General features: G+C 50.1%; 51 protein-coding genes, 1 tRNA gene and 1 pseudogene (1 of these 53 running past the window's edge). 37 read left to right on the forward strand and 16 right to left on the reverse strand.

What is annotated here, in order from left to right:
* Positions 1-194: 194 nt before the first annotated feature.
* Together ACTHO6_RS13675 and ACTHO6_RS13680 are read left to right on the forward strand one after the other, a co-directional pair.
* Complete coding sequence (locus ACTHO6_RS13675) at positions 195-626, forward strand: acyl-CoA thioesterase (protein ID WP_440242138.1); 432 nt, start codon at positions 195-197, stop codon at positions 624-626.
* Between the two features lies 1 nt (position 627).
* Positions 628-1,023, forward strand: a complete 396-nt coding sequence (locus tag ACTHO6_RS13680; protein WP_440242140.1) for an FxsA family protein — start codon at positions 628-630, stop codon at positions 1,021-1,023.
* A gap of 66 nt (positions 1,024-1,089) precedes the next feature.
* On the opposite strand, the gene ytvI is transcribed toward ACTHO6_RS13680, so the two are convergent.
* Positions 1,090-2,220 carry a sporulation integral membrane protein YtvI gene (gene ytvI / locus ACTHO6_RS13685; RefSeq protein WP_440242141.1) on the reverse strand — a complete coding sequence of 377 codons (1,131 nt, stop codon included), beginning with the start codon at positions 2,218-2,220 and terminating at the stop codon, positions 1,090-1,092.
* A 376-nt stretch (positions 2,221-2,596) separates the two neighbouring features.
* Between ytvI and citZ the strand changes: the two genes are divergently transcribed.
* The 12 genes from citZ (at position 2,597) to ACTHO6_RS13745 (ending at position 16,127) form a co-directional block, all read left to right on the forward strand.
* Complete coding sequence (gene citZ / locus ACTHO6_RS13690; protein WP_440242144.1) at positions 2,597-3,709, forward strand: citrate synthase; 1,113 nt, start codon at positions 2,597-2,599, stop codon at positions 3,707-3,709.
* Between the two features lie 154 nt (positions 3,710-3,863).
* A complete protein-coding gene (gene icd, locus ACTHO6_RS13695) occupies positions 3,864-5,147 on the forward strand; it encodes an NADP-dependent isocitrate dehydrogenase (protein WP_440242145.1) in 1,284 nt (427 codons plus the stop codon).
* Positions 5,148-5,198: 51 nt separating this feature from the next.
* A complete protein-coding gene (gene mdh, locus ACTHO6_RS13700) occupies positions 5,199-6,137 on the forward strand; it encodes a malate dehydrogenase (protein WP_440242147.1) in 939 nt (312 codons plus the stop codon).
* 370 nt (positions 6,138-6,507) lie between these two features.
* Positions 6,508-7,203 (forward strand): winged helix-turn-helix domain-containing protein, encoded by a 696-nt coding sequence (locus tag ACTHO6_RS13705; RefSeq protein ID WP_440242149.1) that lies wholly within the window; start codon positions 6,508-6,510, stop codon positions 7,201-7,203.
* Between the two features lie 18 nt (positions 7,204-7,221).
* Positions 7,222-8,985, forward strand: coding sequence for a two-component system histidine kinase PnpS (gene pnpS / locus ACTHO6_RS13710; protein WP_440242151.1), 1,764 nt, complete (start codon positions 7,222-7,224; stop codon positions 8,983-8,985).
* A gap of 94 nt (positions 8,986-9,079) precedes the next feature.
* Positions 9,080-9,736, forward strand: a complete 657-nt coding sequence (gene phoU, locus ACTHO6_RS13715; RefSeq protein ID WP_440242153.1) for a phosphate signaling complex protein PhoU — start codon at positions 9,080-9,082, stop codon at positions 9,734-9,736.
* Positions 9,737-9,910: 174 nt separating this feature from the next.
* Positions 9,911-10,999 (forward strand): PRK06851 family protein, encoded by a 1,089-nt coding sequence (locus tag ACTHO6_RS13720; protein WP_440242154.1) that lies wholly within the window; start codon positions 9,911-9,913, stop codon positions 10,997-10,999.
* A 68-nt stretch (positions 11,000-11,067) separates the two neighbouring features.
* Positions 11,068-12,006: a VanW family protein gene (locus tag ACTHO6_RS13725; RefSeq protein ID WP_440242156.1), complete on the forward strand. Its 939-nt coding sequence runs from the start codon at positions 11,068-11,070 to the stop codon at positions 12,004-12,006.
* A 199-nt stretch (positions 12,007-12,205) separates the two neighbouring features.
* Positions 12,206-12,634: a MarR family winged helix-turn-helix transcriptional regulator gene (locus tag ACTHO6_RS13730; protein WP_440242157.1), complete on the forward strand. Its 429-nt coding sequence runs from the start codon at positions 12,206-12,208 to the stop codon at positions 12,632-12,634.
* Positions 12,635-12,643: 9 nt separating this feature from the next.
* A complete protein-coding gene (locus ACTHO6_RS13735) occupies positions 12,644-13,303 on the forward strand; it encodes an efflux RND transporter periplasmic adaptor subunit (protein WP_440242158.1) in 660 nt (219 codons plus the stop codon).
* A 6-nt stretch (positions 13,304-13,309) separates the two neighbouring features.
* Positions 13,310-14,539 (forward strand): efflux RND transporter periplasmic adaptor subunit, encoded by a 1,230-nt coding sequence (locus ACTHO6_RS13740; RefSeq protein WP_440242160.1) that lies wholly within the window; start codon positions 13,310-13,312, stop codon positions 14,537-14,539.
* A gap of 13 nt (positions 14,540-14,552) precedes the next feature.
* Positions 14,553-16,127 carry a DHA2 family efflux MFS transporter permease subunit gene (locus tag ACTHO6_RS13745; RefSeq protein ID WP_440242163.1) on the forward strand — a complete coding sequence of 525 codons (1,575 nt, stop codon included), beginning with the start codon at positions 14,553-14,555 and terminating at the stop codon, positions 16,125-16,127.
* Between the two features lie 193 nt (positions 16,128-16,320).
* Here the strand turns inward: ACTHO6_RS13745 and ACTHO6_RS13750 are convergent, their stop codons facing one another.
* A complete protein-coding gene (locus ACTHO6_RS13750) occupies positions 16,321-17,265 on the reverse strand; it encodes a DMT family transporter (RefSeq protein ID WP_440242164.1) in 945 nt (314 codons plus the stop codon).
* A 128-nt stretch (positions 17,266-17,393) separates the two neighbouring features.
* Between ACTHO6_RS13750 and ACTHO6_RS13755 the strand changes: the two genes are divergently transcribed.
* The gene (locus ACTHO6_RS13755) at positions 17,394-18,146 is read left to right on the forward strand and encodes an N-acetylmuramoyl-L-alanine amidase family protein (RefSeq protein WP_440242166.1); all 753 of its coding nucleotides are present in this window, start codon (positions 17,394-17,396) and stop codon (positions 18,144-18,146) included.
* On the opposite strand, the gene ACTHO6_RS13760 is transcribed toward ACTHO6_RS13755, so the two are convergent.
* A complete protein-coding gene (locus tag ACTHO6_RS13760; RefSeq protein WP_440242169.1) occupies positions 18,124-18,951 on the reverse strand; it encodes a divergent polysaccharide deacetylase family protein in 828 nt (275 codons plus the stop codon). The two genes, ACTHO6_RS13755 and ACTHO6_RS13760, sit on opposite strands and share 23 nt — an antisense overlap.
* 112 nt (positions 18,952-19,063) lie before the next feature.
* Between ACTHO6_RS13760 and polA the strand changes: the two genes are divergently transcribed.
* The 5 genes from polA to ACTHO6_RS13785 all read left to right on the forward strand — a co-directional run bounded on the left by polA (position 19,064) and on the right by ACTHO6_RS13785 (position 25,025).
* Positions 19,064-21,715: a DNA polymerase I gene (gene polA / locus ACTHO6_RS13765; RefSeq protein ID WP_440242172.1), complete on the forward strand. Its 2,652-nt coding sequence runs from the start codon at positions 19,064-19,066 to the stop codon at positions 21,713-21,715.
* Between the two features lie 53 nt (positions 21,716-21,768).
* Positions 21,769-22,596, forward strand: a complete 828-nt coding sequence (mutM, locus tag ACTHO6_RS13770) for a DNA-formamidopyrimidine glycosylase (protein ID WP_440242174.1) — start codon at positions 21,769-21,771, stop codon at positions 22,594-22,596.
* Positions 22,597-22,624: 28 nt separating this feature from the next.
* Complete coding sequence (gene coaE / locus ACTHO6_RS13775; RefSeq protein ID WP_440242175.1) at positions 22,625-23,227, forward strand: dephospho-CoA kinase; 603 nt, start codon at positions 22,625-22,627, stop codon at positions 23,225-23,227.
* Entirely contained in the window at positions 23,224-23,787 is a 564-nt protein-coding gene (locus tag ACTHO6_RS13780; RefSeq protein WP_440242177.1) for a lytic transglycosylase domain-containing protein, read from the forward strand. The genes coaE and ACTHO6_RS13780 overlap by 4 nt, the downstream gene beginning before the upstream one ends.
* A 191-nt stretch (positions 23,788-23,978) precedes the next feature.
* Positions 23,979-25,025, forward strand: coding sequence for a glyceraldehyde-3-phosphate dehydrogenase (locus tag ACTHO6_RS13785; RefSeq protein ID WP_440242178.1), 1,047 nt, complete (start codon positions 23,979-23,981; stop codon positions 25,023-25,025).
* 48 nt (positions 25,026-25,073) lie between these two features.
* Here the strand turns inward: ACTHO6_RS13785 and ACTHO6_RS13790 are convergent, their stop codons facing one another.
* Positions 25,074-26,204, reverse strand: coding sequence for an HD-GYP domain-containing protein (locus tag ACTHO6_RS13790; RefSeq protein ID WP_440242180.1), 1,131 nt, complete (start codon positions 26,202-26,204; stop codon positions 25,074-25,076).
* Positions 26,205-26,341: 137 nt separating this feature from the next.
* On the opposite strand from ACTHO6_RS13790, the gene nrdR reads away from it, so the two are divergent.
* The 3 genes from nrdR to dnaI all read left to right on the forward strand — a co-directional run bounded on the left by nrdR (position 26,342) and on the right by dnaI (position 29,363).
* Positions 26,342-26,827 carry a transcriptional regulator NrdR gene (gene nrdR, locus ACTHO6_RS13795; RefSeq protein WP_440242183.1) on the forward strand — a complete coding sequence of 162 codons (486 nt, stop codon included), beginning with the start codon at positions 26,342-26,344 and terminating at the stop codon, positions 26,825-26,827.
* 141 nt (positions 26,828-26,968) lie between these two features.
* Positions 26,969-28,408, forward strand: coding sequence for a DnaD domain protein (locus ACTHO6_RS13800; RefSeq protein ID WP_440242185.1), 1,440 nt, complete (start codon positions 26,969-26,971; stop codon positions 28,406-28,408).
* Positions 28,409-28,424: 16 nt separating this feature from the next.
* Positions 28,425-29,363, forward strand: coding sequence for a primosomal protein DnaI (gene dnaI, locus ACTHO6_RS13805; RefSeq protein WP_440242186.1), 939 nt, complete (start codon positions 28,425-28,427; stop codon positions 29,361-29,363).
* Here dnaI and ACTHO6_RS13810 read toward each other — a convergent pair.
* A complete protein-coding gene (locus ACTHO6_RS13810) occupies positions 29,253-29,975 on the reverse strand; it encodes a YdcF family protein (RefSeq protein ID WP_440242188.1) in 723 nt (240 codons plus the stop codon). The genes dnaI and ACTHO6_RS13810 overlap by 111 nt on opposite strands.
* A 194-nt stretch (positions 29,976-30,169) precedes the next feature.
* Here ACTHO6_RS13810 and ACTHO6_RS13815 point away from each other — a divergent pair, with 194 nt between their 5' ends.
* Both ACTHO6_RS13815 and ACTHO6_RS13820 read left to right on the forward strand, forming a co-directional pair.
* Positions 30,170-32,809: an Ig-like domain-containing protein gene (locus ACTHO6_RS13815; RefSeq protein WP_440242189.1), complete on the forward strand. Its 2,640-nt coding sequence runs from the start codon at positions 30,170-30,172 to the stop codon at positions 32,807-32,809.
* A 366-nt stretch (positions 32,810-33,175) separates the two neighbouring features.
* A tRNA-Ala gene (locus ACTHO6_RS13820) sits at positions 33,176-33,251 on the forward strand.
* A 226-nt stretch (positions 33,252-33,477) separates the two neighbouring features.
* Here the strand turns inward: ACTHO6_RS13820 and ACTHO6_RS13825 are convergent.
* Together ACTHO6_RS13825 and ACTHO6_RS13830 are read right to left on the reverse strand one after the other, a co-directional pair.
* Positions 33,478-34,593, reverse strand: coding sequence for a site-specific integrase (locus ACTHO6_RS13825; protein ID WP_327991444.1), 1,116 nt, complete (start codon positions 34,591-34,593; stop codon positions 33,478-33,480).
* Between the two features lie 167 nt (positions 34,594-34,760).
* Positions 34,761-34,970, reverse strand: a complete 210-nt coding sequence (locus tag ACTHO6_RS13830) for a helix-turn-helix domain-containing protein (protein ID WP_026557897.1) — start codon at positions 34,968-34,970, stop codon at positions 34,761-34,763.
* Positions 34,971-35,393: 423 nt separating this feature from the next.
* Between ACTHO6_RS13830 and ACTHO6_RS13835 the strand changes: the two genes are divergently transcribed.
* Together ACTHO6_RS13835 and ACTHO6_RS13840 are read left to right on the forward strand one after the other, a co-directional pair.
* Positions 35,394-37,328, forward strand: coding sequence for a hypothetical protein (locus ACTHO6_RS13835; protein WP_327991443.1), 1,935 nt, complete (start codon positions 35,394-35,396; stop codon positions 37,326-37,328).
* A 272-nt stretch (positions 37,329-37,600) separates the two neighbouring features.
* The gene (locus ACTHO6_RS13840; RefSeq protein WP_440242192.1) at positions 37,601-38,665 is read left to right on the forward strand and encodes a hypothetical protein; all 1,065 of its coding nucleotides are present in this window, start codon (positions 37,601-37,603) and stop codon (positions 38,663-38,665) included.
* Between the two features lie 74 nt (positions 38,666-38,739).
* On the opposite strand, the gene ACTHO6_RS13845 is transcribed toward ACTHO6_RS13840, so the two are convergent.
* The 4 genes from ACTHO6_RS13845 to radC all read right to left on the reverse strand — a co-directional run bounded on the left by ACTHO6_RS13845 (position 38,740) and on the right by radC (position 41,299).
* Entirely contained in the window at positions 38,740-39,189 is a 450-nt protein-coding gene (locus ACTHO6_RS13845; protein ID WP_327991639.1) for a hypothetical protein, read from the reverse strand.
* Positions 39,190-39,226: 37 nt separating this feature from the next.
* Entirely contained in the window at positions 39,227-40,162 is a 936-nt protein-coding gene (locus ACTHO6_RS13850) for a hypothetical protein (protein ID WP_440242194.1), read from the reverse strand.
* Positions 40,105-40,554, reverse strand: coding sequence for a helix-turn-helix domain-containing protein (locus ACTHO6_RS13855; RefSeq protein ID WP_440242196.1), 450 nt, complete (start codon positions 40,552-40,554; stop codon positions 40,105-40,107). Before ACTHO6_RS13855 ends, ACTHO6_RS13850 begins: the two co-directional genes overlap by 58 nt.
* A gap of 136 nt (positions 40,555-40,690) precedes the next feature.
* Positions 40,691-41,299, reverse strand: a complete 609-nt coding sequence (gene radC / locus ACTHO6_RS13860) for a RadC family protein (RefSeq protein ID WP_440242198.1) — start codon at positions 41,297-41,299, stop codon at positions 40,691-40,693.
* 256 nt (positions 41,300-41,555) lie between these two features.
* Here radC and ACTHO6_RS13865 point away from each other — a divergent pair, with 256 nt between their 5' ends.
* Together ACTHO6_RS13865 and ACTHO6_RS13870 are read left to right on the forward strand one after the other, a co-directional pair.
* The gene (locus ACTHO6_RS13865) at positions 41,556-43,046 is read left to right on the forward strand and encodes a hypothetical protein (protein ID WP_440242200.1); all 1,491 of its coding nucleotides are present in this window, start codon (positions 41,556-41,558) and stop codon (positions 43,044-43,046) included.
* Between the two features lie 5 nt (positions 43,047-43,051).
* Positions 43,052-43,918 carry a DNA adenine methylase gene (locus tag ACTHO6_RS13870; RefSeq protein WP_440242202.1) on the forward strand — a complete coding sequence of 289 codons (867 nt, stop codon included), beginning with the start codon at positions 43,052-43,054 and terminating at the stop codon, positions 43,916-43,918.
* Positions 43,919-44,407: 489 nt separating this feature from the next.
* Here the strand turns inward: ACTHO6_RS13870 and ACTHO6_RS13875 are convergent.
* Positions 44,408-45,888 (reverse strand): annotated as a pseudogene (locus ACTHO6_RS13875) (IS5 family transposase).
* Between the two features lie 633 nt (positions 45,889-46,521).
* On the opposite strand from ACTHO6_RS13875, the gene ACTHO6_RS13880 reads away from it, so the two are divergent.
* The 3 genes from ACTHO6_RS13880 to ACTHO6_RS13890 all read left to right on the forward strand — a co-directional run bounded on the left by ACTHO6_RS13880 (position 46,522) and on the right by ACTHO6_RS13890 (position 48,799).
* Complete coding sequence (locus ACTHO6_RS13880) at positions 46,522-46,956, forward strand: DoxX family protein (RefSeq protein ID WP_440242204.1); 435 nt, start codon at positions 46,522-46,524, stop codon at positions 46,954-46,956.
* A 503-nt stretch (positions 46,957-47,459) separates the two neighbouring features.
* The gene (locus tag ACTHO6_RS13885) at positions 47,460-48,230 is read left to right on the forward strand and encodes a hypothetical protein (protein ID WP_440242205.1); all 771 of its coding nucleotides are present in this window, start codon (positions 47,460-47,462) and stop codon (positions 48,228-48,230) included.
* Positions 48,231-48,253: 23 nt separating this feature from the next.
* Entirely contained in the window at positions 48,254-48,799 is a 546-nt protein-coding gene (locus ACTHO6_RS13890) for a hypothetical protein (RefSeq protein WP_440242207.1), read from the forward strand.
* A 952-nt stretch (positions 48,800-49,751) separates the two neighbouring features.
* On the opposite strand, the gene ACTHO6_RS13895 is transcribed toward ACTHO6_RS13890, so the two are convergent.
* From ACTHO6_RS13895 to ACTHO6_RS13905, 3 genes are all read right to left on the reverse strand, one after another.
* Positions 49,752-49,913: a Spo0E family sporulation regulatory protein-aspartic acid phosphatase gene (locus tag ACTHO6_RS13895; RefSeq protein WP_440242210.1), complete on the reverse strand. Its 162-nt coding sequence runs from the start codon at positions 49,911-49,913 to the stop codon at positions 49,752-49,754.
* A gap of 383 nt (positions 49,914-50,296) precedes the next feature.
* A complete protein-coding gene (locus ACTHO6_RS13900) occupies positions 50,297-50,443 on the reverse strand; it encodes a hypothetical protein (protein WP_440242212.1) in 147 nt (48 codons plus the stop codon).
* A 379-nt stretch (positions 50,444-50,822) separates the two neighbouring features.
* Positions 50,823-52,136, reverse strand: a complete 1,314-nt coding sequence (locus ACTHO6_RS13905) for a helix-turn-helix domain-containing protein (RefSeq protein ID WP_440242213.1) — start codon at positions 52,134-52,136, stop codon at positions 50,823-50,825.
* 186 nt (positions 52,137-52,322) lie between these two features.
* On the opposite strand from ACTHO6_RS13905, the gene ACTHO6_RS13910 reads away from it, so the two are divergent.
* Positions 52,323-53,327 carry an ATP-binding cassette domain-containing protein gene (locus ACTHO6_RS13910; protein ID WP_440242215.1) on the forward strand — a complete coding sequence of 335 codons (1,005 nt, stop codon included), beginning with the start codon at positions 52,323-52,325 and terminating at the stop codon, positions 53,325-53,327.
* Positions 53,328-53,329: 2 nt separating this feature from the next.
* Complete coding sequence (locus ACTHO6_RS13915; RefSeq protein ID WP_440242217.1) at positions 53,330-54,145, forward strand: ABC transporter permease; 816 nt, start codon at positions 53,330-53,332, stop codon at positions 54,143-54,145.
* A 155-nt stretch (positions 54,146-54,300) separates the two neighbouring features.
* On the opposite strand, the gene ACTHO6_RS13920 is transcribed toward ACTHO6_RS13915, so the two are convergent.
* The gene (locus ACTHO6_RS13920; protein WP_440242218.1) at positions 54,301-54,828 is read right to left on the reverse strand and encodes an ECF transporter S component; all 528 of its coding nucleotides are present in this window, start codon (positions 54,826-54,828) and stop codon (positions 54,301-54,303) included.
* A 142-nt stretch (positions 54,829-54,970) separates the two neighbouring features.
* Between ACTHO6_RS13920 and ACTHO6_RS13925 the strand changes: the two genes are divergently transcribed.
* The 3 genes from ACTHO6_RS13925 to ACTHO6_RS13935 all read left to right on the forward strand — a co-directional run.
* A complete protein-coding gene (locus tag ACTHO6_RS13925; protein WP_440242220.1) occupies positions 54,971-55,339 on the forward strand; it encodes a DUF4180 domain-containing protein in 369 nt (122 codons plus the stop codon).
* Between the two features lie 483 nt (positions 55,340-55,822).
* A complete protein-coding gene (gene tyrS / locus ACTHO6_RS13930; protein WP_440242222.1) occupies positions 55,823-57,082 on the forward strand; it encodes a tyrosine--tRNA ligase in 1,260 nt (419 codons plus the stop codon).
* 280 nt (positions 57,083-57,362) lie between these two features.
* Positions 57,363-57,671 carry the 5' portion of an iron-hydroxamate ABC transporter substrate-binding protein gene (locus ACTHO6_RS13935; RefSeq protein ID WP_440242223.1) on the forward strand. It continues 663 nt past the right edge of the window, so the window shows 309 of its 972 coding nt (coding positions 1-309); the start codon lies at positions 57,363-57,365; its stop codon lies off the right edge, out of view.

Below are 57,671 nucleotides of genomic sequence, written 5' to 3' on the forward strand. Positions count from 1 at the left end.
TTCCCCATAAAAAATCCCTCCACAGTAGACAGTACAGACCTTTCTTTTGCCTGTCTACTATGGAGGGAGCATATCAACGAGGAGTCTCTCCTTCTTTTTTGGCGAAGCAGGCCGACGATCAGACTGTATGGCAACAGGCCGCAAGACCCGCTTGTCTATGGTACAATAGAGGGAAGAGAAAGGGGCGATGATGAGTGAGTCCGAACATTCATGCCCATCGGCTGCGTGTACGCTATGGCGAGACCGATCAGATGGGCGTGGTTTACCATACGAATTATTTGAACTGGTTTGAGGTGGGACGAACCGAATGGATCCGCAAGGCGGGGCTTACCTACCGCGAACTGGAGGAAAGAGGCGTGCTGCTTCCGGTCACAGACGCCGTTCTGTCTTACAAAAAGCCTGCTCGCTACGACGATGTGGTGGAAATCCGGACGCGGATCAAAGAGCTTGGTGTCGTCCGCCTGGCGTTTGCTTACGAGATTATCCGCGTGTCGGACGGGGAGCTGCTCGTGTCGGGCGAGACGATGCACGTGTTTACGAACAAGGAGCTGAAGCCGATTCGCTTGGCCAAAACCGAGCCGGAGATTTACGCCTGGCTGGATGCCCAGTATAAAGGAGGGGAGTAACATGCTGCGCTATCTCATCATCCTGATCGTCGTCGGATTTGGATTGGAGCTGTGGGGACTGATTACGGTCGGTTCGCTCATCGGCGGCTGGAATACGGTGTTGTTGGTCATCCTGACAGGACTGCTCGGGGCTTGGCTGGCGAAGCAGCAAGGTGTGCAGGTGCTCCGCACGCTGCAATTCCAGCTGTCGCGGGGGCAGATGCCGACAGAGACGATCATCGACGGTGTGCTGATCCTTGTCGGCGGCATGCTGCTGCTCTTGCCCGGCTTTGTCTCCGACGTCATCGGCTTGATTCTGCTTATTCCGTATACCCGGATGATTTTGCGCCACCTGCTGAAGCAATGGCTGTGGTATTTGATCTCGTCGGGGCGCATTCGCTTCTTTTTCCGCAGATAACCTGTTGTCACCAAAAAAACCGCTTCGAGCGACGGCCTCACGGCTCGCCCGAATGCGGTTCTTTTTTCAGGTGCGTTTTCCCCGGATGTACAGCCAAATGTCCACGAACACGTTGGCTTTGACCAGCGCGTTAATCAGCACGAGCGAGACAGGGCCGATAATCAGGCCCAAAAACCCGAACAGCTGGAGGCCGACGAACAAAGCGACCAGTGTAAGCAGCGGATCGAGGCCGACGTTTTCCGCCACGACCTTTGGCTCGATGATCTGGCGGAAGATGAGGACAACCGCATACAGGATGGACAGGCCGATGACCATGGTGTAATTGCCTTTGAAGAACAGGTAGATGATCCAGGGAACGAAGACGGTTCCCGTTCCCAGATACGGCAAAAGATCGACCAGGCCGGTAATCAGTCCAATCGTAATCGCATACTCGACGCGCATGATGAGAAGTCCGACGATCACGATGGCGGCGGTCAAGGAGATGAGCGTCAGCTGCGCCTTGAGAAAGCCGAGCAAAGCGCCGCGCAAGTCGCGGAAAATCTGGTCCAGCCGATGGTTGACGCCGCTTGGCAAAAGACGGCGGAAGCGCGCTTCCCAGAGGGAAAAGTCTTTGGAAATGAAAAACGCGCCCATGATGGAAATGACCAATACCGTCGCCATGTTCGGCAGCGAGACGAGCAGATTTTTCAAGCCATCCAGGAAGCTGACGATCAGGTTTTGGCCGGCATGGGTGATGGAAGTAATGCCGCTTCCGACCGTATTGCTGATCTTGTCCTTGTAGTTCGAATCAAGCTGGTCGTAAATCCATTGCGCCTGATTGTAGATACCGAGCAAAAAGTCCTGCGAGATCGTTCGCTGCAAATACTCGGACAGCTCCTGGGCAAATCCCGGCAGACGCTTGGCCAGCTCGCCAATCTCCACGACGGTTTCCGCAACGACCAATGTCGCCAGCCCGATAGCGAGCAGCATCAAAACGAGCAGGGCGAGGGTTACCGACAGCCAGCGCGGAATCTTGAACTTTTTCGTGACGAAGGTGACAGGCTTGTGGATCAAGAGCGCGATGACTAAAGCAATAAGAAATGGGTAAAGTAAGGGTGTTGCGAACTGAAACAGCCGGATTCCTACATAAACAAGCAGGCAAACCCAGAAAAAGCGAATGATTTGGAAAAGACGCTCTACCCAGTTTTCCTGATTCAACAAAGGTCTCCTTTCTGCCGGAAAACAGCACACAAATACTTATGGAACTATTATGCAGCATGGCGGACAACGGGGGCAAGTTCGTGAAAAAAACAAAACCGGGTTTCATCCTTTGAAACATTTTTTTGCCAAACTTATTCACAAAATCGCAATAATCTTTTATAATTGGGTCGACTTATAGTGGATTCTTTTCTCTCGCCTCTCCCCTTGGCATGACTAAGGATTTGCGCGGATTTATTCCTGACAAGAGTGGTGGATGAAAGAAACCGCTGCCATCAACTTCATATTTGCTGTGGATTACGTTGTTTATCCGTCACAAGGACAAGCGAAGACTGGATAAGCGCTACTACTTGAGTGGAAAAGGAGAGGGAGTTCTATGACAACAACACGTGGACTAGAAGGCGTCGTTGCCGCTCAATCATCGATCTGTTCGATCGTCGATGGGGTTCTTTGCTATGGCGGGATCAACATCGATGAGTTAGCCGAACATGCAACTTTTGAAGAGGTTGTATACTTGCTCTGGCATGGAGCGTTACCGAAGCGTGATCAGCTGGACGCTTTGAAAAAACAATTGGGTGAAAATGCAGTTGTGGCAAAGGAAGTACTGGAGAGCGTTCGTCACTATCCCAAAGGCGTACACCCAATGGCAGCGTTGCGCACAGCTGTCTCTTCGTTAGCGCTCTACGACCCGGAAGCGCAAGATATGTCTCCTGAAGCCAACTATCGCAAATCGATCCGTCTGATGGCCCAAACTCCTACTCTGATTGCTGCTTTCGAGCGCATGCGCAAAGGTCTGGAGCCTGTTGCTCCGCGTGCAGATTTTACCATCGCGCAAAACTTCCTCTACATGCTGACTGGCGAAGTGCCAAGCGAAACAGCCGTGAAAGCGTTTGACGTTGCGCTGGTTCTGCATGCTGACCATGAGTTCAATGCATCTACCTTTGCTGCTCGCGTAACCGTAGCCACCCTGACCGATATCTACTCCGGTATCGTCTCTGCCATCGGCACGCTCAAAGGTCCTCTGCATGGCGGCGCCAATGAAGCGGTTGCGAAAATGCTGATGGAAATCGGCAGCCTCGACAACGTAGAATCCTACATCCGCTCCAAGTTGGACAACAAAGAGAAAATCATGGGCTTCGGACACCGCGTCTACAAAGATGGCGACCCGCGTGCCAAATGGCTGAAGCAAATGTCCCAAAAGCTGACGGCGCAAATCGGTCGTCCAGAGCTGTATGAAATATCTGTGAAAATCGACGACATGATTTCCAGGGAAAAAGGACTGAAGCCAAACGTGGACTTCTACTCCGCATCCGTGTACATTTCTCTCGGCCTGGAAACCGACCTGTTCACACCGATCTTCGCCATCAGCCGCATGTCCGGCTGGACGGCTCACATCATGGAACAGTATGAAAACAATCGCCTGATCCGTCCGCGCGCGGATTACACCGGTCCGGTCAACCGCCACTACGTTCCGATTGACCGCCGCTAAATTCTCGCTATTTTCGATCGTGGAGGGCAATCGGTTCAGCTCTGGCTTACCCATCCCTAAGCGCAAGCTTGAGAACTACCACAAGAAGTGGTAGTTCTCCTACGTCTGGAAATAATCATCATCACCTATTATCTTCACCACTGGAGGGATTCTTGTGTTCAAACATCTTACACAACCAACTGCCGGCGAAAAAATCACGGTTGATAACGGCAAACTGGTCGTTCCAAACAACCCGATTATTCCTTTCATCGAGGGCGACGGTACTGGTCCTGACATCTGGAAAGCTTCCGTTCGCGTGCTGGATGCAGCGGTAGAAAAAGCATACAAAGGCGAGAAAAAAATCGCTTGGTTCGAAGTGTTCGCAGGTGAAAAAGCGTTCAACCAATACAACGAGTGGCTCCCGGAAGATACCTTGACAGCCATTCGCGAATACCTGATCGCCATCAAAGGACCTCTGACTACTCCCGTCGGCGGCGGTATCCGTTCCATCAACGTAGCGCTGCGCCAAGAGCTGGATCTGTACGCGTGCGTGCGTCCTGTTCAATATTTCGATGGCGTTCCATCTCCTGTCAAACATCCTGAATTGACAGATATGGTGATCTTCCGCGAGAACACAGAAGACATCTACGCCGGTGTCGAGTGGGCAGAAGGCACTCCAGAAGTGAAAAAAGTGATCGACTTCCTGCAAAAAGAAATGGGCGTGAAGAAAATCCGCTTCCCAGAGACTTCGGGTATCGGGATCAAGCCTGTTTCCAAAGAAGGTACGGAGCGTCTGGTTCGCGCAGCGATCAACTACGCAATCGCCAACAACCGTAAATCCGTTACCCTCGTCCACAAAGGCAATATCATGAAGTTCACCGAAGGCGCGTTCAAAAGCTGGGGCTATGCAGTGGCGGAAGCGGAATTCGGCGACAAAGTGTTCACATGGGCACAATACGACCGCATCAAGGCAGAAGGCGGCGACGCTGACAAAGCGCAAAAAGAAGCAGAAGCAGCTGGCAAAATCATCGTAAAAGACGTGATTGCGGATGCGTTCCTGCAACAAATCCTGACTCGTCCGGCTGAGTACGATGTAGTAGCGACTCTCAACCTGAACGGTGACTACATCTCCGACGCGCTGGCAGCCCAAGTTGGCGGTATCGGTATCGCGCCAGGGGCTAACATCAACTACCTGACTGGCCATGCGATCTTCGAAGCTACTCACGGTACAGCGCCAAAATACGCTGGTCTGGACAAAGTGAACCCGTCCTCCGTGATTCTGTCCGGAGAAATGATGCTGCGTCACCTGGGCTGGAACGAAGCGGCTGACCTGATTATCGCATCCATGGAAAAAACGATCTCTGCCAAAACAGTCACTTACGATTTTGCTCGCCTGATGGAAGGGGCAACCGAGCTGAAATGCTCCGAGTTTGCTGACGCGTTGATTCAAAACATGTAAGATAGAGCTAGTTTGGCAACGATAACCTTACATTTGGAGGGGAGTTAAGTCATGGCATTCAACCGTAAAAAAATCGCTGTTATCGGCAGTGGCTTCACTGGTGCAACCACAGCATTTATTTTGGGGCAAAAAGAACTGGGCGACATCGTACTGGTTGACATCCCGCAGTTGGAAAACCCAACCAAAGGGAAAGCGTTGGATATGATGGAGTCATCTCCGGTACTGGGCTTCGATGCCAAGATTACAGGGACGGCCAGCTACGAGGACATCAAGGATTCCGATCTTGTCATCATCACCGCAGGGATTGCCCGCAAGCCCGGCATGTCCCGCGATGATCTCGTGAACACCAATGCCGCCATCATGAAATCGGTTGCGGAGCAAGTGAAGACGTATGCACCGAATTCGATCGTGCTCGTTCTTTCCAACCCTGTTGATGCGATGACTTATACCTTCTACAAAACGTCCGGCTTCCCGAAAGAACGCGTAATCGGGCAATCCGGCGTGCTGGATACGGCGCGTTTCCGTACCTTCGTGGCGATGGAGCTGAACGTCTCGGTTGAGGACGTGACAGGCTTTGTACTCGGCGGACACGGAGACGACATGGTTCCATTGGTACGTTACTCGTATGCGGGCGGAATCCCGCTGGAGACGCTGATTCCGAAAGATCGTCTGGATGCCATCGTCGAGCGCACCCGCAAAGGCGGCGGCGAAATCGTCAACCTGCTCGGTAACGGTTCCGCCTATTACGCCCCGGCCGCTTCGCTGGTGCAGATGGCAGAAGCGATCATCAAGGACAAAAAGCGTATCCTGCCTTCCATTGCGCTTCTGCAAGGCGAGTACGGCTACCACGACCTCTACCTCGGCGTACCGACTTTGCTCGGAGCAAACGGGATCGAAAAAGTGATCGAGCTGGAGCTGACTGCAGAGGAAAAAGCTGCGCTCGACAAATCGGCTGATTCCGTGCGCAATGTCCTGGCTGTGTTGAAATAGTCAGCTTCATCGATAGGAATACACATAACCAAGGACGCCTTTCTTCGTGAAGGGCGTCTTTTTTCAAACCCTTTGACCCGCTTTAGCCTCATTCCTCGCCACCACCAAAGCTGCGATCAAGGAGTTTTACCAGTAACAGAGCCGAGTTGAACCAAAACCTACGACGAACGCAGCCCTTTTCGAGGCATACTACTCCAATGAACGTTCAGCAAGCTCACCACAGACAATCGCAAAACACCTTTACAAAAAAATTACTTGTCTTCCGGTTTCCGCATTGGCAGACTGAGAGGTGTACAGAGAAGAAACAAACCAGAGGACGAAGTGCAAACAACGAATCTGCTGCATCGCATTGTAGGGGGAAACGGACAAGATGATTAAGGTTTTGGTAGTGGATGACGAAGTTTCCATCGTGAAGCTGCTGCAATTCAATCTGGAAAAATCGGGGTTCCAGGTAGTGACTGCCTTTGACGGCAGACAGGCGCTCGACATGGTGAAAAGCGAGCAGCCCGATTTCATCATTCTCGACTTGATGCTGCCGAAAATGGACGGCATGGACGTCTGTAAAACATTGCGCCAGGAGCGCATTAACACGCCCATTCTCATGCTGACTGCAAAAGATGACGAGCTAGATAAAATTTTGGGCCTGGAGCTGGGCGCTGACGACTACTTGACCAAGCCGTTCAGCCCGCGCGAAGTAGTGGCCCGTGTCAAAGCCATTTTGCGGCGTATTCAGGCAACCCCGGAAGCGGTGGTTGCTCCGGAAGATGTCGTGCTCCAGTTTGGCGACATCCGCATCTACCCGGAAAAGTACGAAGTCTTCTGCAAAGATACGAAGGTAGAGCTGACTCCCAAGGAATTCGAGCTGCTCCACTACCTCGCCAGCCACCAGGGACGCGTGCTGACGCGCGATCAGCTGCTGAACGCCGTCTGGAACTACGATTTTATCGGGGACTCCCGAATCGTGGACGTGCATGTAAGCCACCTGCGGGAAAAGCTGGAGGAGGACACGAAAAACCCGCGCTACATCAAAACCGTTCGCGGCCTGGGATACAAACTGGAAGGATAACCAACGGGAGGCACAACCTTGACTCGCTTTCGAATCAAACTCACTCTCACCATTCTGGGATTAATCTCGCTGGTCCTTTTGTTGATGGGGATGTATTTTGCGAAGGTACTGGAAAATTCCTACCTGCAATCGCTGCATGAGCTGTTGTCCCGCGAGTCCAAGCTTGTTGCCCAGGCGGTCCGCTTTCCGAACGTTTTCGACAATCAGGAGACGCTGACGGAACGCGTCGTCCAGGTGGCGCCTTCCGACGAAGTCCGTCTGACCATCATCAACCTGGAAGGCGAGGTGCTGTACGACAACTCCTCCCATGCCAATGAGATGGAGAACCACCACGACAGGCCGGAAATGCTCGCGGCACTCAACGGGGAGACGGGCATATCCCGCCGCTTCAGCGAGACGCTCGGCTATGACATGATGTACGTCGCGGTGCCCGTCGAGCAGGGGGCACGCATTGTCGGTGCCGTCCGGTCGGCCATGTCGATGAAAGACATCACCGATACGATCCACAACATGTGGTACAGCCTCTTGACAGGCTTGCTGGTGACGCTTGTCGTCGGCTCGATTGTGGTGTCGCGCATTTCCTTTTCCATTATTCGCCCCATCGAGGAAATTACGCGCGTCGCCCGCAACATTACCCAGCGCCAGTACGAGAGCCGGGTACGGATCAAGGCCAAGGACGAGATCGGCCAGCTCGCCGGCGCCATCAATTTCATGGCTTCCAGCCTGGAACAGCAAATGTACGAAATCTCCGAGAACCAGCAGCGGCTCGCCGGAGTGCTGACCAACATGACGAGCGGGGTCATTTTCATCTCCGAGCAGCGCAGAATCATGCTCGTCAACCCCGCCGTGGAAAAGCTGCTCGGCACAGCCGGGCACGAACTGGTAGGCAAGCTGCACATCGAGGCGGGCAAAAGCTTCGGCCTGTCCCAATACATCGACAGATGCCTGGACAAAAGCGAGAAGTTTCGCCAGGAGATCCACATTTACTATCCGCAGGAGCGCGTGCTCGACGTCAATTTTGCCCCGTACATCAACTTCAAAGGGGAGTCGCGAGGCGTCGTCGTCGTGCTGCACGATATCACGGACATTCGCCGTCTGGAAAAGATGCGCAGCGACTTTGTCGCCAACGTCTCGCACGAGCTGCGGACGCCGATCACCTCGATCAAAGGGTTTACGGAAACGCTGCTCGAAGGAGCGATGTACGACGAGGAAACGTGCCGCCATTTCCTGCAAATCATCGCGGATGAGAGCGAGCGGCTGTACCGGATGATCCGCGACATTTTGGACTTGTCCAAAATCGAGCAGAAGCGGATTCCCCTGCATCTCAGTCGTGTGCATGTCCAGGAGCTGATTCGCCAGGCCGCGGCGATCATGCACGAACAGGCGTTGAAAAAGCAACTGAAGGTGACGCTGCCGGACAGCCAGCCGGACCTTTGGCTGACGACCGACAAGGATTGTCTCCAGCAAATCGTCCTGAACCTTTTGACCAACGCGATCGCCTACACGCCAGAAGGGGGCGAAATCACAATCCGGACAGAAGCAGACGACGAGCACGTGACGATCCAGGTCGTCGATACGGGCATCGGCATTCCGGAAAAAGACCTCACGCGCATTTTCGAGCGCTTTTACCGTGTCGACAAGGCACGCAGCCGCGACTCCGGCGGAACGGGGCTGGGCCTTGCGATTGTCAAGCACCTCGTGGATAACCTGCACGGCCAGATCGGCGTAGAGAGTGTGGAAGGAAAAGGCACCACGTTTACGGTCACTTTGCCGTTTGGCTGAAAGATTTACACAAACAAAATAGTAGCTTTACCCGAGCCATACAATCCCCTTGTACTATTTGTCGTGTTAGACATAATGAAGGGGGACGAGAAACATGTCGCGGCACGTTTTCGAAGAGCAGCTGGATGGATTGCATCGCAAGCTCATGTCCATGGGCACATTGGTGGAAGAAGCCATTCATAAATCGATTAAAAGCTTGGTGGAACGGGATGTTCAACTGGCGGAACAGGTCATTGCCGCCGATCCGGTTATTAACGAGATGGAGCAGGAGATTCAGAGTGAATGCTTCCGTCTGATCGCTTTGCAGCAGCCGGTAGGGAGCGATCTGCGCCGTCTGGGGACCATGCTCAAGCTGGTGACGGACCTGGAGCGGATGGGCGATCATGCGGTCTCCATCGCCAAAACGACACGCCGCCTGATGGCTGAACCGTATATCAAGCCGCTGATTGACATCCCGTTGATGGCCGATCATGTCAAGGCGATGGTGCGAGACTGCCTGAATGCCTATATCGCCCGCAACAAGGAAGCGGCAGAAGAGATTGCCGCTCGCGACGATATCGTCGACAAGCTGTTTTCCACCATTTTCCGTGACGTGATTGAGGTGATGACCAAAAACGGAAGCGCGATTTCCCAAGGGACGCATCTCTTGCTGGTGGCGCAATATCTGGAGCGGATTGCCGATCACGTCACCAACATTTGCGAGTGGATCATCTACATGTCCACCGGCAAAATGACCGATCTGAACAAATAACCCCCCCCCCCCGGCGCGAGCAATGCCAGGGGGTACACGCCAAAAAGTCGCTGCGGGCCGTATCCAGCCTGCCGCGGCTTTTTCCTGTCATGACAGACGCCTATTTCCTCCTGGCTGCATACACTACAACGATTCAACCCCATTTTCAGCACAAGAAGTACGGGAGGGAATGGCATGGCAAAACAAGAACGCCACATATACGCCGCAGGCAATACGGCGCGAGGATACAAAACGTTTTTCGATTCGGTTCTGCAAGGGATGGAGCGCGTCTACATTCTGTCGGGAGTTGTGGAGGGGGTCACCTCCCCGCTCATCGAAGCCATTGGCAAGGAGATGTCGCGCAAGACAAATCAGGTGGAGTGGATTCACTCTCCGTTTGTGAACGGGCAATACGACGGCGTGATTTTTCACGAGTGGAAGGTCGCCATCATGGACGGCAGTTATCCCCGCTTGTGGAGACCGACGGCGCCGGGAGTCACGGACATCCAGGTCAATTTGCAATCGGCGGTGAACACGGATCAGCTCGCGCCTTACAAAAGACACATCGCGGCGTGGTACGAGGATATTTTCACCAAAAGCGAAGCGGCCTATCAGGCGTTCGGGGAGGCGCTCCGCATTCACGATGAGTGGGAAGCGCCCTACATCGACAACTTGAACCGCGAAGAAGCGAACCGGGTTACGGAAGAAGTCATCGCGCTGTTTTTCGGCGAGGAAAAGCTTGGCAAAAAAGCACGGGTGCGCAGGATGTACCTGGGAGCCGCCACGCCGCGAGGACCTGTCGATCACATCATGAAGCTGACAGATTCCTTGCAGAAGCGCTATTTCATCAAAGGCCGACCGGGATCAGGCAAGTCGACCATGCTGAAAAAGCTGGTAGTCGAAGCGGAAAATCGCGGCTTCGACGTAGAGGTGTACCACTGCGGGCTGGACCCGCACAGCCTCGATATGGTGATCGTGCCGGAAAAAGGGCTGGCTATTTTCGACAGCACCGCCCCGCACGAATACTTCCCCAGCAAGGAGACAGACGAAGTGATCGACATGTACAAGCGGGCCATCGCTTCCGGTACGGACGAGAAGTATGAGGAGGAGCTTGCGGACATCAAGGCTCGCTACACGCAAAAAATCAAGGAAGCGACAGCGTCCCTGCTCGCTGCCAAAGAACTGCGCGATCAAGTGAACAGCGTCTATGCCGAAGCCGCGGACCAGTCCAGGCTCAAAGCGGTCGCCCAGGCGATCATGAGCAGACTGGCGCGGATGGGATAAAGACACAGCGCGTGACCGCATGAAACCCGTTCGGCTGCTCATACTACAGGAAGGAGGTGAGCGGCCGGATGGGTTTTGCTTTGACTCTGGCGTTGCTTTTGCTAGCTAATCCTCTCGACCCGACCAACTTTTTGCACGTCGAGTTGGGAGACAAAACGGTAGCCATCCTGGACCGAGCGGATTATACCTTGCCTGTCGACGGGATCCCTGTCGTGGATGACGACCGTTTGCAAAAAGCGATAGACGAAATAGCCAAAAAAGCGTATGTAGCGCCGATCAACGCGACCATTAACGCGCACGGCGCCATCGTTCCGGAGAAAAAAGGCCGAAAGCTGGACGAGGCTGCTTTTTGGGTGCAGTTTTACCAGTATTACTACGGTCAGGGCGCTGCGACCTTGCAAGCCTCCTACCAGGAAGTGTATCCAAAGGTGGACAAGGCTCTCCTCAGCCAGGTCCGGAAAAAAGTAATCGGGCAATATGCCACGTACTTCAACTCACGGAACAAAAACCGCTCCCACAACATCCAGCTCGCTTCCCAGGCGATCAACAACTACGTCGTATTGCCGGGAGAAATCTTTTCCTTCAATAAAGTGGTCGGCCAGAGGACGAAGGAAAAAGGGTACCTGCAAGCGCCCATCATCGTCAGAGGGGAGCTGTCGGAAGGGATTGGGGGCGGGATTTGCCAAGTATCCTCGACCTTGTTCAATGCGGTAGATAAGGCAGGCTTGCACATCATGCAGCGTTATTCCCACAGCCGGAACGTCGCCTATGTGCCTCCTGGCCGGGATGCGACCGTGAGCTGGCACGGCCCGGACTTTGTCTTCCAGAACAAATACGCGTACCCGGTCATGATCCGGGCCATCGCCGGAAACGGGACCATGTACGTGACGGTGAATTCGTTTCCCGAGATCGAATACGAGCCGCGCCACGTGCCGAGCGTGCGCCAGAACACGCCGGAGGAAGGGCCAGCAAGTCCTCACGGCATCACGGAACCAACCTTGCCTTGAACAGAAAAGGCAGGTTGGTTTTTTGATGGACAGATGGGCAGCGGAGCGTCTCGCGAGCAGAGTCGCAGAGAGTCAGTTTCTAATTACCTAGTTAAAATTTAACCTAAAGAAATAGTTGCCACGGAATCAAAAAAGTCGTATAGTGTTTCCTGTGATAAAAATTTCGTGTCCGAAATATTAGGTAGGAAAGGAGTGCATCATGAACAAGCCTTTGCATATTCGGGAATTGCTGAAGCGTCTGAACAAGACGTTTGCGGCGATGGCTACGAAGGAGCTGAGCAAGTACGGCTTGACCGTTCCCCAGCTCATGGTCATCCGGCAAATTCATTGCGATCCCAAGACGATCGGCCAGCTAAGCAAAGCGCTCGATCTGTCGTACAGTACCGTTTCCGGCATCATTGATCGACTGGAGAGGGAGCAGTTGGTCGAGCGCGTGCGCGATGACAAGGATCGCCGCGTCGTCTGGATTCGGAAAACGGAGAAGATTACAGAGCTGTTTGCCAAGGTTGACTTTTTTTCAGAGGAATTTTACAAGCGTATTTTCCAAGGGTTTTCGGATGAAGACCTGGACGGCATTATTTACTCGATGGAAACGTTGATTGCGAAACTAGAAGAGAAAGAAAGCTGAGGAGAAACCATGAAGCGAAAACTGGTATTGTATGTCATTTTGCTCCTGTTTGTCGTAGGGGGCGGGGGCATCGGTTACTACTACTGGTATCAGGGCGAGCATTACGTAACGACACAAGATGCCAGAGTGGCAGGGGATATTTATCGGGTCATGCCCAAAATGACAGGCAAGCTGACTGCCCTCACTGTCAAAGAAGGCGATGCGGTCGTAGCCGATCAGATCGTCGGGCAACAAGACACCACCAACCTCGCGACCAACCTGTTGGAAAACAGCGTGCTGCGTTCTCCGATCACCGGTACGGTCATCAAAACCCAGGCGAAGGAAGGCGAGATTGTTTCCACGGGACAATCCGTTGCGCTCGTGATTGACGAGAGCAAGCTGTACATCTCCGCCAACCTGGAAGAAACCGAGATCGCGCGATTGAAACTGGGACAAAAGGTAGAAATTACGCTGGATGCTTACCCTGGGAAGCAGCTGACGGGCCATCTGATGGAGATTGGAAAAGCGACCAACTCCACGTTTTCCCTGATGCCAGCCGTAAACACAAGCGGGAACTTCACCAAGGTTACCCAGCGAATTCCGATCAAAATTGCCATTGACGACACAGCAGGTCTTCATTTGGCTGCCGGTTTGAATGCCGAGATCAAAGTGCAAGTGAAGGAGATGTAATTTGGCATGAAAAAAACAACCCCATGGAAATCGATTGCCGCTGTTATGATGGCGCTCTCGCTCATTACCGCAGGCTGTAGCGATACATCTTCCGCCTCGTCAGGAGAGGAAAGCCTCCCGGTTGTGAAGACGTGGAAAGTCACCTCCTCGCAATCCGGCCTCATGGCTAGCGGGAAAATTGCCGCTTCGGATGAGATTCAGGTCGTCTCCAAAGTATCCGGCAAAGTGGCGAGCGTCAACGTGAAGGAAGGCGCTGTCGTCAAGGCAGGCGATGTGCTGGTTACGCTGGAAGCGGCCGACTACCAGCAGCAGATCAACCAGGCGCAGGCGGCGATTGCCGGAGCCAACGCTAAGCTGCGCGACACAAAAGCAGGGGCGCGCAACGAGCAGCTCACCCAGCTGGAGAGTGTCGTCACGCAAGCACAGGCAGGTCTACGGGTGGCGGAGAGCAACTACAACCGGATGAAAGCTTTGTTTGATGCCGGAGCGCTGTCGCAGGCAGAATTGGAAAAAGCTTCGCTCGATTTGGAAAAGGCGCGGACAGGTCTGGAGCAGGCGCAGGCGCAGTACGATCTGGCGAAAGCAGGGCCGACTGCGGATACCATCGCTGCTCTGCAAGCGGAAGTAAGCCGTCTGAACTCCAGTCTGGAGCTGGCAAAAAGCAGCTATGACAACACGATTATCCGCGCGCCCATCAGCGGGATCGTCGCCAAGCGCCTGATTGATCCGGGCGAGATGGCGGTAGCAGGGTCGCCGCTTCTCGTGCTGGTGAACATGACGGACGTGAAGGTAGAGGCCAGCGTCTCGCAGGAGCAGATTAACCATGTCAAGGTAGGCTCGACTGTTGACGTCAAAGTAGGCAGTCTGGGCGGCAAGGTTCTGAAAGGAACCGTCGAGTTCGTCTCCCCGGTCTCTGACGCCAACAGCAGCTCGTTCCCGATCAAGGTCAAAGTAAACAACCAGGAAGGACTGCTTCGGGCCGGGATGGTAGCGGAGGTTGTGCTGCAAGGCCAGGCGAGCCAGGGCATCAAGGTGCCAAGCTCGGCCGTTCTGGCAAAAGAAAACAAGCATTACGTGTACACCGTGGACAACGATGTCGTTCATCAGGTAGAGGTCACGGTAGACGGCGCCAGCGGGGACTGGACGACAGTGACCCAAGGTGTGAAAGACAACGATCAGATTGTGCTGAATCCGACAGACAATTTGTCCGAGGGCACCAAGGTAATCGCAAACTAACGGGGGTGATGGCATGGCGGAAGCGGTGGCACAGCGGGAGGACAAAAGCGGCAGCGGCGGCATGTGGCTGTCCCTGGTCGCGATCCTCTCGGGAACCTTCGTTGCGATTTTGAATAACAGTTTGATTAACGTTGCCCTGCCCACCATGGTCAGCATTTTTGGCTCCACGACGGAGACCATGCAATGGGTTTTGACAGGCTACATGCTGGCAAACGCCGTCATGATTCCCATGAGCGGTTCGTTGTCGGCCAAATTCGGCTCGAAAAAAATATTCGTCCTGTCGCTTGCGGCCTTTACGGTTTCCTCCGTCCTGTGCGCACTCGCCTGGAGCGATTCTTCCCTGATCGCTTTTCGCGTCGTACAGGGTGTGAGTGGCGGGATGATTATGCCGATCGGGATGTCGATGATTTACATGATCGTTCCGCGGGAAAAGATCGGGATGGCGCTGGGGATTTTCGGGATCGCCTCGATGACGGCGCCCGCGCTGGGGCCGACTCTGGGCGGTTATCTCATCGAATTTTTAAGCTGGCAGTTTTTGTTTTTGATCGGCGTTCCGTTTGGCATTTTCGCGGTGATTATGAGTATGGTTTTGCTCAAGGAAACGCCGAAAAAGCCGGAGTTGAAGTTCGACTATCTCGGAGCTTTTCTGGCGATTGTCGGCTTCGGTACGCTCCTGCTCGCTTTCAGCAAAGGGCAGGCGGAGGGATGGACGTCGTTTTACATCGTCAGTCTGTTCTTCGTGGCGATCATGAGCCTGGCGCTGTTCGTCTGGGTGGAGCTGGGAAAAGAACAGCCGCTCCTGGATCTGCGGCTGTTGAAAATTCCGGTCTTTTCCATCAGTATCCTCACCTCCGGCTTCGTCATGATGGGGATGATGGGCGGGATTTTCCTCATGCCGATCTTCCTGCAAAACATCCAGGGAATGACGGCCATGGAGTCGGGGATCCTGCTGATGCCGCAATCCATCGCGATGGCGGTCATGATGCCGATTAGCGGAAAGCTGATGGACAAATACGGCATCGGCCCGATCGGACTGGTCGGGCTGACGATCATGACCGTTACGACTTATGAGTTGCACAATCTCGCGGCAGACAGCATGCACTCCTGGATGGACATGATTTTGACCATCCGTGGCGTCGGCATCGGGCTGTGCATGATGACGCTGTCCACAGTCGGGATGAACGCCGTGCCGCGCACGAGCGTAGGGGACGCTTCGCCGCTCTCCAACGTGCTGCGTCAGGTGATGAGCTCGTTTGCGATTGCGATTTTGACGGTAATCATGCAGGCGCGGCAAAATTTCCACATGGCGTCGATTGCCGACAATCTCAATACGGACATGGCGACGCAGTTTATCGGCGGCATTTCCGGCTTGTACGCGCAGGCAGGAGTAGATGCGGCCAGCGCCACAGGAGGGGCCAGCACGATCCTGTACGGGATGATGGCAAAAGAAGCGCTGGTGCAAGGTATCGGGGACACGTTCCTCGTCTCCGTGATTCCGATTGCGCTGTCGATTCCGCTTCTGTACTTCTTGCACAAGAAGCCGAAACCAAATCCACAGGCGCCCGGACAGCAAAAGACGGCTGCCTAAACGAAAAAGCGAAAGGGTCACTTCTGCAAGCCTCCGATCAGGCTGCGGGAGTGACCCTTTTTTCATTTTTTCAAGGGGGCGTGCAATCCCCTAAGACGAAACCTTCCACAGCCAGTACACGATCCTTCCGACGATATAGCCAAGCAATACCGTCCAGCCAATCTTCGCCCAGACATTCAAACCTTTCACAAATTCACGCAAGCTTTTTCGGGGTTGGGGGTGCTTGTTCACCTGGAGACACTCCTTTTGCTGGTTGGTTATAGCGAATAAACAAATAAATACCGCCGATGATAATCAGCCCGCCGACCCATTGCGGCACCGTCACGACTTCCCCCAGGATGAAGTAAGCCAAAATCGCCGTTCCGATCGGTTCCCCCAGAATGCCCATGGAAATCGTCGTCGTATTCAACCATTTGATAACCCAGTTAAAAATCGAGTGGCCGAGCAGCGTCGGAAACAGCGCGAGGCAGAAAAACCAGCCCCAATCCTGTGCAGGGTAACCGGCCAGCGGGTAGCCAAGAGCGAGATCGTACGCGACGAGGATCGCGCTCGTTGCCGTGTAGACGACCAGTGTGTAGGCAAAGGAAGACATGTGCTGACGAACGTACTGGCCGACCAGCCAGTAGCCGGTGACGGTCACGGCTCCCAGCAAGGCGAGCGCATCGCCGAACAGGGCCATGCCACCGACCTGAAAATCTCCCCAGCCGATGACGAAGCTGCCTGCGATGGCGAGCAATCCGCCCGAGAGTGCCAGAGGCCGCACGCGCTCCCCGAAAAAGAAATAACCGCCGATAAAGGCGAAGAGGGGCTGTAGCGTGACCAGTACCGTTGAACTGGCTACAGACGTGTAGTTCAACGACTCGAACCACAACAGAAAGTGGCTGGCCAAAAAGGCCCCCGACAATAGACAGAGTAGCCACACTTTTTTGTTCATTTTTCCGATCTCGGCGAGCGCCCCGCGATTCCAGAGCAAAAACGGAAGCGTCAGGACGACGGAAAAAACCAGCCGATACGTCGCGATAATCGGCGCAGGCGCACTGGACAGCTTGACGAAGATCGCGGACGAAGAAACGGCAATCACCCCGATGAGCAAGGCCACATACGGCGGAAACAGCGGCTTTTCCAATGGTTGATTCATGTCTACACCTTCTTCTCTCGGCTATCAGTCACGATGCTTTCTATTGTACCGTTCGCCTGAAAAATTCACAATGTTATGCGTACCCGCTAACCTGAAAGGTTTTTTTTCAATCAGGCAATCCTACAGGCATGAGATACTTACATTCGTTTTTTCGTATCGCCGTTTGGTTGCTCCTGCTCGTGTGCATGCCTGCCCGCACAGAAGCGATCCCGTTGACCCCTATCCACATTCTGATCGACGTCGGCCACGGAGGGGTGGACTCCGGCACCTCCTACGGCACCTTGCATGAAAAAGACATCAATCTGCAAATTGCCAAGCGTCTGTACGAGCAATTGACCAAGGCAGGGTACAGCGTGGCTTTGAACCGGTACGAGGATATCGCGCTGAGCGACGACAACCGTTGGCTGGGCAATCGCTCCCGGCATGTTCGCGACCTCGCCCAGCGCAAAAACCTGGCGAGGGAAATCGTCCCGCAAATGATGCTGAGTCTGCATGTGAATTGGTCGAACGATTCGCGTCGCCACGGTCCTGTCGTGCTGTACCAGAGCAATGAACAGAGCTTCATGCTCGCCGATTTGCTGCAAAGCTCGCTGAACCGACTGTCCGGCACAGATGACAGGCCGGTCAAGGGCAAGACGTACTACATGCTGCGTCACAGCTACTGCCCGTCCGTTATCGTGGAGATGGGGTTTATCAGCAACGCTTCTGATCGGGAAAGGCTGACTACTCCTGCGTCACAGGAAAAAATCGCTCAGGCCATCAGCGAAGGCGTGAGCGAATACGTGACGTTGACAGGAAATCTGAAAATGGAGACGTTCGCAGAAGAGAGTTGGTGGCAAGAGCCATGGATCCGACAGATCAATGGCCGACTGGATGAATAAGCTGTGAAATCGTGACAAATTCGGCCTCCTTCTGAATGCGCGGGATGTACTGGCGCAGAACGGAGGCTGTTTTTTTGCCTGGAGGTCCCACGTGCCCGATCGCGATGCAGAGCGGGTGGTTGCCGATCAGCTTGCAGATTTTCTCCATCTGTTTCGTGATGTGGGGGACAGAGTAGACGTCGTCGAGAAAAATCCGGTTTTCCGCGTACGGCACGCCCATCTCCGCCGCGATTTTGCCTGCTACGCTCTTCTCCGTCGTCTTGCTGTCCAGATAGATGAGGCCGCGCTTTTTGACGACACTCATGATAATGCGCATGATGCGCTCGTCAGCCGTCACCTTGGAGCCCATATGGTTGTTCATCCCGATGGCGTGGGGCACGTCGTCGATCGCTTTTTCGACCCGCTGGCGAATTTCTTCATCGGACAGATCGGTGGTAATCGCCCCTGGTCCGAGCCACGAGCGCTTGCCCTTCACCGGCTCCATCGGCATGTGGACGAACACGTCGTGCCCCTTTTGATGGGCAAGTTCGGCATCCTGCTTGGTGCTGGGCAGAAACGGCATGACCGCGACCGTCAGCGGCACGGGCAAATTCAGAATCTCCTCGGTCCCTGCCATGTTGTTGCCGAAGTCGTCGATGACAAAGGCGACCAGATGCTTCGGTTTTGGCTGCGCAACGGGAGTGGTATCGGTATCGCCTGCTGCGGCCGTCAGCGAAAAGAGGAAGAAGGAAAGGAGCAGGGGAAGAACCAGCAACAATCTTTTCAGGGAATTCATGGTATCGCCTTCCTTGTCCATTTTTTTCATAGTCTGTTCAACCGCGTCCTTGTTTACCCGCAGTATCTGTCGCTTGGCTTAGGCAATCGCCCTATGTTACGATAAAAAGATAGTAGTTTTGCCACGAGAGGGGTCGGATTCCTTGAGTCATTTTGTGTTGATTGACGGAAACAGCGTAGCCAACCGGGCGTTTTATGCGCTCCCTTTGCTGTCCACGTCAGCCGGACTGCATACGAACGCAGTTCTCGGTTTTACCACGATGCTGCTTCGCGTGTTGGAGGAAATGAAGCCCACGCATCTGCTGGTTGCGTTTGACGCGGGAAAAGTCGTCTTCCGCCACAGCGAATACGCCGATTACAAAGGCGGACGCAGCAAAACGCCGCCGGAGCTGTCCGAACAGTTTCCGCTGATTCGGGAGCTGCTCGACGCCTTCTCGATCAAGCGCTTTGAGCTGGAAGGCTACGAGGCGGATGACATTATCGGCACGTTGACCAAGCATGCGGATGCACAGGCTTGGAAAACGACCGTCATTACCGGGGACAAAGACATGCTCCAGCTCGTGTCCGATCACGTAACGGTCGCGTTGACCCGCAAAGGCGTCAGCGAAATCGAGCTGTACACCCCGCAGGAAATTCGGGACAAATACGGCCTTTCTCCGCTGCAAATTATTGATCTGAAGGGCTTGATGGGCGATTCGTCCGACAATATCCCGGGCGTGCCCGGCGTCGGCGAGAAAACGGCCCTGAAGCTATTGCACGAATACGGCTCTGTCGAGAAGGTGCTGGAAAACATCGACCGCATCTCCGGCAAGAAGCTGCAGGAAAACTTGCGCGAAAATGTGGACAAGGCCACCATGAGCAAGGCACTGGCGACGATTTTGCGCGAAGCTCCCGTCGAGCTGGACGTGCACGAGACAGCCTACGACGGCTACGACGGAGCACGGGTCAGCGACTTTTTCAAAAAGATGGAGTTCAAGTCGCTGCTCTCCAAAATCAAGGTGACGCAGCCCGCAGAAGGAAGCGGCGAGGGGACTTCGGCGAAGCCTTTTGCCTTTGAAGTCGTCACAGAGGAGAACGCGGACAAGTACGCAGACAAGCTGACCTCCCCGATGGCCCTGTACATCGAAATGGACGGAGAGAACTACCACCACGCCCCGATTCTTGGCTTCGGACTGGCAGCAGAGGACACGGTGCTTTTCGTGCCGTGGGATGTCGCGCGGGAGTGGAAGGCGTTCTGTGCGTGGCTGGCCGACCCTGCCAAGGAAAAGTGGGTATTTGACGGCAAGCGCGACACGGTAGGGCTGGCCTGGCATGAGCGGGAGGCAAACGGGATCAGCTTCGACGTTTACCTCGCGTCTTACCTGCTCAACGCTTCCGAGAGCAATCCGACGCTCGACAGCATCGCCTCCCAGTACGCCCAGGTGCGGGTGCTGTCTGACGAAGAGGTGTACGGAAAAGGGGCCAAGCGCCTCGTGCCGGAAATGGATGTGCTCAGCGAACATGTGGCGCACAAGGCCGCCGCGATTTGGCAGAGCGTGCCGGTGCTGCGCGAGCAGTTGGCGGCAAACGAAATGGTCGAGCTGCTCCGCGATCTCGAAGCGCCGCTCAGCATGGTGCTGGCGCGCATGGAAAAGCAAGGGGTCAAGGTCAACCGCGAGCGTCTCGCGCAGATGGGCCAGGAATTGGACAAAAAGCTGGCTGACTTGACGACGCAAATTTACGACCTGGCTGGCGGGCCGTTCAACATCAACTCGCCGAAGCAACTGGGGGACATTTTGTTCGACAAGCTGTCCCTGCCTGTCATCAAAAAGACGAAGACAGGTCCTTCGACCAGCGCAGACGTGCTGGAGAAGCTGGCTCCGTACCATCCGATTATCGACGCGATCCTGAACTTCCGTCAGCTCGGGAAGCTGCGTTCCACGTATATTGAAGGGCTGACGAAGGAAATTCATCCGCAGACGAGCAAGGTGCACACCTTGTACAACCAGGCCACGACGGCGACGGGACGATTGTCCAGCACGGAGCCCAACCTGCAAAACATCCCGATCCGCATGGAGGAGGGCCGCAAGATTCGCGAGGCGTTCATCCCGTCCGAGGACGGCTGGTACATGTTGGCCGCCGACTACTCGCAGATCGAGCTGCGGATTTTGGCCCATATTTCCGGCGATGAAAACTTGATCGACGCGTTCCGAAAAGGAATGGACATTCATACGCGCACCGCGATGGACGTATTCGGGGTGCGCGAGGACGAAGTGACGTCCTTGATGCGCCGCCAGGCCAAAGCGGTCAACTTCGGGATCGTGTACGGCATCAGCGACTACGGCTTGTCGCAAAACCTGAACATCACCCGCAAGGAAGCCGCTGCGTTTATCGAGCGCTATTTTGCCGTCTTCTCCGGCGTGAAGCGCTGGATGGAAGAGATTGTCCAGCAGGCCAAAGAGGACGGCTACGTGACGACACTCTTGCACCGCCGCCGCTATTTGCCGGATATTCGCAGCAGCAACTTCAACCTGCGGTCCTTCGCGGAGCGCACGGCCATGAACACGCCGATTCAAGGGACGGCTGCCGATATTATCAAACTGGCGATGATTCGTATGCAGGAGAGCCTGGAGCAAAAAGGGCTGTCCAGCCGGATGCTTTTGCAGGTGCACGATGAGCTTGTGTTTGAAGTGCCGGAAAGCGAGCTGGCGATCATGCGCAAGCTCGTGCCGGAAGTCATGGAGGGGGCGATTGCGCTCGACGTTCCGCTCAAAGTGGACGTCAGCGACGGGCGCAGCTGGTACGACGCCAAGTAGGCAGGCCGCCGAACACCAACAGGGAAAGGACAGACAGCGAGAGGAGGAGGCTTATGCCGGAGTTGCCAGAGGTTGAAACCGTGGTCCGCACATTGCGCAGCCTGGTGCTGGGGAAAACAATCGAACGGGTCAGTGTCCATCTGCCCCGGATCGTGCGCCGGCCGGATGATGTGGAAGCGTTCAAGGCCCAGCTTGCGGGTCAGACGATCCGGGAAATCGCGCGGCGGGCCAAGTTTATTCAATTTTTCATGGATCAGGATGTGCTCATCTCCCATCTGCGGATGGAAGGAAGGTACGGCCTGTATCAGGCAGACGAGCCTGTGGAGAAGCATACCCACGTCGTCTTTCACTTCACGGATCAGACCGAGCTGCGCTACCGGGACGTGCGCCAGTTCGGGACGATGGATCTTTTTCCCAAAGGACAGGAGACCGTTAGCGGACCGCTTGCCAAGCTGGGAGTAGAGCCGCTTTCGGAGGGATTTACTCCTGACGTTCTGCGCAAGCTGCTCGCCGGACGGACGACGAAAATAAAACCGCTTCTGTTGAACCAGGAATGTATGGTAGGACTGGGGAATATTTATGTGGACGAGTCACTGTTCCGGGCGGGCATTCACCCCGAGAGGCCGGCAGGCACATTGACCGGCCAAGAGGTTGACAGACTGCATGCGAGCATCGTCGCTACCTTGTCCGAAGCAGTCGAGCAAGGGGGCAGCTCGATCAAGTCTTACGTGAATGGCCAGGGCGAGATGGGGATGTTCCAGCAATCGCTCATGGTCTACGGGCGAAAAAATGAGCCTTGTGTCCGCTGCGGAGCGGAGATTGTCCGTTTTGTCGTGGGGGGCCGAGGAACCCACATTTGCCCCGTGTGCCAGAAAAAGTAAACCTTTTTTCCGAGGGAGGAGGATGGGCATGATCTTAGGATTGACGGGCGGGATTGCCACGGGCAAGAGCACAGTGGCCGGCATGCTGAGAGAGCGTGGAATCCCGGTCATTGACGCGGATCAGATCGCCAGAGAGGTCGTCGAGCCGGGAAAGCCGGCGTATGAAGCGATTGTGCGTCATTTCGGAAGAGATATCCTGTTGGAAGACGGTCACATTGATCGAAAAGGGCTTGGGGAGATCGTATTTTCAGACGAGTCCGAGCGTCAAAAGCTGAACGCCATCGTCCATCCCGAGGTACGGCGAGTGATGCGGGAGGAGGCGGAAGCAGCCGAAGCAAGCGGAGCTGACATCGTGTTCATGGACATTCCGCTGTTGTTTGAGAGCAAGCTACAGCATATGGTTGAAAAAATTGTGGTGGTCTACGCACCGTACGACATGCAGCTCGCGCGGATGATCGAACGGGACGAATTGGAAGAAGAGCAGGCGAAAAAACGGTTGCGCGCCCAGTTACCCATCGACCAGAAGAAGCGGGACGCCGACTTTTTGATCGACAACTCCCGTTCGCGCGAAGAGACGGAGCGACAGGTGGAAGCACTCCTCGCCGCAATCAGGTCGGAGCAGCGATCATGAGACCAGGCAAACGCGCAGCATTCATTCTGCTCGTCCTGATGAGCGTTTTTTTGCTGCAAGGCACGCCTATGGTCTGGAAATGGATGTACCCCATCAAGTATCAGCAGGAAATCGTGACAGCAGCAAGCAAATACAAGGTAGACCCTTATCTGATTTTGGCCGTGATCCGTTCCGAGAGTGGTTTTCAAACAGACCGCGTCTCGAAAAAGGGAGCCGTCGGCTTGATGCAGATCATGCCGGATACGGCGGAGTGGATCGTCGCCCAGGCGAAGTTCCGCCCGAAAGACGAGCAATACTTGTACGATCCCGTCATGAACATCGAGATCGGGACGTGGTACCTGAACTTTTTGCTGAACCGCTACGAGGGCGATCTCATCAAGGTCATCGCAGCCTACAACGCCGGGCCGGGCAAAGTGAACGGCTGGCTGGAAAGCGAACAGTGGAGCGGGCACCGCGAGACGATCGAAGATATCCCGTTCGGCGAAACGCGCCAATACGTACAGCGCGTTCTCTATTATCATGACCGTTACAAACGCATCTATGACTTCTCACTACAGTAAAAGCCGCTTCTCTTGCCGGAGAGCGGCTTTTTGTCTTGGGTTGGGCAGACTAAAGCAAGCCGAACCGAAATGAGGAGCAAAAAATCGTCCAAATATTTATTTTTCAGTAAAACACATTGATAATTGTGTTATACTTATTATAATGAAGGTAACGGATCAGTGTAACTTAATTGCGAAAGGGGTTTCTATTTATGACAATCAAAATTGGTATTAATGGTTTCGGCCGTATTGGGCGCATGGTATTCCGTCGCGCTATCCAGGACCCCAACATTGAAATTGTAGCGATCAACGCCAGCTATCCGGCGGAGACGCTTGCACACTTGCTGAAATACGATACCATTCATGGACGCCTGCCCAATAAAGTGGAAGTACAAGACAACAAAATCATCGTAGATGGCAAAGCGACAGTGGTTCTTTCCGACCGCGACCCGCTCAAGCTGCCTTGGGGCGAATTGGGTGTGGAAATCGTCGTGGAAGCGACTGGAAAATTCAAGGATCGGGAAGGCGCTGGCAAGCACCTGCAAAGCGGAGCGAAAAAAGTGGTCATCACGGCTCCGGCCAAGGGAGAAGACGCGACGATCGTCATGGGCGTAAACGAGTCCATCTACGACCATGCGAACCACCATATCGTGTCCAATGCTTCTTGCACGACCAACTGCCTGGCTCCGGTGGCAAAAGTGCTCCACGAAGCATTCGGCATCGAGCAAGGCTTGATGACAACCGTTCACTCGATCACAAACGATCAGGTCAACATCGACAACCCGCACAAAGACCTGCGCCGTGCGCGCGCGGCTGGCGAGTCCATCATCCCGACCACGACGGGCGCTGCTCGCGCGGTAGGCAAAGTATTGCCTGAACTGAACGGCAAACTGAACGGCTTTGCGCTGCGTGTCCCTACCCCGAACGTATCGGTAGTAGACCTGGTCATCAACACGAAAAAGCCTGTAACCGTAGAAGAAGTGAACCGCGTGCTGCGCGAAGCGAGCGAAGGCAGCATGAAAGGCTACCTCGAATTCTGCGACGAGCCGCTCGTGTCCAGCGACTTCAACGGCAACGACCACTCCTCGATTGTCGACGGTCTGTCCACGATGGTCATGGGAACCAACCAGGTGAAAGTGATCGCGTGGTACGACAACGAGTGGGGCTACTCCTGCCGCGTCGTAGACCTGGTGCGCCACGTTTCGGAAATGCACAACCAGCCAGCGGTCAAAGAAGCAACAGCAGCTGGCGTCAACTAAGCGGATGAAACAAAAACCCTTTGCCCGTCCAAGAGGCAAAGGGTTTTTTCAGGACGAAGTGGATTCGGTCAAGCCGCTGATGTTAAACAATTGATCGTCTTCGAAGCCGACGATAAACAGCTTGATGTTTTCTTTCAGGTCGAGATCATAGGGAGCGATGACATCGTTGCCGCGGCCGTCCTTGAGGACGCGGATCGTCGGCCGATGGGAATAGTCCGGATCTACGCGACTGACTACCCCTGTCTCGCCCGTATTGAGGACAACGCTGCTTCCGATCGGGAAAATCGCGATGTGTTTGATAAAGGCATTCACCAGATGATGCTCGAAAAGATGACCGCCCGAGCCGAGCAAGTATTCGACGGCATCCTGTGGCATGTACCGCCTGCGCCAAGGGCGGGGAGAAGTCAAGGAGTCATAAATATCGCAGAGGCCGACAATTTGGGCGAATTCATGAATCTGCTTCCCGACCAGGCCCTGAGGATAGCCGCTCCCGTTCAGCCGTTCGTGATGCTGCAAACAGATGTGGGCAGACAGCAAGGAAATATCATGCTGCTTGCGGAGCAGGTTAAAGCCGAGTGTCGTGTGCTGCTTCGCCAGTTCCTGTTCTTCTGCATTCCAGCGTTCTTTTTTCTGCAACAGCTCTTCCGGCAAACTCACCTTGCCGATATCGTGCAGCATGGCTCCGATGCCCAGATTCATCAGTTGGGTTCGATTGTAGCCGAGCGACATGCCGACTGCCGTCGCGAGCACAGCCACGTTGACCGAGTGATGGTACAGGGATGGAGAGTGGGAAGAGATCGTAGTCAGGTGACCGACCATCTGCTTGTTTTGCATCAGGTCGTCCAGAATGGAACTGAATGCCCGTTGAAAATGCAGGCCCATTTCTTTCAGGGAGATTTTGCGGGCGAGCTTGTTCGAGTTGGTGATCTGTTTGATCGTTTTTTCAATGACTTCTACTGCGACTTGTCTGGTCTGCGGACGAATGACGTCTTCCACCACAATGTCCTCCGTACGCGGATCATCAATGTAGACGGAGTCGACACCGGATCGCTGAAGTCCGGATATCAAGCGCTCGGTCAACTGCATCCCGACGCCAAGCAGCACTTTGCCATCTTCGGTGAAAACGGTACGGCCGAGTTTCATTCCCGGCTGGACTTGTCTTAACGAAACTAAACGCATTCCAATCCCTCCAACAGTACCCATATTGTACTCCATTCGACTTATGCTTTAAATAGGTACAAGGATTGACTTGACTTCTGACCGGAAGATGAGGGACACTGTAGACATGTATTGTCAATATTGGAGTTGATTCTGCCATGCGTTGTCCATTTTGTGAATACAATGGGACGAAAGTCCTGGATTCGCGTCCGTTTAATCATAACAAATCGATCCGGCGCCGGCGGGAGTGCGAATCGTGCGAGCGTCGCTTCACTACCTTTGAAATGGTCGAGGAAACGCCGCTTTTGATCGTGAAAAAGGACGGCACCCGCGAGGAGTTCAGTCGGGAAAAGGTGCTGCGCGGTCTGGTTCGCGCCTGCGAGAAGCGGCCTGTTCCTTTGGAACGGCTGGAAAATGTGGTGAACGACATCGAAAAAGAGTTGCGCAGCTGCGGTCAGGCGGAGATCCCGAGCAACGACGTCGGGGAAAAGGTCATGGAGCGTTTGTATCACGTCGACGAAGTCGCATACGTCCGTTTTGCCTCAGTTTATCGCCAATTCAAAGACATCAATGTATTCATGAAAGAGCTGGAGGAGCTTCTGGCGCAGGCGAGGGGCAGCCAGTCTTCGTTGCCAAATGAGTAAGAGATAGATTGCATATAGGACTCTCCTCAGGCTCTTGCGAAATTCGCCAGGGCTTCTTTGCTTTCCAGTTATTTTTCTACGCCCAACCGCTTGCCGTGCTATAATAATAGAATCGAATTTTGTCAGGAAGGAAAGAGTCTGATGCGCCGACTAGTCTGGAACGAATTGTTGCCAAAAGATCGCTATCTGGTGCGGCTGGCAAGACCTCTCAGCTTTTCGGAAATGGGGTTTGTCACGCAGTTGTACTTGCCGATCATTGGCGTCGAATCGTACGCCCTCTATCAAATGCTTGTCCACAGCGTGCAGGAAGCGAGCGGGGCCTCAGCGGAAGGAACCCATCGCAGTCTCATGCTCGCGTCTTCCTTGTCCCTGGATCGTTTGCTGGATGCGCGTGAACGTCTGGAGGCCATCGGACTTGTCGAAGTGCGCCGCCGGGAAAACCAGCAGCGCGATTACTACTACGAATATTTGCTCAAGCCCCCGCTTGCGCCCGGGGAGTTTTTCGATGATTACGTCCTCTCGCTGATGCTGCTCAACAAAATCGAAAACGTCCGCTATGCCCAACTGCGGCAGCAGTATGCCGATCCTTTGGGCAGCAAGCTGGCCGCCGAATATGCGCAGGTAGAAAACATCACCAAAGATTTCCATGAAGTATTCCAATCGTTGAAACCGTCGGAGCTGGAAGTGAAAAAAGGCTCCGAGCGCGATCGCTTTTTGAGCGAGATGGAGACAAGCTACCCGCAAGCCGCGCTGAAGTCCGGCTTCGAAGCCAAGGTGAACCACCCGTTGAGCGTGTCGTCTTTGCGCCTGTATTTGCCGGACAATGCCGATCCCGCCAAGGTGTTGGAAGGAAAAAGCATGGAGCTGTTGTTTTCGCTCTGCCATTTTTATCAGCTGGACAGCTGGGGGATGGGGCAGGAGCTGCGTGACTGGACGCTGTACAAGCCGGATCGGAGTCTGGACGGAGAGGTGCTTCGCAAGCGGCTCATGCAGCGTTATGCGGAAGACAAGCTGTATCGCAACGATTCGGCTGCTGCCACGCCGGATGACGACTGGGGGCCGGGCAGATTGCCTGAACCGGGCAGCGAGGCGTTTGTTCGGGCTTGCCGGCTGCTTTCCCCGCTTGCGCTTTTGGAAAAGGTCGTGGGCGGCCGCGTGAGCAAGGTGTACCTGGAGCGAGCCGAGAGCCTGGTGTTTGCAGACGGACTGCCGCCGGAGGTCGTGAATGCGCTGCTTTTGCACACGCTGGCCAGCAAGCAGATGGAGCTGCCGAAAGCGTACATGGAGACGATTCGCGACAGCTGGAAGGCCAAGCGGATTGCCACGGTAGATGAAGCGGTAAGGCAAATCGTGGAGCGCTCCGAGCAGCGGGCGCAATCGATGGAAAAAGCCAAGGCGGCGAAGAAGGAAGCGGCTCCGATCAGACGAAACGGCCGGGCGATTTTGCAGGACAAGCTGCCCGCTTCGGTAGAGTGGCAGCTGTCGCAGGAAAAGGCGGCGCCGGACGCTTCGAAGGGACAGTCCATTCAGGATTTTCCGGAATTGCAGAAGCGGCTGGAAGCCTTGCGGAAACGAAAGTAAGGGGGAGTGAGGGAAAATGGAATCTATCCGCGAGTTCATGCAGGAGCTGGCCAAGCGAACGCCGCGTCACCTGCTGACGCCCGACCAGCAATTGGATAAAATGTTCCGTTCGTCGGCGTATTTGAAAGCTTTTCAGGCGGAGCACCCGGCATTGACCCGAGACGATTACCTTCGCTCGCTCTCCAGTATCTATACAGCAGTCAAGGAGCAGTATTGGTGCGAGCGTTGTCCCGGGCTTGGCGAGTGCCCGAATCTGGTTCGGGGCCACAGCACCCGGCTGGAGGTGGCTCATGGCAACATCGTCAGCGCGATTGCGCCCTGTCCCAAGCAACTGGCGCACGAGGAAGAGGTGCGCCGCCGCCGTCTGATGCGCAGCTATTATGTGTCGGAAGAGACGATGAACGCCAGCTTTGAAGGAATGGTCATCGACGCAGACAATATGGCTTCGGTGGAGGCGGCGATCCGTTTTTGTGAAAAGGTAGGCACAGGCGAGCGGGTCAAGGGTCTGTATTTCCACGGTCCGTTTGGCGTCGGGAAAAGCTACATCATGGGCGCGATTGGCCGCGAGCTGTCCGAGCGCAATGTCGCTTCGCTGCTCGTCTACGTGCCTGATTTCATCCGCGAGATGAAGGATTCGATCTCGGACCAGTCGTACGCCGGGAAGCTGGAGCTGCTCAAGGAAGTGCCCGTCCTGATTCTCGACGATATCGGAGCGGAAAACCTGACGCCGTGGGTACGAGACGAGATATTGGGCGTCATCTTGAACCAGCGGGCGAATAACCATTTGCCGACGCTGTTTACCTCGAACTACTCGCTGGAGGAATTGCAGGAGCATTTGTCCATCTCAAACGGCAACCGGATTGAGCAGACAAAGGCGGCGCGGATCATGGAGCGGATTCGCCACTTCGTGGATGTCTACGAAATTCGCCGCCAGAACCATCGAGCGAGCAACTAGCGAGACGAGGCGGGAGACCTCCCAGTAGGTGAGCGCGAGCACCTCTCTGCCCCGATGGTACGGCCCGAACAGGACATCGGAATGGACGCCGACCGCAGAGGCGTTCCACCCGAGTGATTCGGCCATGGTCATCGCGCGAGCCAAATGGTAGTCGTGGCTGATAATCAACACATGCTGCATACGATAGTCATCGAAAACCTGCTGACTGTACAGCAGGTTTTCGTATGTACTGGTGGACTGGTTCTCCAGGAGAATCCGCTCCGCCGGGATGCCGTGCGCGACCAGATAGTCCCGGCTGACCTCTGCCTCTGTCTTCGTTTTTCCTTCGCCCAGCCCGCCTGTGACGAGCAAGGTAGACACATAGCCATCCTGATACAGACGAACGGCTTGCTCCAGACGCTCGCGCAGTCCGGGACTTGGGCCTTCTCCCCACACGGCAGCGCCTAGGACCATGCCGACGTCGGCGTGGCGAGGCGCGGCCTGCTCGGCCATTTGTGCTATTCGCTGCCATTGATAGCTGAACCAGATTCCGCCGAGCAGCATGACGACAAGAAGCGCTCGCCTGCCTTTTCGCGAAAACATGTTTCGTATTTGGGGTCTGCGTTTTTCCATGCTTTTGTTGCTCCTTCGTATCTGTTTTTGGCGATCTTTCTCTTGAGTATGACGTTGGACCAAGGATCTAGTTACAGGCTACTGCCCATGCCCGCTCTCCCTGACGGGTAAAAGATTTTGCGCAAATGCCGATATAGTAAGGGTGAGATCATTTCCAAAAACAGCAAATGTCATACGGGAGAAGGAGGCTGACCATGTTCTGGAAAAAAACGATGCTCTTGTTTCTGGCCTTTCTGCTGCTGGCAGGAACGGGGAGTGCCGGGGTCGGATTGGCGGCGGAAGTCATCAACCGCCTGGTCCTGACCAAAAACGAGATCACGCTGGAGTTGGGGGATACCGTATCTGTAGGGGCGACGGCCATCTATGAGAGCGGGAAAACGGAAGAGGTTACGGTCAAGACCAATTGGCAAAGCCCGGACCAGGGCAAGGTGATTCACGTCTACTCGGGACAAATCACAGCCAAGGCTGTCGGCAACGCCGTCGTCACTGCGGAATATATGGGCAAGACAGCTATCGTCAATGTAACCGTCACGAAAAAAGTAAAGGCGCTCGTGCTGAATCAGCAGGCAGTCAGCACGCGAATCGGAGAAGAGAAAACGGTTGAGCTGACGGCTTACTACAGCGAAGGCGAGCCGGAAAACGTGACGGAAAAAGCTGACTGGTCGATCGACAACCCGGCCATTGCCACCGTCATTAATGGCAAGATCAGAGGGGTAAGTTCCGGTACGGCTACCGTCACCGCCAAGTACGGCAGCCAGACGACGAGCGTGCAGGTTCGTGTGGAAATCGCGCACCGCCTCATTCCGAGCAAAACACAAGTGTCCTTGCTTCTGGGCAACCCAGCCACAAGCTCGGAAACGATCAAGCTGCTCGCCGTCTTCCCGGACGGTACGCCGGAGGATAACGACGTAGCAGCCAAAGCCGAATGGTCGTCGGACAACCCGGCCGTAGCCGATGCGCTGAAAGGAACGATCACGGCATACAGCCCGGGCTCGGCTACGATTACAGCCAAATACGGCACCAAGACGGCCACCATCAAAGTGGATGTCGACAATACGCAACGTCTGACAGCGACTCCGCAGAGCGTATTTTTGAAGGTGGGCGAAAACAAGCCGGTCAAGCTGGAAGCCACCTACGCCACCTCGCCTGTGCCAGTAGATGTCCATGACAAGGCAGAGTGGTCCTCCAATCGGGAAGACGTGGCGTACTACAACAACGGAACCATTTATGCTGTCGCTTCAGGCGAAGCCATCATCACGGCGAAATACAGCAACAAAACGGTGCAAATCCTGGTAGATGTAGAGGTGCCCCGCTCGCTGGACATCATCCCGTCCTACCTGACGATGGCAAGCGGCAAAACCGTGGAAATCGGACAGGTGCCAAATGGCAACAATGTCATCGTGAAAGCCTTTTTTGCCGATGGACAAAGCGAGAACATCACCGACAAGCTCGAATGGACCTCGGATCATCCGGATATTGTGTTCGCCAGCGGGAAAACCCTATCTGCCTTCAAAGCAGGGACAGCGACCTTGACCGCGAAGTACGGCGGCAAGACAGCTACGCTGGTCGTGGATGTGGATGTCCCGCAAAGCCTGACCGCCAACCCGGCCAAAGTCGCGATTCAGGTCGGAGATGTCAAGCAAGTGGCGGTCACCGCAACTTTCCCTGACGGAACAAGCGAAGATGTGACCCAAAAAGTTACCTGGACGTCCAGCGTGCCGGCAGTTGCCACTGTGCGCCAGGGACTGGTAACAGGAATATCCACCGGAGCTGCGACGATCACGGCAACGTTTGGGACGCGCTCGATCAACATTCCGGTATCCATCGGTGTACTGCAATCGCTTGCCGTAGACAAAAAGTCGCTGGTTCTTGGCAAAGGCAACAGCCAGGAAGTCAAGCTGACCGCCACCTACGCGGACGGCACAGTCAAAGACAACATCAATGACCAGGCGACATGGACGACCTCCTCCGGTGCGGTAGCCGAAGTGAACGCGGGCAAAATTACCGCTGTCGGCTCGGGAAAAGCAACGATTACAGGGACGTTTGAAGGCAAGAGCGTGACGGTTGCCGTAGAGGTCGATCAGGCGCAAACCTTGACCGTCAACCCGCGTCTGGTCATCATGAACGTCAATGACTCGACGGCAGTTGAAGTGAACGCGACAGACAGCTCGGGCGCAACTGTTGACGTTTCCAAAACCGCAGAATGGACCTCGTCCAACCAGAAGGTAGCCGACGTGGAAAACGGCAAAGTACGTGGTCTTGCCAACGGTCGCGCCACGATCACCTTCAAGTACGGCGGCAAGTCTGTCACCCTCCCGGTGGAAGTGGGAATCGTCACCAAGCTGGAGGCGGACAAGCGCTTCGTCAGCCTGAAGTCGAATGGCGCCAGCGTCCAAATCAAACTGACCGCCACCTTGTCGGACGGACGCACCATGGACGTCACCAGCCTTGCTGACTGGAAGACGAGCAATTACAAGGTTGCCGACGTCTCCAAAGGCTTGGTCAAAGGGCTCGCCTACGGAAAGTCCACGATTACAGCCAAATACAACGACAAGAGCGTCTCCGTCCCTGTCGATGTAGACACGCTGAAATACTTGAAAACAGACGTCGTCCAGGTCATCATGAACAAGGGCGAAACGAAGCAAGTCAACGCCATTGCCACCTACATGGACGGCTCGGAGGCAAACGTCACGAAGCCAGCCCTGTGGACTACTTCGCGCCTGCTGGTCGCAGATGTGAAGGACGGGATTATCAAGGCGACAGGCTCGGGCAAAGCGACGATCTACGTCAGCTACGGCGGCAAGAAAACGCCGATTGTGGTGACGGTGCGGTAGGCATGTGGTGGAACGGATTTTATTTCATCTAATTTGTAATTCCAGAAGGGGTGTCTCTATGGTTGGATTTTCGATCAGGGGGGCGCCTCTTTTCATCGCTTCCATATAGATAACATTTCGGTTTCCTCACACAACAATCGTATAAAGCGAGTTTTGATTGATCGTTTTCGAGAACCTCTTCTTCTAGCTTTTGATAGCGATCATTTTCTATCGCCATTTGATAGTTTGAGCTGCGGTTGGGAATGCTTTTTCGTTAGGTTTTTTCATGAAGAACGTAACTTTTTTCGTTTTTTTTGCTTGCGCGGTAATGGAGAGGTATGCTATACTGAAATCACTGAGGCGGTAACTCGCTGATGCATACATAATGGGGCATTAGCTCAGCTGGGAGAGCGCTACACTGGCAGTGTAGAGGTCAGCGGTTCGATCCCGCTATGCTCCACCATAAAAAGGCCTTGAAACGCTTGGATTTCCGAGCGTTTTTTGTTTTTCTGAGAAGAAATAGACTCTCTTGTGTCGAGCTGTGGTCACACAGTTGGTCACACTGGGTAATTTTCAGAGGTTTTTTGCTCTGTATAAGGGTAACTATCGACCAATCAGAAATAGATAATTCTCGATCTAAAAAAACTCGCTCAGTCCATTAGCAGGTGACTGAGCGAGTTTTCATGTCATTATCCAAACAACATATTGCCAAATTGTTTAGCGGTCTCTTTATGAACGGTTGGCAAAACGTGGGTATACGTATCAAGAGTGACTCTTATATCGCTATGCCCAAGGATTTCTTTTACGACTTTTGGATTTACTCCTTGTGTGAGTAACAATGTGGCAACAGTATGACGTAGCCCGTGGAATTTTATCTTAGGCACCTTTGCTTTTTTCATTAGTTTATAAAAGTCGCGGAGCAAGTTTCGGGGATTGATAGGGGTTCCCGTCTTAGTGCAAACGACAAGGTCGTAATCTTGGTAGCTTGATCCGGCAGCAAGCTTTTCTTTTGCTACCTTCTTCTTGTGGGCTTTGAGTTCCGCAATTGTTTTTTCGGCAAGTGTAATGGTTCGAGTGCTTGATTTTGTTTTGGTTTCTTTGGAGAAATTCTTTCCGTCATGGCTCAATGTTTGACGAACTTGAAGGGTTCCATTCTCTAAATCTATATCCTTCCATCTGAGGCCGAGTATTTCTCCTTGCCTCATTCCTGTTGTCAGGGCGAGAAGATAGGCCACGAATAAATTGCTACCCTCAGCCACTTTGAGGAAACGGGTGGTTTCTTCTAAATTCCAGACAAGCATTTCCTTTCGAGGAACCTTGGGACTCTCTACATCTGCTGCTGGACTATAAGAAATATACTTTCGCTTAACGGCCATCTTCAAAGAATTCTTTACGATCTTATGAATATCTAAAATAGTGGTCTCAGATAATCCTTTTTCTTTTGCCAAGTAAGCGTAGAATTTTTCGATCATCTGTGGTGTGATTTTTCCGAGTTCTACCTTATGAAAATAAGCGGCGATGTGTTTCTGGACGTTGTGTCTATAGGTAGCAAGTGTAACTGGCTTTAGCTTTAAAGCTTTGCTATCCAGCCATTCACCTACTAAAAATTCACTGTATCCCAGTTTGGTATTTTTGATATAGGTATTCTCATCTACTTGTTGTAGAATTTTTCGCATTTCTCTCATAGCTTCTTTTTCGGTACGAAATCCCCGGCGCTTGATTTGTCGTCTTTTACCAAATTCATCTTTTCCTGCGCTGACGACAAACCAGTATGTACCTGTTTTCTCATCTTTTTTAACTTTCATTTGCATATAACCTCCATTTGGATTGTCATTCAGTAAACAAAAATAAGCAGGAGCAAATTGCCCCTGCCGATTAAAAAGTTGTTATTTAGTTAATAGTTTTTTACGAGACACACAGTCCGACCAAAATAAGCTGCGACATTAGCACCGCAGCTTATTTTAAGAGTTTCTTAATCAGCTAAATCCCTATAGCACTCCAGATTCATTTCAGTTCGTTTGAGAATAAAATCTATTACTGCTCTCTTGGGTATCCGATAGCCCTTCATCTTAATTGATTTTATTTGTCCGCTCCGCAGTAGCTCGTATACTTTTGATCGCCCTATATTGAGGGCTTCCATAACATCCTCCACTGACATGATGTCATCGTATTGAGCAAACATAGTCTCATCCTTTCTTTCTGATCTATCCTTCGGTTTGAAAATAGATGCTTCCAGTTTTGTAGAGGTCGGTTACGATATTGTTCAATGCAAGTTAGATTAAATTGAATTTCGTTGGTTGAATTCGGATGAAGTTGAATGTGGTTTCGAACAACAGTGAAATACAGGCTATAACGAAGATCAATTATCATGAAATCATCCAGAGGGATATGGTAAAATAGTGCTGCTAGACGAGCCGGTTCATTTTTTATTTATACCTTAACAATGCTGAAATGGTGTTGTCAGCAAATTTTTCACTCCAACGACTTGCATAAGAATTATCAAATTGCAGTCCTATAGAAGAGCCTACAATGTTGAGGTTTCTATCCAACTACCCTACTACCTTGTTACCCAATAGTCCAAATGATTACAGACGGAGAATGCCAAATGTTCAAAGGAAAAAAGTTGTTTAAGGACTCTTATCGCTTAAACAGAGACTCTTATCAAATTCAAGATATTGAGAAGATAAGAGAGTATTTTAATCAAGCCTTCAAGGATAACAACGTTGATATTTTTGTAGATGATGATTTTACGGTTATCGATGAAGAGGGGTATTATGCAAACTCTAATCCTCTTCTTAACAAATACTTTTTCTTTCCAAGCCATAAGCTCTATTTATTTGACGGTTCCAAAAAGCATGAAATAGGAGTTAGAATATGCTTTGTTAAAGAGGGTCGGCGTGGAATCAAATGCCACGTATTTGATATTACGAGTGAGCAATATCAAAGCATTAGTAGATGGTCTAAAGCACAAGAATTTTTTGATAAGAACCTCATTAGTGATAAGTTTAAAAATATGTATTCCTCATACATGTCAGTTTGTAACAAGTTAGTGGATCAATTAAAGACGAAGCCGTGTATCGTATATACAACTCAGAGCGGATGGGTAGAGGGAGGCCGAAACTGGTTCTATGTTCCGCTTTCCGCGTGTGATGAAGATGACTTGTTATACAGTAAGTCATTGAAATCGAAGTATAGGATGAATCCATCTACACATTTGACAAAACAAGAAGCCTTCCAGCAAACTTGGAGTATGCTGGATATTGCTGACAAGAAAATAACATTACCTCTTCTGTCCTACACCTTTCTATCACTGATTACAAGCTTGATGAACTACAGTCCAGATAAATTTCCAAAGTTTATCGTCTGTATTTGTGGAAGTAACAAGCAACTTGATCGGCAAGGTTTTGCTAACTTTTTTTGTAACTTGTATGACAGAAAAATGAATATTTTCAGCTTGAACTCGCTATATCATATAAACTCAGACATAGATAAGAAGATGCTTGAGGAAAAATTTTCCGAAATTAGGGATGGAATTCTGATACTTAACGCAGGTTCCCGACTGAAACTTATCGATAAGTCCATTCGAGGGATGCGAGACTTCGATGCGGATAACATGTTGTTAATCCTAAATGAAAAGAAGCTAGATAAAGAGTTTGTATTAAATCTTGACATAAGTGACTTAGACATTAATTCCAGACATTTAGAGCATTTGCGGCAAACCCCCGATATCCTAGCATCCTCTATCTTACATGCAACTGAATTCTTCCGAAGAGTGTTTCAACTCGAAGACACTTCTAATAAAAAGAAAGTCGAGAAGCATCTACGCAAACGGTACAAGCACTTTCGAAAGCTTCTTGAGAGGGACGATATTCAGCAAGTAGAAGATAAATTACACATTTATTCATGCTTGCTTATTGGCCTTGATCTTTTACTTAACCTAGTAAAAAATGATTTGCTCGTGTTTAGTGACAAAATAGGTGAAGAAAAAGTACAGGCATATATGAACGAAGCCGTGCAGCTTTTCCAACAAGAGTGTAAGATTGAAGATACATCTAATATGAGCGATAGTAAAATGACAACCGAGAATAACGAACAGCCAATTAAAGATGAACATATTGTTTTTCTTAAAAAACTGTTTGAAGTGTTGCCAACGCCAATGCCACGTTTTCAAGATAAAAACAACAATCCTGATATATTTGCATGGACAGATAAAAAGGACGAAAATATTATTTGGATTAAGAATTCAGTTTTTCAAACGATACTTTTATCAATCTGCAGCAAGTTTGAAGAACTGGATGAAGATGAGCGAAGATCGACCATTACTAAATATAAGACCAGGATTTACGAAAAGTTACGTTCCAATGAAATTTCCGTTATCTTGCCCAAGAATGATGACCCACAAAATAGTACTATTAAAATTGGGACTACTGAAAAACACGATTACACAGGGAATAGAGCTATCGGGACGCGCAAACCGTGTTCAGTTTTCAAAATGGACAGGCGAAGGGCAGAAGATTACCTTAACTCTTTAAATAATTGAACAGTTCACTGTCAGGAGGCGTATAGACAAGCGAAAAGATGTCAAAATCTACTGGACCTTGTTAGTTCCATGGCTTGATTGAAGTACTATCTACAAACAAAATTCGAGTCTCATACTAGAAAACTGCACGGTCAGCACTTAATTGTCATTCCGTGTAGTTTTTTATTTGCCAAGTAACAGTACCTCGACTTAAATAATACTCCCCCTCCGCTGGCAGAGTCTGACGTTGCCTGCTGGTAGCGGTACTTGGGAGCTATAGCGAGGTGTGGGGCGTGATTGACATGATGTACATTACCTGTCAATTATCTGTCACTGAGCATAAAACGTGCAGAGAAAGATTGGGTCAATTCTTGGATAAGAACTTCCATTCACATAAGCTGCGCAAAGATCGATATGATAAAACTGCTCTAGTGACGAATGGGTTGGCGAAATGGGGCTTTCAAGAAATCCGATTACGGAAGGGGTGTTGGGGGATTACGATGGAGATACGCTTTCGCCCGCAGTTGCTGATAAACCAGCAAGGGTATTATAAATTGACAACCATTCGGCAATTTGAACAGGTAAGCATTCAATTTAATTATTTGTTGCTTGATCTTCTATCATTACCAGTCCCCGATTTTTTTGCTTGGACTGCCAAGAGAGTTGAGGCTGCAGTTGATCTGGTAGTAGACGAGCAGCTGATCCCGAAATATATTGTTCTTTTCAAAAAAGGATATATCCCCGAGTATTTTTGGAGAGAAAAACAGACACGAAAGTATTGGGACTCAGAGACAAATGTTTATTTAATGTCCGCTAACAAAACCGTTAACTGGTATGATCGGTACGCGACTTTGCAGGATAAAGCCAAAAAATCGAACAAGCAATATGTGGACTACTCTGAGACAAAGGGAATTCTACGTTTTGAGACTCAGGTTAGAGACAATATGAAATCAGTGATGGAAACGCTGAATCAGACATATCTAAAGCAAGAAATTATGAAGTTTTATAATTTAATTGTAGGCAAGGGTGACTATTATTCCTTGAACAAAGCACTCTCCATTGTACGTCAAAAAACCCCGAATCAGACAAAGCGTATGGCGCTTGAGCGACTGCTACAGCTTCTTGATAAATGCGGAAGTATTCATGCTGCAAAGGAGTTCTTCCTTGAAGGGCAAAACGCTGACAAAGCTGCAGACAAATTTAGCAAACGGATTAATCAGCTACGTAAGTTAGGTATAAATCCTGTGCTGTTGCCTCCTGAATGGGGAATAGAGTCACTAGAGAATCTATACGACAAGATCAATGCCGCAGCTGATAAAGAGGGAACGGAGCTAAGAACTTCAGGGAATTGGGAGTGATTACTGTGTCTGTTTAAAACAACAGAAGGAGCTATTCTCCCCTTCTGTTGTTTTACTACCTCTGTACTTCTGAGCTATGAAGCCTTTTTCCAATCCCATTTACGCCACTTAACCGCTTCCCCGTGCTCTTGACGTACTAAGTCTTTCAACATCCACAAAAAGTTATTGGAATTATCAAAATCACCCGTTAAGCAACCCGCACAAAATTGATGGCAATTATCCAGCAGCACATTGTAGTTTCTAATCGATTCTAACTTGTCATATGCGCGAGCTACTGCCATAGGGAATCCGATGGACCAGTCTCTATCAGAATAGCAAGGAACATAGATTTCATGGTTAAACGTAGTGATATGGTTTGTGAATTCTTCTAATGAGACTAATTCGACTACCCCTTGTCCGTTCAAATGAATGATAGAATTCTGACCAACGAAAATACCTGAGTGTTCAGCAATACCAAAGCCTAATTCAGTGTACACCACAGAACCGTATGACGGTGCTATGTTCTTAGTCGCTCCCCAAAACATAGCAAGACCTCCTTTAGAAATTAGGAATTGCGCAATGTTATTGCTTGATTTTGATTTCCATATACACGATTTTATTGTCAGTATTGTTGACTGTAAGATTTACAATAGCTGGTCTCTGGCTGCCAGCAAAGCTGTAACTATATTGAGTTGTATTCTTGACTCCTTCATTTCTATGTAGGGGCTTTCCAAGGAGTTGAGTTGCCTTGTCTAAGCTGTCGTTAATTCGAATCCCTTGAATGTTATAAATGCGGTTTGTAGGGATAATTTGCTTTACGCTATTACTTTGATTGTCGACAGCCAGTTCAAAGCCTTCTAAGGAGTACAATGTTTCACCCTGGGATGTGTTTTTGTCTTTAACCTCGAATAATTTCTGTAGTTCTTCTTCTGAGGCGATTAATCCTAACAACTTGGAAAGATCAAGACTCTGAGAATGCAGACTTTCATCATACGCAACGAAGTCGATGCTGGATATTTGTTCAGTGTTGAAATCAGTAGAAAACAGTAAAAGGAAGTCTTCTTTCGTCAAATACATGGCATTTTTCTTTCCATCTTTGACTGTACTCAAATCTGGCTTACCTAGTCGGGCTACATTTTCATCATAGGACGAACCGATAGTAACATCAAAGATTTTATAGGTATCTGATGTAGTGGCTTTTATCATGTCCTTCTGCAAGGAAATTTCCAGTACGCCTTTTTCGTTCCCTCTCACCAAAAATCCAGCATCATATCCAAAAATGTAGCCGTCTGCATCTTCGCGAACAATTTCAGATGGTTTTCCGAACTTCTCGATAATCTGTTGTTTACTCATTTCAGTCATTTTAGTTAACTCGTAGGCCGTAGATTCGCCACCGGATGATAAAATTCCAACGAGTAAAAAGAAAGCAAATAATGACAAAAGCCAGAACCACCAACGTTTTAAGAGCGGCTTTTTTCTTGGTCTTCCAATTGATTGACTGATTTCTTGCATGGACATGTGTGAAAATTCTCCTTTTCAATATGAGTGGTATTTGTTTTCAAACTTTTTCCCTGATGAGTAACGACGATGTTCGTATTATCTATGAGCACTTCAAGGAGGCACTGCTTGATGTCGTTAGGGGTTAGAAAAGCTAGTGGTTGATACCCCCGGCAATGTTGGGTCATCCCTCCTCTCGTTGATTCGTATGAGGATAAAAGAGTGAGGAGAGAAATTCCAAGAGCGGATGAAATCTTTGCGAGTACCTTAATTGTAGGGTTCTTTTCTCCACGTTCGATTTGACCGATATAAGACGTATTTACGCCTGCATTCAAAGCAAGCTGCTCTTGGCTCATCCCGTTATTCAGCCGATGGAGTCGAATACTTTCCCCAATAGCTTCCATGTTTTCCATGCTTCTCACCCCTAGTAAAACGATAGACTTTCTTCAAAGCGCTCTCAATAGGATATAGTGAGGATGCCAGTGTCTATAGTCTCGAATTGATACGGAGTGTACTGATTTACCGGATAAAGGCGTTAGGGCACTGGGATTAGATATGCCCGTTTTCTTTAAGACTATAGAACCGGTTGCCGCCTATAATGACGTGATCCAGTACTTCTATGCCTATGATTTCGCCAGCTTCCCGAAGGCGTTTTGTCAAAATCAAGTCCTCCGTAGATGGGGTCGCATCTCCGCTCGGATGATTGTGGGCGCATATGAGAGAAGCGCTGCAACGTTTGATTGCAGCGCGGAAAACTTCTCTTGGATGGACGATAGCGGCATTTAGGGAGCCAATCGATACCGTTTCTTTACATATGAGCCGATTCTTCGTGTTTAAAAATAAGCAAATAAAATGTTCCTTAGTTTGATACCTCAATTCAGGCTCAAGGAAATCGAAAACATCTTTGGGAGTTTGAATGGAGACTTGATTGTGAACAGGGATAGTAAGAGCTTTTGCTAGGTTTAGCATTGCTATGAATTGCCGCGTTTTGCTTGGGCCGATACCTTTAATGGTCAGCAGTTGTTGCTCCGAGACGTCCATTAGCTCTGTTATAGTTGGGAATTGCTCAAATAGCTCTCGAATGACGTAACTGTCCGGTCTTTCTCTTAAAGACTCGGAAAGCAGTCTTTTTAATTCCTCTTTGCGGTATTCGTTCATTACATATCCTCCTGTTTTTTTAATTGATAGAAAAAGAAATGCCGAGCACTTGTGATTGTGTTCGGCATTCGCATGATTGACCGCTCGAAAGGCTACAATTGTACATAGGTATCAAGTTAATAATATATAATTTCTATCATTTAGTTTGCGATACTACAGTAAGATTCGACTAATTTTTCATAATCGAAGAAGGATAATGGTAGTATATGTCGAAGTCGGTTTTGTTTGCTTCTGATTTCTATTAGGAGGAATTAACATGGCCGAATACAAAAAAATAAATATAACCAATTTATTACTTAATCCAGTGAATCCTCGCCATAATGCAGTTGAACACCAGTCTGAGTCAATATATGCTATGGTACAAGACCAAAAGGATAAGCTTATTTATTTAGCTCGACATATCGTTGCAAATGGCCTTAATCCTACTGAATTTATTCTGGTAAAGCTTGAAGATGGAAAATGGATTGTACGGGAAGGGAATCGACGTATTACTGCTTTGAAATTGCTCAATGAACCATTACTAACTCCACCCGAATACCCTAAAATAAGGAAAACATTCCAAAAGCTTAGTGCCTTATTAGATAAGACCATTTTGCAAGAAATACCTTGTGTGGTTTTGGATAATGAAGATGAGATAAATGAATGGGTGAGATTAAAACATACAGGGCAAAATGAGGGAGCCGGAGCAGTTGGCTGGGATGGGCAGCAGACTAGTCGCTTTAAAGCATATGTTGAAGGGAAACCTGACATGCGGACGGTTTTCTTAGACTATCTTCTTAGCTTTTCAGGTTTACCAGATGAACTTCGTCAAAAATTATATAACATAAAAAAGACGAACTTTGATCGTCTGATGGGTGACCCTGATGTAAGAGAATTTCTAGGTTTAAAAGTTGAGGATAATACCTTAGTATTAGTTGATGGAGTGAATCGGTTTTTACAAATGGTATTGGATGATTTGGCTAATGATAATTTAAGTGTCGGTAAGATCTACTATAAATCCGATAGAGAAGCATATATTCAAGAGCTTATGGATAGAGCTTTAGAGGAAGATGCTAACAGTCCAGTAGAATCCAAGGATATGACAGAATTTATAACAAATACAGTGAATGAAGTCAAGACTGATGATAATTCATTTTTATTAAAACAAAAGAATGAATCTACTGATACTAATAAGAGTAAATCTGATGTGAACCTTCCAAGATCCGGAGAGAGCACGGATAGTAGCTCCTCTAGGGCGGAAAATATAGATGCCAGCAACACAAATAGAAAGGAATTGGCATCTAAAAAGCTAACAAAAGCTCGGAGTTATCCAATACATAGAAATACAGTAGTTGCAAGTATACATAAGCTTGCAATTGGTCAACCCCGCATATTAAAGATCTTTAATGAACTTAAATCGCTTAGTTTACAACAGTATCCAAATGCTGCTGCTGTTCTCTTTCGTACTTTTATTGAACTAAGCGCAGATCATTATTTAGAGCAAAATAAACTGATTCAAGGTAAAATAAGTGTAGAGAGCAGTCTAGGGGTAAAGATCGATGCTGTTTCCAAGCATATGCAGGAAAATGGAATTATGACTGAAAATCAATTACGAGCCATTCGACAAATGACCTCAAGTCCTACACAAAATCAATCAGTCAAGACGTTTCATGCGTATGTGCATAATAAAAATGTTACACCATCGGAAGCAGATTTAAAAACAGCATGGGACGATCTTTGGCCATTTATAGAAAAAATGTGGAGTTGATAAAAATGGAATTTACTTCACCGTTAAGGTATCCGGGGGGGAAAAGGAAATTAACCAATTTTGTAAAAGATGCAATTATTGAAAACAATGTATTGGGTGGGAAGTATGTTGAACCTTTTGCAGGAGGTGCAAGTGTTGCCTTATCTTTGTTATTCAACGAGTATGTTAATAAAATAATAATTAATGATATAGATAGGTCTATTTATTCCTTTTGGTATTCTGTGTTAAATCATACTGAAGAACTTTGTAGAAGAATTCGAGATACAGAAATTACAGTCGACGAGTGGAAGCGACAGAAAGTATATCAGCAAAATAAAGAGGTTGCAGATATTATTGATCTAGGCTTCTCGACTTTCTTTTTAAATCGAACGAATAGATCCGGTATTATAAAAGGCGGGATTATCGGTGGGAAAAATCAAGATAAAGATTGGAGAATGGATGTCCGATTTAATAAAGCTGACCTGATAAAACGGATTGAGAAAATTGCGCTCTATAAGCAGAGAATCGATTTGTATGGGCTAGACGCAATTATCCTGTTAAATGAGATTAGGGAAGAAATTGACGAACGTACACTAATCTATTTTGACCCGCCATACTATAATCAAGGAAGTGCATTATATGTTAACCATTACTCTAATGACGATCATTTAGAGTTAGCAAATCACATACAGGCTTTAGATTGCAAATGGATGTTAACATATGATTTCACACCACCAATACTTGAAATGTATGATGAGAGAGAAAAGAGACTATTATCATTAAAGTATACGGCTGCTAAAAAAGAAAAAGGCTACGAAATGTTGGCATTTAGCAATAATTTTATAGTGCCTAATAAATCTTATTCTTCTATAAGCATTGAGATGTTAGCATAACTTCGAAAGCAAACAAGAGCCATATTCAAGGGCTAAATTTATCTTGGAATTGCTTGGATCAAGATGACTGTGTTTACATCCATGATTCTTACGGCGAGAAGAATCCATTCATAAATCCTTACTACCGTAACAGATAAAGCTATCTTAATGGGAATTTCTCCATAAATTTTTCAATTGTGACGTCCACATATGTGAATGATCGCCAAAATGTTGACCACGTTGCTCAACATAAAGTTACCCGCCTGACAGATTGAACACATCATTTTCACATATATTTGCAAACATCTTGCAGAGCCGAGGCTCGTCAAGGGCTTGCATAGCAAGGGGGGTGTTTACCCTTTATCCTTGTCGAGCCTTGGTGCAGGAAATAAAATGCTAGTTTGTGTGAAATGAAGCATCGTTGGTGGTCAACTCGATAATGAGCGTATGCCTAAAAAATGGTCAACTTGATTAGAATTCAGATGATAATTAGAGGCTGCTGAACGGTTTTCAAACCACAAAAATGTTTCCAAAACCAGGAATTCTATACGAAAGAAGGCGGTTTAACCAGAAGGCAAAAAGATCCCGCAGCCTGCGCTCGAGGTTCATCACCAGGAGTTGCAGCGCGATGACGGTTTCGCTTGGCTTCGCAAGGCATGCTCGAATACGGCCAAGCCCATACGTGCGCTTACCCTCACCAAATTTGCCTTCAATGGCGTTGCGTTTGCGTGCATCTTGTCTTGCGACTCGCCGTTGTTCCGTCGCTTCTTCGCCTTGTACCGGACGGCCAAGCGCTGGACCGCTCAAACGAATGCCGTGCGCTTTCCAAAATGCCCTGTTTTCCCGTGTACGATAGATTTGATCGGCAAGTACCGCCTTCGGGTAACAACCAAAGCGTATCTTGTACGCTTCTACAGATTCGATCAGCGTCACCCCTTCGTTGAAGCTGTCCCATGACAGACGCTCCAGAAAAGCATAGCCGTTCACCATGCTGACCGATACTTTGGCGCCAAATTCTACTCGCGCTTTCGCTTTGCCGCGTACGACCGGGCGGACGTGCGGTTGACGGATGCTCACGATCCGATCTTCGATCTGATGCGTTTTGCGTTCAAACATCATGCGTTGCTGTCGATACAGTTCCTGAATCACAAGCAAGTCGCGATATTGTTTCCGGCTCAAAAGTGTCAGCGGCTGCCGTAAGGCCAAGTTACGGATAATGTGAAGGTTACGTGCTACATACCGGAGTTGCTTGCCGATCGCTCGACGAATCACCTTGCCGTTTGCACGACGTTGTTTGGCCACGGCCAGGTACTCCTTTCGCGCTTTATCCCGATAAGTCCGTGGTTTGCGGGCACGACCAATCTGTGGAGCATGTAACGTGTCGATGATCTCCTCCAGTTTCTCACGCGCCTCATTCAGCAAGTTCAAATCGGTTGGGTACGCCACATCCGCCGGGGCACATGTGGCATCCAGCAACAAGACATCCTAGTTCGGATCTTCCTCGGATGTTGAGTGACGCTTGGTCGTACGTTTACCTTTGGATTTTCTACCGGATTTCGGTTCATCGTCACGGTCGGAATCTGGTGTCAATTTGGCGGCCTCGACCGCGATGATCTCGTTGATTTCGCGGAGAACTTGCGAAAATGCGTCATGAGCGACGGGTGGAACGGTGGATGATCCTGATAGCCTTCCAGCCCGATGAAGTATTGCAGATACGGGTTATCGACAATCTGCTGGACCGTTTCCCGGTCCGACAGTTGCAAGCGTTTCTGAATGATGAGTGCCCCGAGGGCGACACGGATGGAATCGGCCTTATGTCCACGAAACGATTTGTGGAAGGACTTGGCATACTTTTTCTCTGCATGTGCCCACGGTACTAACCGAGCCAACTTGACCCAGCGATTTTCTTTACTCAACTTGCCGCCAAACGCCAAGAAGAAATCATCGGGGAGAAGCAATTGGTTTTCACGATGAGAGATATATTCGTACATCCATATCCGCTCCATGTGCAAGGAATTTAAAGGGAAATCGTCGATTTCCTTGTACATGAGTTCGATGAAAACGAGGCGAAACCCTTGTGGTTACCGGATTTTTTATCTGTTCAGCAGCCCCTAATTAATTTGTATCATCTATCCCAAAAGTATCCTTTCTAAAGACACAAAAAAATATAATTAGAATGATTCAGTTACAATGTCCTCTGGTCACATTACTGGTCACACTTTTTTATTTCTGAGCGCCGCACCGTACGCAAACGTAGAAACATGAAATCCAAAATAGCCTTGTCCCCCAAGGCTTTCCTCCGCTTCTTCCCTAACGTACAAAACCCTCTCCCCACACTGGCAGTGTAGAGGTCAGCGGTTCGATCCCGCTATGCTCCACCATATGAAACGCAGGAAGACGGCAAAGATGCCGTTTTTTTTGTTGTGCTTCAAACGTGCTACAAGCCTATCCTATTTGTGAGCGAGAAGAAAAGCGCAAGGATACATATCTCCCGAAAAGAGTTCGCCCATTTACAAACCGACCGTCGGTATTTATAATTGGCATAGAAATACAAATACCCGACATAAGGATTGAAACTAGCCGGATTATCCGTCCTTTTCAGATTCCTCAAGGGAGAGATGAACATGGTGCCTTTTTACGTGCTTGTCGGAGCTTTTCTGCTGTTCAAAATTCTTGGGCTAGTTGGCTTGTCTTACTTCGAAGGGTGGCATTCCTCGCTCCAGGGAGCGGTAGCCGTTATGCTGCTGCTGACCGCTTCTGCCCACTGGGGGGCGAAACGCCCTGACCTAATCCGCATGGTTCCGCCGATTTTTCCGAAGCCAGGTTGGATCGTGACAGCTACCGGGTTGCTGGAAATTGCCGGAGCTATCGGCATTCTGTTCCCTGCCACCTCTCAGGCGGCTTCCATAGGCTTGGCAGTGCTGCTGGTAGCGATGTTCCCAGCCAATGTGCGTGCGGCCAGGGAACGATTAACGATTGGGGGGAGACCTGTACCTGCGTTACCTCTTCGTATCGTGCTTCAGCTCGTCTTTATAGCAGCAGTTCTGTTGGCGGGGTAATCAACCATGCGGCTTGCATAACTTTCTTCCTATAATCGAACGATGTTCCGGGTGCCTCGTTCATTACGTGTCGTTTAGTTTGTTTCGGATTTATCGGCAGTGAAACAAACCATTGCGGTAGAGCGCTACGGCTTGGTCCCGCTATACTCCACCAAACGTAAGGTCGTGGAAACACTTGGGAAACCAGGGGTTTTTCGTCATTTTCAGGAGTTGAAGAAAAGCGGGGAATTTCCCTATGATGGGCTGTTGGGGGACGGATTATTTTACTCCCCCGACTTCTTTTCACACGACTTATGAGTTCATGAACCCACGAATATGGCTGTGCGAGAGTTTTTTATATAAAAACCCAAAAACCCATATTCCGGTAAAAGGAAAGTACAACTCACCAGCTCTAAAATAATATAATCATATAATTATAAAATAATGTTGTCTAACTTGATAGTATATGCTATATTTTTCCTTGTAAAAAAATTACAATTGTTTTTGGAAATGTTGAGAAAAAATTGAAAATAGTTCTTTCCTCATTTCTTGCTTTTTCTATACTTGTACTTGCTATCACGCCAGTTGCAGCAAGTACAAAACAAACAACAATAACAAGCGAAACGCAGATTCAGGACGAATGGTTCGACGAGTCGGTAAATGAGTTACAAAATGAAATTTCAGAAGATACTGGAATAACCCAACCTGAAAGTAAGAATGAACTTAGAAGAGGAGGAGTCATTAGCACGGTTGTTAGAATTATCCTTTATTCGAAGCGTCTCAAATTCGTATTAAAAAATGGCGATGAACTTTTCTTTGATCAAGAAGACCCAGATAAAGCGGGAGAGGCTCTAAAAGAGTATTATCTGGACAATGGTACTTTTGATAAAGGAGATATTCGAGAGCGCGGCGAAGGGTTACCGAAGTCTTCGGCCATTATTAGATTCTATGATTTGCCGAATAGTTCGGAGCAAGTACACTTGGCCTATGGAGATGTATCTATGGGAATGCTGCACATTGTTACGAGACACTTCCCAGAATACTGGTCGACGTTTAGTATATATCCAAAAGCAAAGAATTCATTCTTTAATCCGGGTACTGAATTCTCTTATGTTGAAGATGTAGTTGAAAGTGTGATTGATTACTCCTTTAATGGAAAAGAAATGGCGAAAAACATAAAGAATCTCAAAGTCCTCCCTTATGATGGATATCATGAGGGCGAGATATACAGAGTAATCATGTCAGGTGAACGTGTCGTCTCTGTATTCCCTATTAGTTATAATCAAGCGGATTAACAAGACAAGGAGTTTTCATTCATATGCTTGATATGAGGTTATATATTGCTTTACCCTCAGATGATATCGATTTTCGCTTTATCGAAAAAGAAGCGAATACTTACTTTCTCTCTATTAAGAACAAAACTGGAATTCAGCAAGCCGTTGATCCAAGCGATAGCAATTTTTTAGAGGCACTGGTGATTACACATCAGGGCAAGCCAGTATCTGATTTCCGTTTTTGCGATGTTAGGCTGCTAACGCAATTGATTGCTGTAGTTGAGGATTACTACCTGAGTGCAGAAAAAGCAATCAGCGAAGACGTCTATGGTCTTGGAGTTATCACAATAGGTTTGAGGAAAACAGGTGAAAACAAACTGTTGCTAACAGCTCTAAAAGACGGAAAGATGATTGTGCAGGCTGAATTGCCAGAGAAAGAATGGATAGATAAGTTGTTTACATTAGGCAAAACATATTTTTCCTGCCTTATTGAATATGGAATTTCTGAATCATTTCATACAAAGGTGTTATCCATTATTGGTGAGTATGAAAAAAGATACAGGGATACATACAGGAGAGATCTTGGCTAAGGAAAGTGATCGTTGGACGAATGTGACAGACAAAAAACTACGGATATGAACAAATTGCAAATAACATACCGAAATAGTCTCCGTAAAGTCAGAGGAAGAATTGTGCTTGGGGCCGGACAACCAAGAGTGTATTACACTTGATAAGGAGTTTGCTCCAAGCGCACCTTAGATTATTCCCTCATTTAGAAAGGCTCAATGAATAGGCAAATTGTGTCGGCAATTATAAGCAGTGAAACTAAACTAACCATTGCGGGAGAGCGTTATACTGGCAGTGTACAGGTCGTCGGTTCGATCCCGATAGGGTCCACCATATTCGTTAAATCAATGTTTCTAAACACTTGGTAAATAAGTGGTCTACAAGGAAACATTTACGACTAATAAAATCACTTTCTTTCAGTATCAGAAATGATATTGAAGGAAGGTGTTTTTTTGCTTTTAAAGTTTGCAATAAAAGAGTTCCTCAGTGATCGTGAGTACAAAAATGTCTCCAAACACACTTGAGTTAAAAAAGCAAATGGTGCAGCTCAATGAAAACGGGAAATCCCGCGCAGCGATTGTGGAGGAATATGCCCTCACTGCGTCTGCTTTAGACCGCTGGATCAAGCAAGGCCAGACCACAGGCCCAATGTGCGTGCGGCCAGGGAACGATTAACGATTGGGGGGAGACCTGTACCTGCGTTATCTCTTTGTATTGTGCTTCAGATCGTCTTTATAGTAGCAGTAATGTTGGCGGGGTAACCATGCGGCTTGTATACATTCCGTAGTGCCGCCACTAACTGCGTGGTCTTCTGATGACAAGAAAGGCCCCGGTGTATGCTTCCAGAACCGCAATCGAAAATATGACTAACTCGGCCAATGGAGCAACATTGAGGGCCTTATGGGAAAAGCGCGAACACGGACAAGAATCCACGCCGCGCATCCCTTCGACAAGGAATAACTTCCAAACAGAAGATTATTTTCCCTCTGGATATCTTTGCTGGTATTGAACAATGTAGATGTCCAGTTTTTGGCTTAAAGCTATGACTGCTGCATCTGAGAAGCCTTTTTCTTTTACCATTTGGCTTAATTGCTGTCGTAACTGTTCGATAGTCAGTGTAATTTTTTCCTCGTCCAATACAATACCCTTCCTTAGAAAAATATGAGGTTTTTATTCGCGTGGTGCGAGAGTCAATTGGTTGTTTCTTTTGTGGTCTTGGAGGAAATCGGAACGGTTTCCTGTAGTTTGGTTCTTTTCGGAGAGAGAGATGGTTTCTACAGGCTCGACCATAAAGTTCTGGGTGTTGATCGGACATGATGGATCTCCTTAATAAACATTTATTAATTCCATGGTGTCATTGTAAAGTTTGTCTCAAAAAATTTTTATCAATAAATAATTGCAGACATTTTACAAAATTCGACTAATTATGAGTAAAAGGGAATAAAAAATCCCTTTCTTGAGAGAAAGGGATTGGCAACAAGATATAACATTTTTTAAAACAAAGGAAATAGTTTGTATATTCAAGCTCTAGGATCATCGGTATAGGCTTTTACTTTTGGCGGTTTTACCAAAGATGTTTGATCATGTGCTCCGATAGAGGGGGCAAAAACCAAAGAGCAGACCAGCGACAATGAAATTGCTGTGAGAATAGTTAACCTTTTTTTCACCTGTTTACACTCCTTTAATTCCCTTTTTTTAAACTATTATACACGTCTTTCATTTTTCCAAGAAGATCTAATTTGAAGTCTTTGCGTTGTTCAAAGTGTAGCTCGAAAATTTTTTCCGAACATTCCATAATATCTTTGCGAGAAATAAAAAACATCCCTTCTCCTCCTGGTAAAGGAAAGGGATGTTTGGTTGTCATTAGCAAATTTCATTAACAATGCAAATAGTTATTCTGCTCAACTTACCCCCTAGGGTCGTCAATTTGCGCTATAACCTTTGGCGTCTTAAATAAAGCAAGTTGAGGGTCATGGGTACTAATGGTAGGGGTAAAGAGTACAGAGCAAGCCAACGATAGCATCACAAATACGGTTAAACTTTTCTTCAATGGTTTTCAACTCCTTTATCACTCTGGTTAACTCTATTAAATACTTTTCTTAGCTTTCCTAAAAGATCCAATTTTATTTCTTTACCTAAATCATAGTGAAACGTATAGATAGCTTCGGAACATTCCATGATGTCCTTCCGGGCATTGATTTTGGCGAAATACTCCATCCCCTGTAGGTAGGCTTCCATTCCCTCATCAAAAGAACCTTTTGATACAAGAAAAGCTCCTTTTTGTTTGAAGTATCTGCCGAGTTCAGAAAATCTGTATGGGGTGGTAAAATCGAATGCCGTATTTGTATCCTCTTGGCTCAAAATGTTTTGAATAGATGCCACATCGTTTACTTTGAGTAGTAACTCAAATAAGAAGTTAACTCGTGCCAATCGATTGTTTTTAGTTGACTCTTCCACGCACTCATAAAGCAAGGGAATCGCTTGTTCATATTGTTCCTTTTTCGCGAGGACTACTGCACGATAGTATTTCACCCGCTCTGCGATAAAGCGATATCCTAGCTTTTCATACATGGTTAGATGTTCATCCAGTGCTGAAATATGATTCAGGCGGTAAAACGAGTTACATATGGCTAGGGCAATCCTTTCCTTCGTCTCATTCGCGGTGGGATCTTCCGCATGGCCCAGCTTTCCAAGCTCGATGCACTTCTCATATTTTTTCATATCATGCGCTTGAAAAGCCATCTGGTAGTATAAGGTGACTCTTTCCTCTTGATCGAGAAAATCGATATAATGAAGGGCTTCTTCTCCGAGGCGAAAAGATTCCTCCAGCTTCTTTAAATCATGAATGTCAATCAGGAATTTTTGCAATAGTCCTCTCGCCAGGAATCGTTGCATGCCGTGTTCCCTTGCGTATTTGATGATAACGTCATACAAGGGCTGCTGATAGCTTTTGTCCGCCAGCGTACCGACAAAGCGATAGAGCCGTTCCATCAAAATATGGCTTTCTTCATAAGGGGTTTGCAGAAACCGCAAGGCGACTTTGGTGACCAAGGGAATGTTGCCCAACTGAATAGCCTCATGGATCAGCTCAAATAGGACATCGGGCCGTTCATCAATTTTCATATGGTGCTCGATGATTTCCGGTATGGGAATTCCCAGCGTTCTTGCAATGGGCATAATCGTTTTTAACTCGGGCCGTTTGGTATCCCCATTCTCTATTTTCGCAATCACCCCCTTGGCTACCCCTGAGATTTTCGCAAGTTGGGAGATACTCAGGTTCCCTTGTTCTCTATATTTTTTGATCACCTCGCCTATGGTCGTAAAATGAAGAGTGCGAACACTTTCCCCCAAAATCTTCATCTTCCTGTCTGATCCTTCCTCTATTTTCTCTCTGTGATTTATTCAAATAGTAACATTGTGCAGAATTTTTGTAAATTGTTGGGATATTCTCTCCGCCAAATCGTCGGCCCATTTACATTCCGTTTACATCCGTACGCTAATGTTTTGGGTATCACCGAAACAAACAAGGGAGAAGGAGAGAGCGAAATGAACGATAAGCACAGCACGGAATGGGCAGTCGAAGCTCGCGGACTGGTCAAAACGTTTGGGGACAATCGCGCTGTAGACGGGGTGGAGTTGCAGGTGCGCGCCGGCTCGATTTACGGCGTACTAGGGCCGAACGGGGCGGGCAAGACGACGACGATTCGCATGCTGACGACGCTGCTTCGACCGGATGCCGGGGAGGCGCGCATTTTCGGGCACGATGTGAGAAAAGAAGCGCATCTAGTCCGGCAGCTGATTGGCGTGACGGGGCAGTACGCTTCGGTGGATGAGTCGCTTAGCGCCACCGAGAACCTGATTATTTTCGCCCGGCTGCTCGGACTCGGGCGTGCCGAGGCACGGCGCAAAGCTGCGGAGCTGCTGGAGGAATTCGGGTTGACGGAAGCGGCGAAGCGTCCGCTGAAGTATTTTTCTGGCGGGATGCGTCGCAGGCTGGATTTGGCCGCGAGTCTGATTGCCCAGCCGCCGCTTATTTTCCTCGACGAACCGACCACAGGACTTGACCCGCGTACGCGGTCGCAGATGTGGGATACGATTCGTCGGCTCGTCGATACGGGGTCGACCGTATTGCTCACAACGCAATATCTGGATGAAGCAGACCAGCTCGCCGACCGGATCGCGGTGATTGACCGGGGGCGGGTCGTGGCAGAAGGGACGGTGGATGAGCTGAAAGCATCTGTCGGGACTTCGGCGCTGCACCTGCGCGTCCAGCATGCGCGAAGGATCGCAGAGGCCAGGGAATTGGTGGAGCAAGTGCTCCAGGTCCGCACAAGCGTCACGGCAGAAGCGGGCCAGATCACGGCGCCCATGGCAAATCCCGATCAGGTGACGGATTTGCTCATCGCTCTTCGCACCCGCGGCATTCCGCTTGCGGAGATCAGCGTGCAGAAGCCGACCTTGGACGAAGTGTTTTTGACGATCACGGGAAGCGGTACGACCGAAAGCGCAACGCAAGCTTTGCTGCAACCGAACAAAGTGGAGGGGGCTTGAGAATGAACAGCGTATCCTGGGAGAAGAACTTAGAGCGTCCATGGAAAAAACGGGCAGGACTCGGTCAGGCGCTTCGCAACTCGTTGACGATGGCCTATCGGGGGCTGCTGAAAATCCGGCGCACGCCGGAGCAATTGTTTGACGTGACGCTTCAACCGATTTTGTTTACGTTGATGTTCACCTATCTATTTGGCGGCGCGATTTCCGGAAACGTGCAAAATTACTTGCCGATCATCATTCCCGGTATCTTGGTGCAGACCGTCATCGGAACTTCCGTCGTCACGGGCGTTCAGCTGCGGGAGGACATGGATAAAGGCGTATTCGACCGCTTCAAATCGCTGCCGATCGCGCGCATCGCGCCATTGGCCGGAGCGTTGCTCGCCGACACCATACGCTATACGATTGCGACGGTGCTCACCTTTGCCATGGGATATGTGATGGGCTATCGGCCTGGAGGGGGCCTGGGAGCTGTCGTAATTGCAGGGCTGCTTGTCATTGTCTGCTCGTGGGCGGTCAGCTGGGTTTTTGCCTTTTTTGGCGTCATTGCCCGTACGGCTTCCAGCGTACAGGGGATTTCCATGATCGTGTTGTTTCCGCTTACGTTTCTCTCCAACGCATTCGTCCCGGTGGAGACGCTGCCTGATTGGCTCCAGTGGTTCGTGGCGATCAACCCGATCTCCCATTTGGTCAGTGCCGTCCGCGAGTTGGCCAATAGCGGCGTGATCGGTATGGAGTGCATGTTTTCCCTCGTTAGCGCTGCCGCCATTGTAGCCGTGTTTGCACCGCTGACGGTACGTGCTTATCGGCAGCGCACGTAACGGGAAGGCTTCATTCGGCTGCCAGACAGATGATGGATGATGCTCGCACAGCAACTCGTCGGGGAGCGCAGACAGGCGTATCCGCCCGCGTAAAGATCAGATAGCAATGAAAAAAATCGCTCAGGAATCAGCAACTCCTGAGCGATTTTTTTCTCTTAGCCTTGGCCGACAATTTTTTTCAAGCGGCCCACCAGCGGAATGACGATAATCCCGGCTACTACGACCTGGAGGACGTTTCCGGGGATGGAGCCGAATGGCAGAATCCAGTTGCTGTAGAGGATGACTTCGACGAAGTAGTAGCCCACGACTTTCATCAGCAGGGCGACCGCTACAGCCAGAGAGTAGGCCAGGATGCCTTTGCCCGGCATTTTTTCCGCGATGAGTCCGGCGACATAGCCCATGGCACCGACGATGACAAACGTAAACGGCGCCCAGGCTGTCCAGCCGGAGATGAGGTCGAACAGGCCCATCCCGAAGGCGCCGGCAATCGCTCCCGCTTTTCTGCCGTATACGAAAGCGGCAATAAAAAGAGGGACGTTGCCGAGGTGGATCAGGCCGCCATTCCCCATGATCGGGAGGCGGATGTTAATGAACATGGTGGCTGCGAGAGTAAAAGCGATAAGAAGAGCATGAATCACGAGCCTTTTTGTTTTGGATGATCGGGATGAATGAGTAGAATCCATAAAACAGTCCTCTTTCTTTTTTCTATCTATCATACTCGCAAATCCTGGCGAAATAAATATGCTTTCCGCGATTTGTTCGGGCAGGAGCGTCGTTGCCCGATGGCGAAGACAGGAAGCGAATGCTCCAACAGGAGGGGATACGATGAAGATCGCCAAACAGAACGTTAACGGAGTGGAGCTTGCTGTCGTCGCAAGCGACGAGCTGGTGATTGCCGATGTCCAGGCCGCACTCGATCTGATGGCAACTGTGCGCTATGAAGCCGATTGCGACCGCATCATTTTGCCCAAGTCCATGTTTGCGGAAAGCTTTTTCGACCTCAAAACGCGGCTGGCAGGCGAGATTTTGCAAAAGTTTAGCAACTACAGGATGAAGCTGGCGATTGTCGGCGATTTTTCGGTGTATACCAGCAAAAGCTTGCGGGACTTCATCTACGAGTCAAACAACGGCAACGATGTCTTTTTCGTGCCGACAGAGCAGGAAGCGATGGAAAAGCTGAGCAGGGCCAAATAGCGAACGAAGGGGAGAGGGGCAAGCGGCCGTACGTGCGGGAGCGCTTCATGGCACGATGCGGACGTGTACGGTTTCTGGCGGATTTTCTGCGGTAGCTGACGAGGACGTTACCCAGTTGACACCGCCCTCTCCCATTCACTATACTGTCTATAATCTTATATGCGACATACGTTGAAGGAGCCCAGTAGCAGCTTGGTCCCTGTCCTAGAAAGCCGGGGGTGGATGGAACCCGGTACACACCAAGCCTGTGAATTACAACTCTGGAGTATCTCGGGTAATGCCGAGCGGAGTGGCGAACGATATCTCGCCGAGAGTGGCATGAATGGCGTCCGATAAACAAAAGCGACCATTGGTGCAATCTGGGTGGTAACACGGTTATGCAATCGTCCCTGCGTCTACAATAGACAAGGGGCGATTTTTTGTTGGACGCACAACGGTGATTCGGTATAGGAGATCTACGAATCTAAGGGAGTGAAATTGGCTGTGAACATTATGGACGAACTGGAGTGGCGCGGTGCCATTCACCAACAAACAGACGCCGAAGGGCTTCGTGAATTGACGGAGCAAAAATCGATCTCGTTGTACTGTGGCGTGGACCCGACGGGAGACAGCATGCACATCGGTCACTTGATCCCGTTTATCATGCTGAAGCGTTTCCAACTGGCAGGCCATCGTCCCGTCATCTTGATCGGCGGCGCGACAGGGACAATCGGCGATCCGAGCGGCCGTCAGTCCGAGCGCTCGCTGCAAACGCTGGAGCAGGTGCAGGCGAATGTCGACGCTCTCACGGCCCAAATGAAAAAACTGTTCCTCACAGAAGGCGACAACCAGATTCGACTGGTGAACAACTACGATTGGACACATAAAATCAACGTCATCGAATTTTTGCGCGATTACGGGAAAAACTTCAGCATCAACGCGATGCTCGCCAAGGATGTCGTGGCAAGCAGGCTGGAGAGCGGCATTTCCTTCACCGAGTTCTCCTATCAAATCCTGCAGTCGCTTGACTTCCTGCACTTGTACAGACACGAGGGCGTGCAGCTGCAAATCGGCGGCTCCGACCAATGGGGCAACATTACAAGCGGTCTCGATCTGATCCGCAAAAAAGAAGGTCCCGAGGCCAAAGCGTTTGGGCTGACGATCCCGCTCATGCTGAAAGCGGACGGGACGAAGTTCGGAAAAACAGCAGGCGGCGCCGTTTGGCTCGATCCGAACAAAACGACGCCATTTGAATTCTACCAGTTCTGGGCGAACACCGATGACCGCGACGTCGTGAGATACTTGAAATACTTTACGTTCCTCTCCAAAGAGCAAATCGACGAGCTGGCGGTAAAAGTCGAGACGGAGCCGCACAAACGCGAAGCGCAAAAAATGCTCGCAGAGGAAATGACGCGCTTCGTGCACGGCGAAGAGCTGTTGCAGCAGGCAAAACGCATTACAGCTGCTCTGTTCACGGGCGATATCAAATCCCTCACCGCCGATGAGATCGAGCAAGGCTTCAAGGAAATGCCGACCTATGAGGCGACGAAGGAAGCGAAAAACATCGTGGACTGGCTCGTCGAACTGGGCATCGAGCCGTCCAAGCGCCAGGCGCGCGAGGACATTACGAAAGGCGCCATTTCCATCAACGGCGAACGGGTGAGCGAACTGGATCTGGAAGTAACGGCTGACCTGGCGATTGGCGGACGTTTTATCATTGTCCGCAAAGGCAAGAAAAACTACAGCCTCGTAAAGCTGTCGTAAAAAATAGCGCAACGAAGAAGCTTCCCTCCACGATGCGAGGGAAGTTTTTTTGTGACATCCATCCTGGAAGACAGGCTCCGTCAAGCCCCCTGGCTGCACCCAAGCGACAAGGATTTTCGCCGTGCACACATGCGGACCGTTTCCAAATGGGCGAGGTTGTCAGAGAGAGTCATGCTCCGTATTGACAGGAAATCGAGAACTGGTTATAGTATGTAATTGTCCGGAAATGATTATCATTATCACTTGTTGATTTTTTATTTGGCAAAAAGGAGAATGCAACATGAAAAAGTGGCTCACCTCTCTCATGATGTCGCTCGTACTGCTGCTGAGCGCTTGCGGGAATGCATCGGTACCAACGGAGAACGCTGCCGGGGGCAACGGGGCAAATCAGGAAGCGAAATCAGAAGCCAAACCGGAAGGCCAGGCGGAAGCCAAGCCTGAGACGGTTACGTACCAGTCGGAGAACGGCCCCGTCGAGGTTCCTGCCCATCCGAAGCGAATTGTCGGGTTGACGAATGCGCCGAACGTTCTTGCTTTAGGGGGAACGCTGGTCGGGGTAGATGAATGGACGAAAAAGAATCCGCTTTTC

The organism is Brevibacillus sp. SAFN-007a (genome assembly GCF_051967035.1).
Taxonomy (GTDB): Bacteria; Bacillota; Bacilli; order Brevibacillales; family Brevibacillaceae; genus Brevibacillus.

Excerpts from the sequence above, each read along its gene's own strand:
- ACTHO6_RS13680 (WP_440242140.1), top strand. The coding sequence starts at position 628 with ATGCTGCGCTATCTCATCATCCTGATCGTCGTCGGATTTGGATTGGAG.
- citZ (WP_440242144.1), top strand. The coding sequence starts at position 2,597 with ATGACAACAACACGTGGACTAGAAGGCGTCGTTGCCGCTCAATCATCG.
- mdh (WP_440242147.1), top strand. The coding sequence starts at position 5,199 with ATGGCATTCAACCGTAAAAAAATCGCTGTTATCGGCAGTGGCTTCACT.
- ACTHO6_RS13705 (WP_440242149.1), top strand. The coding sequence starts at position 6,508 with ATGATTAAGGTTTTGGTAGTGGATGACGAAGTTTCCATCGTGAAGCTG.
- phoU (WP_440242153.1), top strand. The coding sequence starts at position 9,080 with ATGTCGCGGCACGTTTTCGAAGAGCAGCTGGATGGATTGCATCGCAAG.
- ACTHO6_RS13720 (WP_440242154.1), top strand. The coding sequence starts at position 9,911 with ATGGCAAAACAAGAACGCCACATATACGCCGCAGGCAATACGGCGCGA.
- ACTHO6_RS13725 (WP_440242156.1), top strand. The coding sequence starts at position 11,068 with ATGGGTTTTGCTTTGACTCTGGCGTTGCTTTTGCTAGCTAATCCTCTC.
- ACTHO6_RS13730 (WP_440242157.1), top strand. The coding sequence starts at position 12,206 with ATGAACAAGCCTTTGCATATTCGGGAATTGCTGAAGCGTCTGAACAAG.
- ACTHO6_RS13735 (WP_440242158.1), top strand. The coding sequence starts at position 12,644 with ATGAAGCGAAAACTGGTATTGTATGTCATTTTGCTCCTGTTTGTCGTA.
- ACTHO6_RS13740 (WP_440242160.1), top strand. The coding sequence starts at position 13,310 with ATGAAAAAAACAACCCCATGGAAATCGATTGCCGCTGTTATGATGGCG.
- ACTHO6_RS13745 (WP_440242163.1), top strand. The coding sequence starts at position 14,553 with ATGGCGGAAGCGGTGGCACAGCGGGAGGACAAAAGCGGCAGCGGCGGC.
- ACTHO6_RS13750 (WP_440242164.1), bottom strand. The coding sequence starts at position 17,265 with ATGAATCAACCATTGGAAAAGCCGCTGTTTCCGCCGTATGTGGCCTTG.
- ACTHO6_RS13755 (WP_440242166.1), top strand. The coding sequence starts at position 17,394 with ATGAGATACTTACATTCGTTTTTTCGTATCGCCGTTTGGTTGCTCCTG.
- ACTHO6_RS13760 (WP_440242169.1), bottom strand. The coding sequence starts at position 18,951 with ATGAAAAAAATGGACAAGGAAGGCGATACCATGAATTCCCTGAAAAGA.
- mutM (WP_440242174.1), top strand. The coding sequence starts at position 21,769 with ATGCCGGAGTTGCCAGAGGTTGAAACCGTGGTCCGCACATTGCGCAGC.
- coaE (WP_440242175.1), top strand. The coding sequence starts at position 22,625 with ATGATCTTAGGATTGACGGGCGGGATTGCCACGGGCAAGAGCACAGTG.
- ACTHO6_RS13780 (WP_440242177.1), top strand. The coding sequence starts at position 23,224 with ATGAGACCAGGCAAACGCGCAGCATTCATTCTGCTCGTCCTGATGAGC.
- ACTHO6_RS13785 (WP_440242178.1), top strand. The coding sequence starts at position 23,979 with ATGACAATCAAAATTGGTATTAATGGTTTCGGCCGTATTGGGCGCATG.
- ACTHO6_RS13790 (WP_440242180.1), bottom strand. The coding sequence starts at position 26,204 with ATGCGTTTAGTTTCGTTAAGACAAGTCCAGCCGGGAATGAAACTCGGC.
- nrdR (WP_440242183.1), top strand. The coding sequence starts at position 26,342 with ATGCGTTGTCCATTTTGTGAATACAATGGGACGAAAGTCCTGGATTCG.
- ACTHO6_RS13800 (WP_440242185.1), top strand. The coding sequence starts at position 26,969 with ATGCGCCGACTAGTCTGGAACGAATTGTTGCCAAAAGATCGCTATCTG.
- dnaI (WP_440242186.1), top strand. The coding sequence starts at position 28,425 with ATGGAATCTATCCGCGAGTTCATGCAGGAGCTGGCCAAGCGAACGCCG.
- ACTHO6_RS13810 (WP_440242188.1), bottom strand. The coding sequence starts at position 29,975 with ATGGAAAAACGCAGACCCCAAATACGAAACATGTTTTCGCGAAAAGGC.
- ACTHO6_RS13815 (WP_440242189.1), top strand. The coding sequence starts at position 30,170 with ATGTTCTGGAAAAAAACGATGCTCTTGTTTCTGGCCTTTCTGCTGCTG.
- ACTHO6_RS13825 (WP_327991444.1), bottom strand. The coding sequence starts at position 34,593 with ATGAAAGTTAAAAAAGATGAGAAAACAGGTACATACTGGTTTGTCGTC.
- ACTHO6_RS13830 (WP_026557897.1), bottom strand. The coding sequence starts at position 34,970 with ATGTTTGCTCAATACGATGACATCATGTCAGTGGAGGATGTTATGGAA.
- ACTHO6_RS13835 (WP_327991443.1), top strand. The coding sequence starts at position 35,394 with ATGTTCAAAGGAAAAAAGTTGTTTAAGGACTCTTATCGCTTAAACAGA.
- ACTHO6_RS13845 (WP_327991639.1), bottom strand. The coding sequence starts at position 39,189 with ATGTTTTGGGGAGCGACTAAGAACATAGCACCGTCATACGGTTCTGTG.
- ACTHO6_RS13850 (WP_440242194.1), bottom strand. The coding sequence starts at position 40,162 with ATGTCCATGCAAGAAATCAGTCAATCAATTGGAAGACCAAGAAAAAAG.
- ACTHO6_RS13855 (WP_440242196.1), bottom strand. The coding sequence starts at position 40,554 with ATGGAAAACATGGAAGCTATTGGGGAAAGTATTCGACTCCATCGGCTG.
- radC (WP_440242198.1), bottom strand. The coding sequence starts at position 41,299 with ATGAACGAATACCGCAAAGAGGAATTAAAAAGACTGCTTTCCGAGTCT.
- ACTHO6_RS13865 (WP_440242200.1), top strand. The coding sequence starts at position 41,556 with ATGGCCGAATACAAAAAAATAAATATAACCAATTTATTACTTAATCCA.
- ACTHO6_RS13870 (WP_440242202.1), top strand. The coding sequence starts at position 43,052 with ATGGAATTTACTTCACCGTTAAGGTATCCGGGGGGGAAAAGGAAATTA.
- ACTHO6_RS13880 (WP_440242204.1), top strand. The coding sequence starts at position 46,522 with ATGGTGCCTTTTTACGTGCTTGTCGGAGCTTTTCTGCTGTTCAAAATT.
- ACTHO6_RS13890 (WP_440242207.1), top strand. The coding sequence starts at position 48,254 with ATGCTTGATATGAGGTTATATATTGCTTTACCCTCAGATGATATCGAT.
- ACTHO6_RS13905 (WP_440242213.1), bottom strand. The coding sequence starts at position 52,136 with ATGAAGATTTTGGGGGAAAGTGTTCGCACTCTTCATTTTACGACCATA.
- ACTHO6_RS13910 (WP_440242215.1), top strand. The coding sequence starts at position 52,323 with ATGAACGATAAGCACAGCACGGAATGGGCAGTCGAAGCTCGCGGACTG.
- ACTHO6_RS13915 (WP_440242217.1), top strand. The coding sequence starts at position 53,330 with ATGAACAGCGTATCCTGGGAGAAGAACTTAGAGCGTCCATGGAAAAAA.
- ACTHO6_RS13920 (WP_440242218.1), bottom strand. The coding sequence starts at position 54,828 with ATGGATTCTACTCATTCATCCCGATCATCCAAAACAAAAAGGCTCGTG.
- ACTHO6_RS13925 (WP_440242220.1), top strand. The coding sequence starts at position 54,971 with ATGAAGATCGCCAAACAGAACGTTAACGGAGTGGAGCTTGCTGTCGTC.